This is a genomic window from Methylocystis sp. sgz306128 (assembly GCF_056032725.1).
The window spans coordinates 1-57,671 of the sequence record NZ_JBVYWO010000002.1 but is presented as its reverse complement, the minus strand read 5'-3'; the positions used below and the strand labels follow the sequence as shown (position 1 = coordinate 57,671).

53 protein-coding genes, 1 tRNA gene and 1 pseudogene (1 of these 55 running past the window's edge) are annotated in these 57,671 nt (G+C 56.1%); 33 read left to right on the top strand and 22 right to left on the bottom strand.

Translation table 11 applies throughout. From position 1 onward, the window contains the following. The 6 genes from ccoG to AC0N03_RS04090 form a co-directional block, all read right to left on the bottom strand. Positions 1-1,158, bottom strand: partial view of a cytochrome c oxidase accessory protein CcoG gene (ccoG, locus tag AC0N03_RS04115; protein WP_474287274.1) — the 5' portion only. The gene continues 300 nt to the left of window position 1, outside the view; only the first 1,158 of its 1,458 coding nucleotides appear in the window; the start codon lies at positions 1,156-1,158; its stop codon lies off the left edge, out of view. Between the two features lie 29 nt (positions 1,159-1,187). Continuing rightward, positions 1,188-2,072, bottom strand: a complete 885-nt coding sequence (gene ccoP, locus AC0N03_RS04110) for a cytochrome-c oxidase, cbb3-type subunit III (protein ID WP_474287273.1) — start codon at positions 2,070-2,072, stop codon at positions 1,188-1,190. 3 nt (positions 2,073-2,075) lie between these two features. After that, positions 2,076-2,228: a cbb3-type cytochrome c oxidase subunit 3 gene (locus tag AC0N03_RS04105; RefSeq protein WP_474287272.1), complete on the bottom strand. Its 153-nt coding sequence runs from the start codon at positions 2,226-2,228 to the stop codon at positions 2,076-2,078. Between the two features lie 9 nt (positions 2,229-2,237). After that, a complete protein-coding gene (gene ccoO, locus AC0N03_RS04100; protein ID WP_474287271.1) occupies positions 2,238-2,990 on the bottom strand; it encodes a cytochrome-c oxidase, cbb3-type subunit II in 753 nt (250 codons plus the stop codon). A 10-nt stretch (positions 2,991-3,000) separates the two neighbouring features. Then, positions 3,001-4,629 (bottom strand): cytochrome-c oxidase, cbb3-type subunit I, encoded by a 1,629-nt coding sequence (gene ccoN, locus AC0N03_RS04095; RefSeq protein ID WP_474287698.1) that lies wholly within the window; start codon positions 4,627-4,629, stop codon positions 3,001-3,003. Between the two features lie 204 nt (positions 4,630-4,833). After that, positions 4,834-5,580, bottom strand: coding sequence for a Crp/Fnr family transcriptional regulator (locus AC0N03_RS04090; RefSeq protein WP_474287270.1), 747 nt, complete (start codon positions 5,578-5,580; stop codon positions 4,834-4,836). 178 nt (positions 5,581-5,758) lie between these two features. On the opposite strand from AC0N03_RS04090, the gene AC0N03_RS04085 reads away from it, so the two are divergent. Beyond that, positions 5,759-6,217: a hypothetical protein gene (locus AC0N03_RS04085; protein WP_474287269.1), complete on the top strand. Its 459-nt coding sequence runs from the start codon at positions 5,759-5,761 to the stop codon at positions 6,215-6,217. Here AC0N03_RS04085 and AC0N03_RS04080 read toward each other — a convergent pair. Both AC0N03_RS04080 and AC0N03_RS04075 read right to left on the bottom strand, forming a co-directional pair. Beyond that, entirely contained in the window at positions 6,214-6,663 is a 450-nt protein-coding gene (locus tag AC0N03_RS04080) for an RrF2 family transcriptional regulator (protein ID WP_474287268.1), read from the bottom strand. The two genes, AC0N03_RS04085 and AC0N03_RS04080, sit on opposite strands and share 4 nt — an antisense overlap. A gap of 144 nt (positions 6,664-6,807) precedes the next feature. Continuing rightward, positions 6,808-7,425 (bottom strand): nitroreductase family protein, encoded by a 618-nt coding sequence (locus tag AC0N03_RS04075; protein ID WP_474287267.1) that lies wholly within the window; start codon positions 7,423-7,425, stop codon positions 6,808-6,810. Positions 7,426-7,655: 230 nt separating this feature from the next. Here AC0N03_RS04075 and AC0N03_RS04070 point away from each other — a divergent pair, with 230 nt between their 5' ends. Beyond that, entirely contained in the window at positions 7,656-8,291 is a 636-nt protein-coding gene (locus tag AC0N03_RS04070) for a prepilin peptidase (protein WP_474287265.1), read from the top strand. Between the two features lie 15 nt (positions 8,292-8,306). Here AC0N03_RS04070 and AC0N03_RS04065 read toward each other — a convergent pair whose 3' ends face one another. Next, on the bottom strand, positions 8,307-9,155 hold the full coding sequence (locus AC0N03_RS04065) for a lytic murein transglycosylase (protein WP_474287263.1): 849 nt from the start codon (positions 9,153-9,155) through the stop codon (positions 8,307-8,309). A gap of 148 nt (positions 9,156-9,303) precedes the next feature. Between AC0N03_RS04065 and AC0N03_RS04060 the strand changes: the two genes are divergently transcribed. From AC0N03_RS04060 to AC0N03_RS04050, 3 genes are all read left to right on the top strand, one after another. Further along, positions 9,304-9,379 (top strand) — tRNA-Thr (locus AC0N03_RS04060). Between the two features lie 429 nt (positions 9,380-9,808). Beyond that, positions 9,809-10,363, top strand: coding sequence for an HD domain-containing protein (locus AC0N03_RS04055; protein WP_474287262.1), 555 nt, complete (start codon positions 9,809-9,811; stop codon positions 10,361-10,363). Between the two features lie 29 nt (positions 10,364-10,392). Next, entirely contained in the window at positions 10,393-11,103 is a 711-nt protein-coding gene (locus AC0N03_RS04050) for a hypothetical protein (protein ID WP_474287261.1), read from the top strand. A gap of 100 nt (positions 11,104-11,203) precedes the next feature. On the opposite strand, the gene AC0N03_RS04045 is transcribed toward AC0N03_RS04050, so the two are convergent. Together AC0N03_RS04045 and AC0N03_RS04040 are read right to left on the bottom strand one after the other, a co-directional pair. Then, the gene (locus AC0N03_RS04045) at positions 11,204-11,581 is read right to left on the bottom strand and encodes a hypothetical protein (RefSeq protein ID WP_474287260.1); all 378 of its coding nucleotides are present in this window, start codon (positions 11,579-11,581) and stop codon (positions 11,204-11,206) included. Between the two features lie 46 nt (positions 11,582-11,627). Then, positions 11,628-12,206 carry a hypothetical protein gene (locus tag AC0N03_RS04040; protein ID WP_474287259.1) on the bottom strand — a complete coding sequence of 193 codons (579 nt, stop codon included), beginning with the start codon at positions 12,204-12,206 and terminating at the stop codon, positions 11,628-11,630. Positions 12,207-12,628: 422 nt separating this feature from the next. Between AC0N03_RS04040 and AC0N03_RS04035 the strand changes: the two genes are divergently transcribed. The 6 genes from AC0N03_RS04035 to AC0N03_RS04010 all read left to right on the top strand — a co-directional run bounded on the left by AC0N03_RS04035 (position 12,629) and on the right by AC0N03_RS04010 (position 20,295). Continuing rightward, the gene (locus tag AC0N03_RS04035; RefSeq protein WP_474287258.1) at positions 12,629-13,636 is read left to right on the top strand and encodes a P63C domain-containing protein; all 1,008 of its coding nucleotides are present in this window, start codon (positions 12,629-12,631) and stop codon (positions 13,634-13,636) included. A gap of 853 nt (positions 13,637-14,489) precedes the next feature. After that, positions 14,490-15,104, top strand: a complete 615-nt coding sequence (locus AC0N03_RS04030) for a GIY-YIG nuclease family protein (protein WP_474287257.1) — start codon at positions 14,490-14,492, stop codon at positions 15,102-15,104. A gap of 46 nt (positions 15,105-15,150) precedes the next feature. Beyond that, a complete protein-coding gene (locus tag AC0N03_RS04025) occupies positions 15,151-15,804 on the top strand; it encodes an N-6 DNA methylase (protein WP_474287256.1) in 654 nt (217 codons plus the stop codon). Continuing rightward, positions 15,801-17,360: an Eco57I restriction-modification methylase domain-containing protein gene (locus tag AC0N03_RS04020; protein ID WP_474287255.1), complete on the top strand. Its 1,560-nt coding sequence runs from the start codon at positions 15,801-15,803 to the stop codon at positions 17,358-17,360. Before AC0N03_RS04025 ends, AC0N03_RS04020 begins: the two co-directional genes overlap by 4 nt. Before the next feature lie 17 nt (positions 17,361-17,377). Next, the gene (locus AC0N03_RS04015) at positions 17,378-17,719 is read left to right on the top strand and encodes a hypothetical protein (protein ID WP_474287254.1); all 342 of its coding nucleotides are present in this window, start codon (positions 17,378-17,380) and stop codon (positions 17,717-17,719) included. Between the two features lie 35 nt (positions 17,720-17,754). After that, complete coding sequence (locus AC0N03_RS04010) at positions 17,755-20,295, top strand: DEAD/DEAH box helicase (RefSeq protein WP_474287253.1); 2,541 nt, start codon at positions 17,755-17,757, stop codon at positions 20,293-20,295. Positions 20,296-20,528: 233 nt separating this feature from the next. Here the strand turns inward: AC0N03_RS04010 and AC0N03_RS04005 are convergent, their stop codons facing one another. Together AC0N03_RS04005 and AC0N03_RS04000 are read right to left on the bottom strand one after the other, a co-directional pair. Beyond that, positions 20,529-22,127 carry a GMC family oxidoreductase gene (locus tag AC0N03_RS04005; protein WP_474287252.1) on the bottom strand — a complete coding sequence of 533 codons (1,599 nt, stop codon included), beginning with the start codon at positions 22,125-22,127 and terminating at the stop codon, positions 20,529-20,531. Between the two features lie 9 nt (positions 22,128-22,136). Further along, on the bottom strand, positions 22,137-23,651 hold the full coding sequence (locus AC0N03_RS04000) for an aldehyde dehydrogenase (protein WP_474287251.1): 1,515 nt from the start codon (positions 23,649-23,651) through the stop codon (positions 22,137-22,139). Positions 23,652-23,962: 311 nt separating this feature from the next. Between AC0N03_RS04000 and AC0N03_RS03995 the strand changes: the two genes are divergently transcribed. Continuing rightward, entirely contained in the window at positions 23,963-25,177 is a 1,215-nt protein-coding gene (locus tag AC0N03_RS03995; protein ID WP_474287250.1) for a CoA transferase, read from the top strand. 23 nt (positions 25,178-25,200) lie between these two features. Here the strand turns inward: AC0N03_RS03995 and AC0N03_RS03990 are convergent, their stop codons facing one another. Continuing rightward, positions 25,201-26,106: a LysR family transcriptional regulator gene (locus AC0N03_RS03990; RefSeq protein ID WP_474287249.1), complete on the bottom strand. Its 906-nt coding sequence runs from the start codon at positions 26,104-26,106 to the stop codon at positions 25,201-25,203. Between the two features lie 149 nt (positions 26,107-26,255). Between AC0N03_RS03990 and AC0N03_RS03985 the strand changes: the two genes are divergently transcribed. From AC0N03_RS03985 to AC0N03_RS03960, 6 genes are all read left to right on the top strand, one after another. Further along, positions 26,256-27,503 (top strand): CaiB/BaiF CoA transferase family protein, encoded by a 1,248-nt coding sequence (locus AC0N03_RS03985; RefSeq protein WP_474287248.1) that lies wholly within the window; start codon positions 26,256-26,258, stop codon positions 27,501-27,503. Between the two features lie 8 nt (positions 27,504-27,511). Beyond that, a complete protein-coding gene (locus tag AC0N03_RS03980; protein WP_474287247.1) occupies positions 27,512-28,486 on the top strand; it encodes an ABC transporter permease in 975 nt (324 codons plus the stop codon). A 32-nt stretch (positions 28,487-28,518) separates the two neighbouring features. After that, the gene (locus AC0N03_RS03975; protein ID WP_474287246.1) at positions 28,519-29,532 is read left to right on the top strand and encodes a sugar ABC transporter substrate-binding protein; all 1,014 of its coding nucleotides are present in this window, start codon (positions 28,519-28,521) and stop codon (positions 29,530-29,532) included. Between the two features lie 131 nt (positions 29,533-29,663). Beyond that, positions 29,664-31,856 carry an ABC transporter permease gene (locus AC0N03_RS03970; protein WP_474287245.1) on the top strand — a complete coding sequence of 731 codons (2,193 nt, stop codon included), beginning with the start codon at positions 29,664-29,666 and terminating at the stop codon, positions 31,854-31,856. Further along, positions 31,853-32,929 carry a strictosidine synthase gene (locus AC0N03_RS03965; RefSeq protein WP_474287244.1) on the top strand — a complete coding sequence of 359 codons (1,077 nt, stop codon included), beginning with the start codon at positions 31,853-31,855 and terminating at the stop codon, positions 32,927-32,929. The genes AC0N03_RS03970 and AC0N03_RS03965 overlap by 4 nt, the downstream gene beginning before the upstream one ends. Before the next feature lie 17 nt (positions 32,930-32,946). Continuing rightward, a complete protein-coding gene (locus AC0N03_RS03960; RefSeq protein WP_474287243.1) occupies positions 32,947-34,443 on the top strand; it encodes a sugar ABC transporter ATP-binding protein in 1,497 nt (498 codons plus the stop codon). 272 nt (positions 34,444-34,715) lie between these two features. Here the strand turns inward: AC0N03_RS03960 and AC0N03_RS03955 are convergent, their stop codons facing one another. From AC0N03_RS03955 to AC0N03_RS03925, 7 genes are all read right to left on the bottom strand, one after another. Beyond that, a complete protein-coding gene (locus tag AC0N03_RS03955; protein ID WP_474287242.1) occupies positions 34,716-35,663 on the bottom strand; it encodes a DUF1376 domain-containing protein in 948 nt (315 codons plus the stop codon). Next, entirely contained in the window at positions 35,638-37,101 is a 1,464-nt protein-coding gene (locus AC0N03_RS03950; protein WP_474287241.1) for a replicative DNA helicase, read from the bottom strand. Before AC0N03_RS03950 ends, AC0N03_RS03955 begins: the two co-directional genes overlap by 26 nt. After that, positions 37,098-37,322 (bottom strand): hypothetical protein, encoded by a 225-nt coding sequence (locus AC0N03_RS03945; RefSeq protein WP_474287240.1) that lies wholly within the window; start codon positions 37,320-37,322, stop codon positions 37,098-37,100. Before AC0N03_RS03945 ends, AC0N03_RS03950 begins: the two co-directional genes overlap by 4 nt. A 113-nt stretch (positions 37,323-37,435) precedes the next feature. After that, positions 37,436-38,062 (bottom strand): hypothetical protein, encoded by a 627-nt coding sequence (locus tag AC0N03_RS03940; protein WP_474287239.1) that lies wholly within the window; start codon positions 38,060-38,062, stop codon positions 37,436-37,438. 230 nt (positions 38,063-38,292) lie between these two features. Beyond that, positions 38,293-39,546, bottom strand: a complete 1,254-nt coding sequence (locus tag AC0N03_RS03935) for a tyrosine-type recombinase/integrase (protein ID WP_474287238.1) — start codon at positions 39,544-39,546, stop codon at positions 38,293-38,295. 571 nt (positions 39,547-40,117) lie between these two features. After that, the gene (locus AC0N03_RS03930; protein ID WP_474287237.1) at positions 40,118-41,554 is read right to left on the bottom strand and encodes a hypothetical protein; all 1,437 of its coding nucleotides are present in this window, start codon (positions 41,552-41,554) and stop codon (positions 40,118-40,120) included. A 272-nt stretch (positions 41,555-41,826) separates the two neighbouring features. Then, a complete protein-coding gene (locus AC0N03_RS03925) occupies positions 41,827-42,099 on the bottom strand; it encodes a glycine zipper domain-containing protein (protein ID WP_474287236.1) in 273 nt (90 codons plus the stop codon). Positions 42,100-42,514: 415 nt separating this feature from the next. Between AC0N03_RS03925 and purC the strand changes: the two genes are divergently transcribed. From purC to AC0N03_RS03885, 8 genes are all read left to right on the top strand, one after another. Then, the gene (gene purC, locus AC0N03_RS03920; protein ID WP_474287235.1) at positions 42,515-43,312 is read left to right on the top strand and encodes a phosphoribosylaminoimidazolesuccinocarboxamide synthase; all 798 of its coding nucleotides are present in this window, start codon (positions 42,515-42,517) and stop codon (positions 43,310-43,312) included. Then, a complete protein-coding gene (gene purS, locus AC0N03_RS03915) occupies positions 43,309-43,548 on the top strand; it encodes a phosphoribosylformylglycinamidine synthase subunit PurS (RefSeq protein WP_474287234.1) in 240 nt (79 codons plus the stop codon). Before purC ends, purS begins: the two co-directional genes overlap by 4 nt. Further along, positions 43,548-44,237, top strand: coding sequence for a phosphoribosylformylglycinamidine synthase subunit PurQ (purQ, locus tag AC0N03_RS03910; RefSeq protein WP_474287233.1), 690 nt, complete (start codon positions 43,548-43,550; stop codon positions 44,235-44,237). The genes purS and purQ overlap by 1 nt, the downstream gene beginning before the upstream one ends. A gap of 21 nt (positions 44,238-44,258) precedes the next feature. Further along, complete coding sequence (purL, locus tag AC0N03_RS03905; protein ID WP_474287232.1) at positions 44,259-46,454, top strand: phosphoribosylformylglycinamidine synthase subunit PurL; 2,196 nt, start codon at positions 44,259-44,261, stop codon at positions 46,452-46,454. An 86-nt stretch (positions 46,455-46,540) separates the two neighbouring features. Further along, positions 46,541-46,774: a BolA family protein gene (locus AC0N03_RS03900; RefSeq protein ID WP_474287231.1), complete on the top strand. Its 234-nt coding sequence runs from the start codon at positions 46,541-46,543 to the stop codon at positions 46,772-46,774. A 33-nt stretch (positions 46,775-46,807) separates the two neighbouring features. Further along, a complete protein-coding gene (gene grxD, locus AC0N03_RS03895) occupies positions 46,808-47,140 on the top strand; it encodes a Grx4 family monothiol glutaredoxin (protein ID WP_474287230.1) in 333 nt (110 codons plus the stop codon). Positions 47,141-47,270: 130 nt separating this feature from the next. Beyond that, positions 47,271-49,280: an exopolysaccharide transport family protein gene (locus AC0N03_RS03890; RefSeq protein WP_474287229.1), complete on the top strand. Its 2,010-nt coding sequence runs from the start codon at positions 47,271-47,273 to the stop codon at positions 49,278-49,280. Next, complete coding sequence (locus AC0N03_RS03885) at positions 49,264-50,616, top strand: VpsF family polysaccharide biosynthesis protein (RefSeq protein ID WP_474287228.1); 1,353 nt, start codon at positions 49,264-49,266, stop codon at positions 50,614-50,616. Before AC0N03_RS03890 ends, AC0N03_RS03885 begins: the two co-directional genes overlap by 17 nt. Here AC0N03_RS03885 and tlpA read toward each other — a convergent pair. Beyond that, positions 50,594-51,235 (bottom strand): thiol:disulfide interchange protein TlpA, encoded by a 642-nt coding sequence (gene tlpA, locus AC0N03_RS03880; protein ID WP_474287227.1) that lies wholly within the window; start codon positions 51,233-51,235, stop codon positions 50,594-50,596. The genes AC0N03_RS03885 and tlpA overlap by 23 nt on opposite strands. Before the next feature lie 27 nt (positions 51,236-51,262). Here tlpA and argH point away from each other — a divergent pair, with 27 nt between their 5' ends. From argH to AC0N03_RS03845, 7 genes and pseudogenes are all read left to right on the top strand, one after another. Further along, complete coding sequence (gene argH / locus AC0N03_RS03875) at positions 51,263-52,642, top strand: argininosuccinate lyase (RefSeq protein ID WP_474287226.1); 1,380 nt, start codon at positions 51,263-51,265, stop codon at positions 52,640-52,642. Between the two features lie 87 nt (positions 52,643-52,729). Then, entirely contained in the window at positions 52,730-52,951 is a 222-nt protein-coding gene (gene lptM / locus AC0N03_RS03870) for an LPS translocon maturation chaperone LptM (RefSeq protein ID WP_474287225.1), read from the top strand. A gap of 7 nt (positions 52,952-52,958) precedes the next feature. Then, complete coding sequence (gene lysA, locus AC0N03_RS03865) at positions 52,959-54,221, top strand: diaminopimelate decarboxylase (RefSeq protein WP_474287224.1); 1,263 nt, start codon at positions 52,959-52,961, stop codon at positions 54,219-54,221. Positions 54,222-54,272: 51 nt separating this feature from the next. Further along, a complete protein-coding gene (locus tag AC0N03_RS03860) occupies positions 54,273-56,588 on the top strand; it encodes a DUF4175 domain-containing protein (protein ID WP_474287223.1) in 2,316 nt (771 codons plus the stop codon). A gap of 119 nt (positions 56,589-56,707) precedes the next feature. After that, a complete protein-coding gene (locus AC0N03_RS03855) occupies positions 56,708-56,893 on the top strand; it encodes a twin transmembrane helix small protein (protein ID WP_474287222.1) in 186 nt (61 codons plus the stop codon). A gap of 9 nt (positions 56,894-56,902) precedes the next feature. Then, positions 56,903-57,496: a cob(I)yrinic acid a,c-diamide adenosyltransferase gene (locus AC0N03_RS03850; RefSeq protein WP_474287221.1), complete on the top strand. Its 594-nt coding sequence runs from the start codon at positions 56,903-56,905 to the stop codon at positions 57,494-57,496. A gap of 99 nt (positions 57,497-57,595) precedes the next feature. Continuing rightward, positions 57,596-57,671 (top strand): annotated as a pseudogene (locus AC0N03_RS03845) (electron transfer flavoprotein subunit beta/FixA family protein); the annotation flags it as partial.

Here is a 57,671-nt window from a genome sequence, read left to right as displayed (position 1 = left end):
ACCGGAGGACAGGCGGACATAGATCGGGTTGCGGTCATGGATGACGCTCAGCCCCTCGCTCTGGCGGGTCAGCAGCGTGTAGAGCATCACACCGCCGATAATGACGATCAGCGCCATATAGAGCACGGTACGGGCGCGGATCAGCCGGTAGACAGCAGGCTTGCCCTCCTGCCGCAGCTTGATGTTGAGATCAGTATCATAGGAAATCAGCCGTGCCGGGCGTCCGATCTTGGTCATCACCGTGTCGCAGGCATCGATGCACAGGCCGCACTGGATGCAGCCGAGGCTGGCGCCGTCGCGTATGTCGACGCCGGTCGGGCAGACGGCGACACATTGGTTGCAATCGATGCAATCGCCGGCAAGCTCGCCCTCGGCGCGCAACTGGGTCGCCTTTTTCAATGATGTGCGCGGCTCGCCGCGTTCATAGCGATAGGTGACATTCAGTGCGTTTTCATCGGTGAGCGCGGCCTGAATGCGCGGCCATGGGCACATGTAGAGGCAGACCTGCTCGCGCATGTAGCCGGCCAGCACATAGGTGGTGAAGGTGAGAATGCCGATCCAGACATAGGCCTCGACCGGGGCGCTGAACGTCAGCAGACTTTTGACCAGCGTCGGCGCATCGGAAAAATACAGCACCCAGGCGCCGCCCGTCCACCAGGCGATCATCAGCCAGATGAAATGTTTGAGGGCTTTCTGCGCGATGATCTGCACCGTCCAGGGGCCGGCGTCCTTGCGCATCCGCTCGCGCCGGTCGCCTTCGACCCAGCGTTCCACCGCGAAGAAAAGGTCTGTCCAGACGGTCTGGGGGCAGAGATAACCGCACCAGACGCGTCCGGCCAGCGCATTCATCAGGAAAAGCGTGAGCGCGGCCAGAATAAGCAGGCCTGTGAGGTAATAAACCTCCTGCGGCCAGATCTCGATGAAGAAGAAATACAGCCTGCGGTTGGTCAGATCGACCAGAACGGCCTGCGAAGGCTCATCCGGGCCGCGATACCAGCGCGCGAAGGGCAGCAGATAATAGATGCCCAGCGTGATTATCAGCACCGCCCATTTGATGCGGCGGAAGGTGCCGCTCACCGATTGCGGGTAGATTTTCAGCGCTGCGGCATAAAGCGGGCCTTCGATCTGTGTTTCTTCTTCGTTGGAAGCCAAACTCACGTCGTTTTTCCTGTTTGCGGAAAGGTGGCCTACTGGCCACCCCCCAGAGTATGAACATAGACGGCCAGAGACTTGATGGTCGGTTCATCAAGCTTGGCCGACCAGGCGGGCATGACACCGCCGCCGCCCAGATTGATCCGCTCCATGATAGTCGCTTTGTCGGAACCATAAAGCCAGATCTTGTCGGTAAGGTTGGGGGCGCCCATGGCCTGCTGGCCCTTGCCGTCCTCGCCATGACATGCGGCACAATTATCGGCAAAGATCTGCTTGCCCTTGGCCAGATCGGCGCCCTTCTCCACAGGAAGGCCCGAGAGCGAGCGCACGAAGTCCGCAACAGTGGAAATGTCGTCGGGCTTCAGGATGCCGTCCTTGCCAAAGGAAGGCATCATGCTCGAACGCGTATCTTTGTCGGCTTCCCAGCGGATGCCGTGCAGCAGTGTGGTATGGATATCATCCAGCTTGCCGCCCCACAGCCAGTCGTCGTCGTTGAGGTTGGGATAGCCCTTTGCGCCTTGTGCGCCCGCGCCGTGGCACGGAGCGCAATTGTTGGCGAAGGCCGCACCGCCCTGAGCCCGCGCGAAGCTGAGCAGTTCGGGCGATTTTTCGATGTCGGCAAGCGGGGTTGCCGCAATCTTCTCGACCATGGCGCTGCGCGAGGCCTTGAGATCCGCCATGTCCTGGATGATGGCGGCGCGTGAGTTCCAGCCGAATGCGCCATGCAGATAGGACGTGGCCAGAGGCCAGGACGGATAGACCACCCAATAGCCGAAGGCCCAGATGATGCTGACATAGAAGGTCCACAGCCACCAGCGCGGCAACGGTGTATTCAGCTCGCGGATGCCATCCCATTCATGGCCGGTCGTGGACGTGCCCGTATGGGGATCCACGTGGTTTTTTTCGTGATTGTCAGCCATTGATCAATCCTCCCGGAGCGGGATTTGGGCGGCCTCGTTGAACTTTTCCTTGTTCGAGGGCCAGAGTGCGAAGGCGACCACTGCCAGAAAGATCACGGCAAAATAGATCATCCCCCAGGATGCGGCGAAAGCGCGTAGGTTTTCATAGGTAAGCATGGCTGATCCTCACCGGATATTGGCTTTGTCGTCATAGATCTTGAAATCGACATGCGTGCCCAGCTGCTGCAGATAGGCGATCAGCGCGTCTTCTTCCGTGACCGTGCCCTTGTTGCCGCCAAGATCACGGGTGATGGTCTTGGGATAGCGCTTTTGCAGGTCAGCCGCATGCGGATCATCAGCCGTTGTCTGCGCAACGATGTCGGTTACGGCATTGTCGACCATGTCCTTGGTATAGGGCACGCCGGTGAGGGCCAGCGTGGCCATATCCTCGCCGATATGGCGCGTATCCAGCGGCGTACGGGCGAGAAAATCATATTGCGGCATGATCGAAGCCGGAACGACATCGCGCGGATTGCGCAGATGCTGGCGGTGCCAGTCGTCCGAATATTTGCCGCCGACGCGCGCAAGATCCGGGCCGTTGCGCTTCGAGCCCCATTGGAATGGGTGGTCGTACATGCTCTCGGCAGCGAGAGAATAATGACCATAGCGCTCCACTTCGTCGCGCAATGGGCGGATCATCTGCGAATGGCACAGATAGCAGCCCTCGCGCACGTAGATGTTGAAGCCTGCGAGTTCAAGCGGCGTATAAGGCCGCACGCCATCGACCTTTTCGATCGTGCTCTTGAGATAGAACAACGGCACCACCTCGACGAGACCGCCGATGGAGATAGCCACCAGGATGCCGATCACAAGAATGATCGAATTTGTTTCGAAAATCTTGTGCCGGGCCCAGATTGAGGGTTTTGCGTGGTCAACCATGGATGGATCCTCATTCGGCCGGGGCAAGGGCGGGCTGCTGTGCGCCAGCACTGTCAACCTGCGGCGAGGTGATGGTCATGTAGATGTTGTAGGCCATGATCAGGGCGCCTGTCAGGAACAGGATGCCGCCCGTGGCGCGGATGACATACATCGGGTGCATGGCTTCAGTGGTTTCGACGAAGGAATATTCGAGGAAGCCAAGGCTGGTGTAGGCGCGCCACATCAGGCCCTGCATGATGCCGGCCACCCACATGGCCGAGATGTAGAACACGATACCGATGGTCGAGATCCAGAAGTGCCAGTTCACCAGTTTCAGCGAATAGAGCTCTTTCTTGTTCCACAGCCAGGGCACGAGGCAGTAAATGGCGCCGAAGGAGACATAGGCGACCCAGCCCAGCGAGCCGGAATGCACATGGCCGATGCCCCAGTCGGTGTAATGCGACAGAGCATTGACGGTCTTGATGGACATCAGCGGCCCTTCAAAGGTCGACATGCCGTAGAAGGCCACGGAAACCACCAGCATGCGCAGCACCGGGTCGGTGCGCAGCTTGTCCCATGCGCCCGAAAGCGTCATGAGGCCGTTGATCATGCCGCCCCAGGAGGGCATCCACAGCATGATCGAGAAGGTCATGCCGAGGGTCTGCGCCCAATCCGGCAAGGCCGTATAATGCAGGTGATGCGGCCCGGCCCAGATGTAGATGAAAATCAGCGCCCAGAAATGCACGATCGAGAGGCGGTAGGAATAGACCGGCCGTTCGGCGCGCTTCGGGATGAAATAATACATGATGGCGAGGAAGCCGGCCGTGAGGAAGAAGCCCACGGCATTATGGCCATACCACCACTGCACCATCGCATCCTGCACGCCCGACCAGACGATATAGGATTTCGAATCATAGATCGAAACCGGTATGGCGGCGTTATTGCCCAGATGCAGCACCGCGATGGTGACGATGAAGGCGAGATAGAACCAGTTGGCTACATAGATATGGGGCTCGGTTCTCTTCCACAGCGTGCCGAGGAAGACCAGAAGATAAGTCACCCAGACAATGGTCAGCCACAGGTCGGCATACCATTCCGGCTCGGCATATTCCTTCGATTGGGTGATGCCGAGCAGATAGCCCGTGCCGGCGATCACGATAAAGAAATTATAGCCAAGCACCACGAACCAGGGTGCGAGATAGCCGGCGAGGCGGGCGCGGCAGGTGCGCTGCACCACATAGAACGATGTGCCGATCAGCACATTGCCGCCAAAGGCAAAAATGACGGCCGAGGTGTGGAGCGGGCGCAACCGGCCGAAATTGATCCATTGCAGATCAAGGTTCATCAGCGGGAAGGCGAGTTCCAGCGCGATATAGACACCCACGGAGAATCCGGCCACGCCCCAGAAGACGGCAGCAAGCGTCGCGAATTTCACCGGCCCCAGATAATAATTCGGCCGGTCGCCGATCATCTGCGGCGGCAGGTCGCCGTTGCGGTCGAAATAGTTGTTGAGGATGATGAAGATGCCGGCAATGCTTGCGGCGGCGAAGAGATAGGCGTGGAATGCGAAAGCGGGCGTATAGGCCTTTGCCGCGATGAAGATCGAGAGAATTGCCAGCGCGCCGAGGGCGAACGGCAGGCCCATCTCTCCTAGCGTCATGCCTTTGCCGGATGTTGGTGTCTGTGTCATGGATTTTGCCCCATATGAAGACGACCCCGCAGCATTGAGTGCGCAGCGGTGGCGTCATAGCCGGTCACAATCTGTGAAGCGACAGGGGGCTGCCATGATTTAAATCAAGGCAAAGACAAAAATGGGCCTGCAATAAGTCTAATTCCGCTCAGCAGGGAGAATAGCTGCGCTCGCTCAATCGTCCATCATCGCCAGACGCTGAAGCTTCTCCGTCTCGAGAATGCGCACCCCTTCCGGCACGATCACGATCAGCCGCGCCTTGACAAGGCGCGAGAAGGTCCGGCTGACGGTTTCGATGGTCAGGCCGAGGTAGTCGGCTATATCCTGCCGGCTCATCGGCAGCTGGATATGCGTGCCGCTTTCCCCGATGCGCTGGTAGCGCCCGGCGAGGTGCAGAATGAAGGAGGCCAGTCGCTCGTCGGCATTGTGGCGGCCGATCAGCAGCATCTGATCCTGCGCGAGAGAAAGCTCGTGGCTGGCGAATTCGTGGAGGCGGCGCATCAGGCGCGGGTGCTCGTCGAGATATTCAACGAATGGGCCGCGCGGAAACTTGCAGGTCTGCACTTTCGTGACGGCATCGGCGCTGACGCCGTAAAAATCCAGCAGCGCGATGCCCAGAAAATCTCCCGGCAGCGCAAAGCCGACGATCTGGCGCCGTCCGTCGGCGATCATCTTGTAAAGGCGCACCACGCCCTGTGTGATATTGAAGACATGGCTGGCAATATCGCCTTCGGTGAACAGCGTCGACTTGGCTTCCACTTCATAAGTGCGCGACAGACGTTCAAAGGACATCAGATCTTCAGGCTCGAGCGCGGCACAGACGCTCAGTTCTCTCACCCGGCATGTCGCGCAGACATGGTCATCCTTGCCATGTGTGCACTCTTGGCCAAGCCGGATCACGTCAGGCATTAAAATGGACATAAAAACCTACCAGAAGTCCGAATGCTCGGAATTTAAGAACTTTACGTCAATACCATACCCAAAAGCAATGTCACAACCCGCGACGCTGCCCTGCAACAGAAGCGGAGCCGTTTGACCTGCGTCAATGTGCAACATAGCACAGCCATGCAAGCTTGCCAAAGCTGAAGAGTTTTGTCCAATGCCCGAATTTTATACCTTGCAATGGCTGGATCCAGCAGATTGGGCGCAGGCCTATCCGCTGGTTCGCATGGCCTTTGGCGGCATCTCGCTGGCCGACTGGCGCAAGCGCGCCCGCCAGCTGACGCGGCCGGGGCCTGCCAAGGGCGGGCTTATGGTTGTGCGCGGCCTGCGCGGAACCATCCATGGTCTGCTGGCTTACCATATGGAGTCGAATTTCGCCGGACAGCGGATCCTGCGGATCAGCGATCTCGTTCTTGCCCGGCTGCCCGGTGCGGCGCTGGATGAAGCGGTGTTGCAGGGTATCTCGGAGCTTTTCCGGAACCACCAATGTTCGGCTCTCGTGCTTGACCTGCCGGCCAATGGCCGCCACCAGCCCGCTCTGAGCAGCAAACTGCTCGATCAGTATGAATTTGTCCTGCGCGGCATTGTCTATGGCCGCACACATGCGCCGGTCTAGATATGATAGGTCAGCGCATCCTCGTCTATGTCGCTGAGGTCGCGCATTTCTGCCAGTGAGCGGTGGTCGAGCACATTGGCTATGGCGTTGCGCACTTCGATCATCATCAGCCGCACGGTGCATTTTTCCTCGCGCGCGCAGTCCTCGCAGCGCCGGTAAGAGCCGCGGCTGGCGCAGGGAATGGGCGCAAGCGGCCCGTCGAGCACGCGGATGATCTGGCCAACCATGATCTGGTGCGCCGGACGGGCCAGCACATAGCCGCCGCCTCGGCCTTTCTTCGAATGCACCATGCCGGCGTTGCGCAATTCGCCCAGAATGGCGTCGAGGAATTTCTTCGGGATATTGTTGCGCGTGGCGATATCGCTGACGAGCGCAGGCTCGCCGCTTGCGCATCCCGCCAGATGGACCATGGCCTTAAGGCCGTATTTTCCTTTGTTAGTCAGCATTATCGACCTGATCTTGCGCCAAAACCGCCATATCAGATTCCAGACCTAGCAGCCTTGAAAAATCTGTCCATAAAATTCATAGACAAAATAACATAAAAGCCTCTCCGGCAAAACGGAGAGGCTTTTTGGGAAGCGGCTGAAGCCTCAGGCTACGATTTTGAGCGCTTCGTCGAGCGCGCGGCGCGGCTTGCGCGGCCAGTTGCCGGGTGCGGCCCGGCCTAGCGCAATCAGCATCACGGGGATTTCATTTTCCGCAAGACCGGCCTCTCTGGCTACACCTTCGGGATCGAATCCGACCATGGCGCCGGAGGCAAGGCCCTTGGCCTGAGCGGCGAGCATGAGCGTCATCGCCGCCATGGACGCAGAGCGGATGGCCTCATCATGCTGGAGTTGGTTGTTGCTGTCATACATGCCATTGGCCATGCCTACCCAGCCGTCGAACGCCGCCTGATCGATCGCGCCTGAATCGAGCATCGGCTGGACCAGACGCGGCAGATCGCGGTGGCCGCCAACCTTGCCGACAATAACGAATGTAACGGCCGCATTGGCTACCTTGGCCTGATTATAGGCCACGGCCTTGAGGCGGGCCTTGGCTTCCTTGCCGCTCACGGCAATCATCCGCCAGTTCTGCATGTTGAATGATGTCGGCGTTTCCTGGCAAAGGGCAACAAGTTCACTGATTTCAGCGTCTGTCATCACGTGGTTTGGGTCAAAATTATTAGCCGAAACCCGCGATCTGATAGCGTCTATTGTATCGAGCATTGTTTTATCCGTCAGTTGTGTGTGTAAACACTTTTTGAATACGCTGTATATAGGCTTCGGCCTTGGACTTTGCATATGCATTTGTGCAAAATTGCTTTGCGGCAGATTAAAGCCAAAAAAGGACCGGCGCTGCGCAAGGCCCTTATGTTATTGAGCTTTTGTTGTCAGAAAGAGCATTTGCTCTGTTTGGCAGGCTGGCGCGGGACGGGGGATTCGTACGGGGGTGCAGGGTGGGCCATCTGAGCAGGAGCCGCCTTCTCGGCGCGCTGGGACTGCCGCTGCGTCGGCTGCGCCGGTTCTGGCTGTTTTATTGCGAGGCGCTGGCGTTCAGGCCCGGCGCGCGGGCCTATGGCTTGCTGGTGTGGGGGCTTCTGGCGTGCGTCCTGCCGCTTGGGTTTGCGCCGCATCCGCCGGTTGTTTATGTGCTTGCTTCATGGCTCAGCCTGCTTCTGGGCCTGATTATTGCCTTTGACATCGTCTATCTGATCATTCCCGATATTCTGGTGGCGCTTCTGTTTGCCACCGGCCTTTTCTGGCAGGCGGCGCATGGCCATGACGGACTGGTTCTTGCCGCGTGTACCGCAGTGGTGGCCGTCATTCTGGGCTGGGTCATGAACCGGATTTACGGGCTTTTGCGCGATTCCGGTGAATTCCCGGCTCTGGGCGGCGGCGACCTGAAACTGCTTGGCGCCATCGGCATGTGGAGTGGTGCGGGCGGACTCGCCTTGATCCTGATGGTGGCTTACCTGTCTGCCGGCCTGTTTCTTATAACTTCCCGTCTTGTCTGGAAGCAGGATCGTGCTTATCCGCTGGCATTCGGGCCGCATCTCGTTCTCGGATTCTGGCTCGTGATCATGCGTGGCTGACGGCCCTTGGCACGATCAGCGCCCGGCATCGCCATCCGCCAGTTTTTGTGCGAACAATGCGATCGTTTTTGCATAGACATGCGCCTTGTTCCATTGCAGCAGAACTTCGAAATTGGGCTCGCCCTCATTCCAGCCTGCGCCCTTCTGCCAGCCTTTATTCTGCAGGAAATGGGCGGTGGAAGCGAGCACATCGGCCGTGTCGTGAATGAGATCGATGCGGCCATTGCCGTCATAATCCAGCGCATAGGCCAGATAGGCCGATGGCATCATCTGCGTCTGGCCAATTTCCCCGGCCCAGGCGCCGCGCATTGACTCCGGCTGCAGATCGCCGCGCTGGACAATCTGCAGCGCATCGAGAAATTCTTCCCGGAAATGCGCCGCGCGGCGGCAATCATAAGCCAGCGTGGCGAGGGCGTTCAGCGTGCGGAACATGCCGAGCCCGGCGCCAAAATCTGTTTCCAGTCCCCAGATTGCCACCAGAACCGGCCCCGGCACGCCGAATTGCTCTTCGATCCGCCTGAACAGCGCGGCATTGCCTTTCAACAGGCTCCGGCCCTTGCGCAGACGGTAGGCATTGACCATCCGCCCGGAAAATTGCTCGAAACTTTGATGAAACACCTTCTGGCCGCGGTCATGCGCAATAACTGAGCGGTCATAGGCTATGGCACCGAATGTGCGCTCGAGCGTTGTCCCGGATATTCCGGCTTCCAGCGCCTGAGCGCGAAAGCTTTCGAGCCATTTTGTAAAACCTTCGGCGCTCTGGCCGCATTCAGGTGCGGCGGCGGCCGCAGATGCTCCGGGCAGCCCTGCGAGCAACAAGATCATCGCTCCCCGGCGCCACATATGGCGCATTCTGGTTTTCATGACTGAGCTCCTGCCTTCCGAAAGGCCTCAAAGCCGGATCGTGCCACTTTTGAAGGGATTTTTCAAATGTGACCGCGTCGGACAGCAGGCGGGCGATATAAAAAAGGGCTAGGAAAAATGAAATACCTGCGCTAAAAGCATCCGCGTCGCCGCAGTAGCTCAGTTGGTAGAGCACGTCATTCGTAATGATGGGGTCGGGAGTTCGATTCTCTTCTGCGGCACCAATAATTTCAATAACTTAGCACAAATTTTGAAGTGCTCCGCACGCTGAAATGCATCTTCGGTAAGCATACGGTAAGCAAGCGGAAAAAATTCACCATCGGCGATCAGGATATTGAATTCGCGGATCATTTCGCTCATTTGTGCCCCGCTTCATGGCGATGGTAAAAATTCCCAATTTTGGCAGGCCGGAGGGACGCTGAAGAACCGTTGGTGTCGTCAAAAAGCGAAAGACGTTGCCCGCCGCCCTTTCATTTTCCCCCGTTGACAACTTTCGCCGGCAGGCAGAAATTACCGGCATAAACAAATTGGCATCCGGCGCGCGTCGCCACATCGAGCTGCCAATTTATGTCACCCCATAGTTCCATCAGACAATCGACATCTGCTGCTGCAAGGCAGAGGTCTCGATCCAACATGCGTTGAAAGGTTCCAGAATGAATGATCTTACCCTCGTCATGAAGGCGGCGCAGATGGCCGCGCAATGGCACGTCCGGCAGCGCCGCAAGGGCAAGGCGCGCGAGCCTTATATCAATCATCTGATCGAGGTGGCCGAGATCGTCGCCGAAGTGACGGACGGCAAAGACGCCAATCTCGTTGCCGCGGCGCTGCTGCATGACACGAGCGAAGATTGCGGCGTCACAGCGGCGATGCTGGAAGAGATGTTCGGCGCCGACGTCGCCAGCCTCGTCCAGCAAGTCACCGATGATAAACGCAAGCCAAAGGCTGAGCGCAAACGTCTGCAGGTGCTCAATGCGCCCAGGAAAAGCCCGCGGGCCAAGATCCTTAAACTGGCTGACAAGACCAGCAATCTGCGGGCGATCCGGAACAGCCCGGCGCGCACATGGTCGATAGAGCGCCGTCTGGCCTATATCGCTTGGGCCCGCGAGGTGGCGGCGGGCCTGCGCGGCATCAACCGAATGCTGGAAGCCAAATTCGATCAGGCGGCCCACGAGGCCGAACAGGCCGTCGCGGAGGTTGTAACCGAGTAAACCACTTTATCGAGACACGGTCCGGGATCATGTGCGATTTCGACGTCACTTTGGAAGCCATCCTCACGTTCATCGATACCGAAGGCCGCCGTAACGCCTATGTCTGCCGGCATATCCGGCGGGTGATGGCGGCGTTGCAGCGCGGCGACATCACTCAGGCCCAAGCCGGCCGCAATTGTCTCGACATCCTGCGCCAGGCTGTTCGTCACCGACAGAAATATGGCTCGGCGAGCCCTCAGGCCTTGCCCGATCCAACTCCGGCCAAGCCCAACCCCGGACAGGAGGATGTTGCACGCTGGCTGGTGCTGATCCGGCAATGCGTCGAGCGACGCCTTCAGGAAGAATATGACATCATGTGGGGTGATGAGGATGAGGCCATAACACCATCCAAACTCATCACCTCGCTGCCTCCGGCGGCACAGTGCGCCCATGTCCGCGGCGAACCGCTGATCGTCTCCGACGGAAAATTCTGGCTCTGGCGCAATGCGGCATGCCGGGCTGTCAAACGGCGAAAGGTCATGCGCTCAATGCAGATCCTGTCCCGACAGGAATTCAACATTTATTATCCTGACCTGCCGCAGCTTCCGAGCAGGAAAGCGACCAAGCCGACGTCCCCAGAAAAGCCCCGTAAGCCATCCGCGCCCGCGCGAACCCCATTACTCGTCACGCTCGATCCCTACCTCGGGCGCTTGTTTCCGGTGTTCAGCAACGGACGTGGAGAGCAAAATCACGCTCAATGAATTAGCCAAGAGTTTCACGAATAAAAATACGGGCTGTGTGAGGTTGATCTAAGACCCGAATTCCTGTCATTAGCTGGGGGTTAGATCACAGGTCGCTCGGTCAAAAGTGCGCGGCGTCGCCATTCCGAAACAAAGTCTGAATTTCAAGGCGCGTTCCGTTAAATTTTAGCCAAAATTTACGGTCGGTTATGCCGATAGCAACTTGCGTTCCCGAAGCACCTAATTTTTTCAATGTTTTGCAAAGTTCACTAAGTCTGTATGAATCTACGCCAATATTGGCGCGCCAGGGTGAAGTACAATAAATCAAAGTTCCCATAACCGGTGTATTGACAACGATCCCGTCTCGATCTGCCAGAAACTGCGTGTCAAGCGGCACTTCGGCTTTAGTGCTTTTCGTACCCAGCCGCATTTTTGGCAATTTACTGGCTGCTTCAAATAATTCATCGAAAGGCAGTTGAACGGACCGGTCATGATTCATGCATTTTGTCCTATTTTATCGTGGCCATAGCGTTCAAAGCCCATCTTTATAGCGGAAAGCATGCCACTGCGCCATGCTTCTCCGATATGAGTAATGTCTCAGTTTGAATTTTTGGCGCACCGCTTGCGATAGTGGCGCGCGGTCTCGACTCCGAAACCATCGCACCAATCTTTGCTACGGTATCGTCCAACGACGAAAGCCGATGCGTGATCCCCAACGCAATTGCCGAGATGACGCGCAGCATCTTGTGGATGAGGCGGAAGTTGTAGCACGCAAAATAGAGCGCCAGAGCGTGACCGTGATTATCCAACTTCTTTGAAAAAGCGATTGGCAATCGGGTGAAGGGGTGGTTCTGCATCCGGATGGACAGACCCATTCTCTTCACGTGCGAATGCGAAGTGGAGATATGCGCAACGTCGGGATTGTCGTCGCGGCGATCATAGGTCCGTGCAACTTCACAAGTTGCAAAGTCTGCATCAGCGCCAAATGAGCCATTAACGACTTTAAAATACGCCTTACGGCCATCAGTAGTAAATTGGATCCGGTTGGCAAGCCGCGCGCCAAGATCGTTCATCACGATTTTTGCACTCTCAGCGCCATGATCGGCTGCGAAATAGGCGAACATTGGCTTCGTGCCGGCGTCGATGGCGATCCACGTTTGAACGTCGCCAACATCAGCAGGCGTCGTCTATGCATCCGCCAGGTTAATTGCTTGGCCTAAAAAACGACCAGATTTCATCGCACTGGATGCGCGCAGCCTTCGCGCCAAGTACATGCTCGTCGTGGATGGCACGACAGGCTTATTCAGCCCCAACCAGCAGTTGGCTAACAGGGTTGGTCGATGCGTTTGCAATGCGGCTGATTGAGCTCATGGATTAGCCTTCGCGCAACGTGGCAAGTATTCGGACACATTTTGCAAGGGCAAGTTTGTTTTTGCTCATTTTTATTTGAACACTGATGCTTAACGTCAACAGCGAATTTCCATGCTTGCAATTTTTTATGCAAGCAATATAACTTGCACGATAATGTTGCAAGCAGGAGTTTCCAATGGCTGATGATAACAGCACCAAGGCGGCTGGAGGGAGAGCTAGAGCATTGGCTCTCACACCAGAGCGCCGCAAAGAAATTGCACGTAAGGCAGGTGCTTCGCGTTGGGGAACCTTACGCCAGGCGATCAGCCGGGAAGGGATCGTCAAGGTCGCAGGGACAGAATTGCAGTGTTACGTGCTTGATGACGAAACGCGCGTTTTGGCGCGTGCCAGTTTCGTGCGTGCTATTGGCAGGACGGGTAAGGTTAAAGGAGGGCGCAGCTTTGATGAGGAATTCCAAACGCCCGTCTTTCTGACTGCTGAGAACCTAAAACCTTTTTTCCCCAGTGACTTAAGTGTGAATTCCAAACCCATCCTGTTCATGGACGGCGACAGCCAAATGATAGGATATCGGGCCGAACTCCTGCCTGATGTTTGCGACATTTTTGCCGATGCAGACCGCGCTGGCGTTTTGCGCGCGAACCAAAAGCATATTGCCACTGCATGTCGAACGCTTAGTCGTGGTTTGACTCGTGTCGGTATCATTGGCTTGATTGATGAGGCAACTGGATACCAGCGCGAGCGTGCCGCTGATGCTTTAGCCAAAATTCTGGAAAATTATATCGCCAAGGAATTGCAGCCATGGATTCAGACGTTCCCGCCCGAATTCTATGATAACCTTTTCCGACTGCGTGGGTTGCACTACCCGCGCGACACTGTGAAACGCCCACAGTATTTTGGTTATTTGACAAATGACGTTGTTTACAAGCGGCTCGCGCCCGGCGTCGTAGATGAGTTGAAACGTGTCACCCCCAAATTGCCAAGTGGGCGGCGTAAGCACCAATATTTTAGGCGACTCTCGGAAAATTTAGGGCATCCGAAATTGCGTGAGCATTTAGCTGCAGTAATTACCGTCATGATGCTTAGTGATAATTATGATGATTTCATTCAAAAACTAGATCGCGTGAAACCACGGTATGGCGAAACCATACCCTTACCCTTTGATAGCCCATTGACAGGGCTTTAGCTTCTACCTCAACGCTTCGCTGCAGTCGCCTAAGGTATCTCAGCCCGCCGCTCTGGTGTCATGTTTATCGCATGATGCTTGCCTCGCAAACTGGTCGGCAGCACGTTTGGTAGTGTCCGTCTTTTCCTCAATCTAGCTGGTCGCGATCTTCCCAATCATTACCGCAAAGCCGATGGCGTCGGCTGGGCGCTTATCTCCGCGCGGGCCTTCAAGCATCGTTTTTTATCCGCATAAGTTCATCATTAATTTGTGGAATCTGTTCAGGCGTCGCGGATGCTTTGAGTCCTACCAGAAATCGATGAGTTCGCATTTCAGACGCCTTGCGCTTACGCCATTGCCAAACGGCAACCGCCGAGGCACATATGGCCCACAAGAAGCCTCCGATCGACGCTAAATCTGGAACTGACAAACCTTTAACTCCATGATCTCCGCTAAGTATAAAGCATCGACGCGCCTAGCACCGCCGTCAAGAGCGGGGAAATTCAAACTGAGACACAACCTCGATAAGCCAGCACACCAGTGATTTTCATTTTGTGCCAGATAGGGCGCGATCTGAGAATCATTCCACACTAATTGTTGCCAAAACAATTGTTTTGTTGAGGTTTGCAAACGCATTTTAATGATACAGAACAATTGTGCCGATATTTCAACCTAAAACAAGTCGGAAGCCGTGCAACATCCCGATGTCGACCTTAAATCGCTTCTCGAACAACAAGGTACCGAAGCCTTCCCGCATGTGAAACGATCGGCGGTGTTGATGCAGTGACAGTTTCTGTCATGGCTTGGGTGAAGCCTTTTATTCGCGTAGAAATGATACTCAACCGATGGCATAAAAAGCCAGGGAGAAGACTGGATGGCTCTGCAGGTCGTATATGTGCTCACTAACCCCGCGATGCCCGGGTTCGTGAAGATCGGCAAGACGTTGCTTGATGACGTCAGCCAGCGGCTTGCCCAGCTCTACACCACGGGTGTTCCGTTTCCTTTCGAGATGGCCTTCGCATGCAAGGTGCCCAATGCTGATGAGGTAGAAAAGGCGCTACATCGTGCGTTTGCTCCAAACCGCGCTAACCCCAAGCGTGAGTTCTTCAACATAGAACCGGACCAAGCCATTGCCATTCTGAAACTTCTGCATGTCGGGGATGCGACAGAAGAAATCTCCAAAATGCCGACAGCGATACCTGCTGAGGAGATCGAGGCGGGCAATCAATACAAGGCACGCCGACCCAATCTCAACTTCAAGGAGATGGGCATACCAACGGGATCGGTTCTGCACTTTACCGAGAGCGATGCTACTGTTGTGGTGAGTAGCGAACGCAAGGTGAATTTCAACGGTGAAGAGATGTCATTGACAGCTGCGACGAGGCAGTTGCTTGGGTTAGATTACAGCGTCGCACCTGGCCCCTATTGGACTTATGAAGGCAAGGTGCTCCGTGCTATCTACGATGATACCTATGGAGCGACGACCTAGCTTACGTCTGCCAAGGTTGCACTCCTGTCTATAGAATGACAAAGCTATGAGCCTGATAAAATCAAAAAAACGCGTCGCTGACCACGGAGAAGTTTTCACCCCGGCCTGGCTGGTGGACGCAATGCTGGACCTCGTGAAAGAGGAGACCGACCGCATTGACTCCCGATTCCTCGAACCAGCCTGTGGCAGCGGCAATTTTCTTGTTAAAATTCTTCAACGCAAGCTCGCCGCAGTTGAGGTGAAATACGGCAAGTCCGACTTCGAGCGACAACATTACGCGTTGCTTGCGCTGATGTGTATCTATGGGATCGAACTGCTGACAGACAATATTGCCGAGTGCCGGGGCAATTTGCTGGACATTTTCGCCGAATATCTTGGCGTCAATGAAACCAGCGACCTGTATCGCGCCGCGTTTTTTGTGTTGTCGCAGAACCTCGTGCATGGCGATGCGCTGACGATGCGGGCTCAAGATGCCCAGCCTATTACGTTTGCCGAGTGGGGCTATCTTGGCAAAGGCAAGTTCCAGCGCCGGGATTTCCGACTGGATGTATTGACGGGATCATCGGCGTTCAGCGCTGAAGGTTCACTGTTTGCTCATCTTGGCAAGCACGAGATCTTTACCCCAACCAAAAGCTGGCCAACAATGACGGTGAGCGATCTGGCCGCCGGCTATGAGAGTATCCCAAAGGAGGCCGCATGAATATGCAGGTGGGCTTTGCCCTGCGCGGGCGCAACCCTGATGTGCTGACCTGTATCGCAAACCTGTCGAACGACGAGGTGTTCACCCCGCCCGATTTCGCAAACCGTATGCTGAACACCTTAGAGAAGGCTTGGGCGGCCGATCATAGCGGGGCTGACATATGGGCCGATAAGAACGTGCGGTTTCTCGATCCATTCACGAAGTCTGGTGTGTTCTTGCGTGAGATTACTACCCGTCTGACCGAAGGATTGGCGCGCGAAATCCCCGATCTTCAGACCCGTGTGGATCATATCCTAACAAAGCAGATTTTTGGCATTGGGATTACGCGGCTAACCAGCATGCTGGCACGTCGAAGTCTCTATTGCTCCAAACATGCCAACGGCGAGCATTCGATAGCCCGCAGCTTCAAGACCGACAGTGGAAACATCTGGTTTGAACGGACCGAACACACATGGGCAGCAGGGAAGTGCAAATACTGCGGCGCGAGCAAGGAATCGCTCGACCGCGGGGCGGGCCTTGAATCCCACGCCTATGCGTTCATCCATACCGATAACATCAAGACTCGGATCTCCGAGCTGTTTGGAGGCGACATGCAGTTTGACGTAATTATCGGCAATCCACCGTATCAATTAGATGATGGTGGCCACGGGGTGAGCGCGTCCCCTATCTATCAAAAATTTGTCGAGCAGGCGAAGGCTTTGGAGCCACGTTTTCTATCGATGGTTATACCGTCGCGATGGTTTGGCGGGGGCAAAGGCCTGGGAGAGTTTAGGTCGACAATGTTGACTGACAATCGGATCCGAAAGTTGGTTGATTTTGAAAATGCAAAAGACGCCTTTCCTGGCGTGGACCTTGCTGGAGGCGTCTGCTACTTCCTGTGGAATCGTGACGAGCGGGGTCTTTGCGAGGTTATCAACTTCGTTGGGAGTAAGTTTGAAAACGCTACAGAACGACGGCTAGACGAATTTTCGACTTTTATCAGGCACAGTGCTGCTGTTCCAATTATCCGCAAGATTCTCTCCACCGGCGATCAGACGATGACAGCGCAGGTTTCTAGCAGGAAGCCCTTTGGACTTGCGACCAATGCGCGACCTGAAGAGGCTGGGGACTTAGTTCTCAGATGGGAAAGGGGTACAGGCCCATTCCCACGAAACAAAATAACCGCTGGATCAGAAATAATCGACAAATGGAAGGTGATTACTTCGTATGTCGCCTACGATCATGCAGGAAATCCGGGCAAAGACGGTAAGCGCAAAGTATTTTCAAAAATAGACGTGATGCCGCCGCGCGAAATCTGCACGGAAACTTACCTTGTGATTGGTGCTTACGATACGAAAATAGAGGCGAACAATCTAGTTAAATACATGAAAACAAAATTCTTCCGCTTCCTCGTAGCGCAGTTCATGTATTCCCATCATCTCACCAAATCTGCGTATGATTTCGTTCCTGTTCTCGACATGAATATCGAATGGACTGACGAAAAGCTCGCAAATCGCTATCGACTCACCAACGAGGAGTTGGAATTTATCGACTCAAAGATTAAGCCATTCGTTTAAAAATTATTGGGGGCTCTATGACTAATCCCGTATCTCACGCGATGCTCAACATTCTGCTCGAAGCAGAAGTTGCACCGAAGTCACAACCTAGGTTTGAAAAGCGTTATCTTGCTGCAACAAAAGTTAGCGTGTCGCCTGGTACTCCGGAGCATTACCAAGCCCAGCTGAATAAATGGGGTACGGAATTACGGGTTTACTTCAACGATCCGGGGATGGCCGTTTCGTTGGCGGCGATTGGTTTGCGCGTAGAGCAAGGACGTAAAGGGTACAGATCAGGAGAATATCATTACCGCGTAAACGACAATAGCTTTTGGTGGAAGTTGGTGGAACTTCATGGCCTGCGCTTAGGACTGAACTAAAACCGTTCTGCCAATATATCCCGCTTGAGGGCGCTATGAATAAGCCTGCCATCGACGATATCCTCTCACCAAAGCCGGAAGCGCGCCCGCGCATCTACGCCTACGCAATTGCCGATGCAGCGCATGCCGGGCTTCTCAAAATTGGCCAAACCACACGCGACGTCAAAAGCCGCGTGGCCGAACAGCTTCGCACTGCTGTCATCAAGAACTACCGTATCGAGCTGGACGAACCCGCCGAGTGCGACGATGGCTCGATCTTTTCCGATCACGATGTGCGCGCGGCTCTAGTTCGCAAGGGCTTTGTTAAAAGCGAATTAGAATGGGTGCGCTGCAAGGTTGTCGACGTGGCTACCGTGATCGCCGAACTGCGTACAGGGAAGAAATTTGGCGGTAACCATCATCAGACCTTTGGAATGCGCCGCGAACAGGCGGAAGCGGTTCGTGTGACGCACGCCTATTTCCATTCCCGCTGGGCCGAAGACATGCATGCCGTGCCGCGGTTCCTGTGGAACGCGAAGATGCGCTTCGGCAAGACCTTTGCCTCCTATCAGCTCGCGAAGAAAATGGGCGCCAAACGCGTGCTGGTTTTGACGTTCAAGCCCGCCGTAGAGGACGCTTGGCAGACCGATCTCGAAAGCCACGCGGACTTCGACGGTTGGCAATACCTGTCCCGAACTTCAGGTGGTGATCCGACGCAGATCGATGCAAAAAAGCCGGTTGTCTATTTTGGTTCCTTTCAGGACTTGCTTGGCCGGGATGCGGCAGGAAATATCAAGCCCCGAAACGAATGGCTGCATGAGGTAAACTGGGATCTCGTCATATTCGACGAATACCATTTCGGAGCTTGGCGCGACACCGCCAAGGAATTGTTTGAAGGCGAGGAAGATGCGGTCGCCAAACGAGAAACTAAGCTCGAATATGCCAGCGGATTGGAAGATATAAACGAGGACCTGAATGTTCTGTCCCAAAAGGAAACAGACTTCCTTCCCATCACAACCAAAGCCTATCTCTACCTTTCGGGCACGCCTTTCAAGGCGCTCGCGACAGGCGAGTTCATCGAGGAGCAGATTTTTAACTGGACCTACACCGACGAACAGCGTGCCAAAGCCGAATTCGCCGCGCGAAATCCCGACAAGTGGAATCCATACGGTGCGTTGCCTCAGATGCGGTTGCTTACATACCAGATGCCTGACGAATTGGTGGCGATTGCGAGTTCAGGAGAGTTCGACGAATTTGATCTGAACGAGTTCTTCTCGGCGAATGGGACGGGCCACAGAGCGCAATTCAAGCACAAAGACGATGTACAGAAATGGTTGGATATCATTCGTGGCCAATATGCGCCGAAGGCTGTTGAAAGTCTCAAGACCGGTACCCGGCCGCCGTTTCCCTATTCCGACGTACGCCTGTTGCCTTACCTGCAGCACTCGTTCTGGTTTTTGCCGAATGTGGCGTCATGTCATGCGATGGCGAATCTTTTAGCGGAAAAGCACAACACGTTTTGGCATGAATACGAGATCGTCACTGCAGCTGGAGCATCGGCAGGAATTGGGCTAGAAGCGCTGCCGCCAGTGCGCAAGGCCATCGGTAGCGGGTTCGACACTAAAACGATCACGCTGTCCTGCGGCAAGCTCACTACCGGCGTGACGGTAGCTCAGTGGTCATCCATCCTGATGCTGCGTAACTTGAAATCGCCCGAGACCTATTTTCAGGCGGCGTTTCGTGTCCAGTCGCCTTGGTCGATCAAAAATCCGAATGGCGACGATCCGCATGAAGAAGAAATTCTGAAGCCTGCGTGTTTCGTATTTGACTTCGCGCCGACGCGCGCTCTTCGGCAACTCTCCGAATACGGCATCGGCCTGTCACCAAACGAACCAAATCCAGAAAACGCCGTCAGGGATCTCGTGTCGTTTCTGCCGGTGCTCGCCTATGACGGCGCCAACATGACGCAGATCGATGCCGGCGGCATCCTCGATATCGCGATGGCGGGCACATCAGCCACGCTGTTGGCCCGCAAGTGGGAAAGCGCACTGTTGGTGAACGTCGACAACGATACGCTGCGCAGGATCATGGATAACCCGGAAGCAATGGCAGCCGTCGAACGCATAGAGGGTTGGCGCGCATTGGGCGACAACATTATTGAGACTATCATTAACAAGAGCGGGAAAGTCAAAGAGCTCAAGAACAAAGCAAAGTCTGGAGATTTGACGGACAGGGAGAAGAAAGAACTCACGGATGAGGAAAAGGAATATAAATCCAAGCGAAAGCTCGTTCAGGAAAAACTGATTAAATTCGCAACTCGTATTCCGGCGTTTATGTACCTGACCGACTTCCGCGAGAATACACTTCAGGACGTGATCACGAAGTTGGAGCCGCATTTGTTTGCGGCTGTCACCGGCCTTACGGTGCAGGATTTCCACTTATTGGTGCGTCTGAAGGTATTCAACACCGAACAGATGAACCAGGCGGTGTTTGCTTTCCGCCGTTATGAAGACGCATCTTTGCGATACACCGGAATCGAGAGCCACGATGGGCTTACACATTACGGGCTTTACGACACTGTCGTGGCACGGGAGTGATGCCGCAGGCACTGAAAGCCGCGTCGCGGTTTCTATGTTTCAACAGGTTCTGAAATATTCGGTCTCGGAGACCCGCAAACTGCAGATCGTAGCGAAGGCAACAGTACGAATTTATGGAAGCTGCTCGCACCTTGTCATATGCGATAGTCAATAAGTTCGGCACTTGGTATTCACCAGAAACGCAAATTCCCTTCTTTTTTAGGGGCAAGGTCACAAGCCTAAACCAATGATCTTTAATTTCGTAGGTAATTGAGTATCAATTCAGCTGCTTTTTCAGCGATCATTATCGTTGGAGCATTGGTATTGCCTGAAGTGATACGCGGCATCACCGAAGCATCTACAACCCGAAGTCCGGTGAGCCCAATAACCTTTAGTTCAGGGTCGACAACGGCATTCTCATCCCGACCCATGCGACAACTGCCAACAGGATGATACATGGACTGTGCATTATTGCGCAGATAATCAACTATTTCCGCATCGGACCGATAATTTTTGCCGGGTAAAACTTCGTCCTTCAAATGTTGGACGAATGGCTCGGTGGCGAATATCTCGCGGATCAAGCGTAAGCCCCGGATTAACGGCGCGAGGTCGCGATCGTCGGTGAGATAATTTGCTACCATTTTTGGTTTATCGGCAGGGTTTACTGAGCGAAGCGTGACGCAACCTGTCGAATAAGGCCTGAGAAGTGTGCAAGAGGCCGTCACGGCTGGAGTGCGCTCCGCAGTGTACATTCCCGATTTGCTTATCATGCTGAATGGCCGCATCTGGACCTGCAGATCCGGCGCTGGGAGATCGGGCGTTGATCGAGTGAATAGGCCCACTTGCGCGGCGGCTGACGTGAGCAGGCCCCGTCTTGTCAGCAAGTAGCGCAAGACTTCGGGAAGCATCCGTACATTGCTTGAAATCATTTTGTTGATTGAGAATGGAGGATCGACGCCCACGAGGCAATGCGCGTAAATATGGTCATGCAGATTGCGGCCAACGCCTTTCAAAGCTTGTCGCACTTCGATCCCTAAGGATTGAAGATGTTGAGAAGGGCCAATGCCCGAGAGCATGAGGAGTTGTGGCGAATTGATGGCTCCGCCGCATAAAATAATTTCGCGCGAAGCAAATGCTTCTTCAATACGATCGCCGACACGAAAACGAACCCCCTCTGCCCTCTTGCCGTCAAAGATAATGCTCTCGGCACGGGCATGTGTGCGTATTACGAGGTTTTTTCGATGTCGTACCGGATGTAGAAATGCTTGCGATGCGGAAGCTCGAATACCGTTTCGAATAGTAAATTGCAAATAGCCGACTCCTTCTTGCGTCGCGCCATTGAAATCATCATTTCTTGGAATGCCTTTTCGGACCGCCGCCTCAACAAAAGCTTGCGATGCGGGATGGGGTTCGAGAAGCGGTGAAACGTCAAGCTCGCCTTTGTCGCCGTGCCAATCGCTCGCTCCCTGAAAGTGGCGCTCGCTTTTCTTGAAATACGGCAACACGTCACGCCAACTCCAGCCATCATTTCCCGATGCCGCCCACCCGTCAAAATCGGCCGGCGTACCGCGCATATAAACGTGACCGTTGATGGAACTACTGCCGCCTAGCGTTTTGCCTCGCGGCCAGATGATTTGGCGATTGCGTAGTCCTGGTTCTTCTTCGGAAACATAGCCCCAAGTGAGGTGGGGATTTGAGACTACGCGAGGCACGCCAGCCGGAATTTTGATCCATGGATTTCTGTCCTCGCCGCCGGCCTCGAGCAGAAGTACGCGGTGATTGGGATTGCTGGAAAGACGATTCGCTAAAACGCAACCAGCCGATCCTGCGCCTATGATTATAAAATCGTGCACGACTGATCCTCAGCGGATGACGAATGGATCTGCAACCTCGGATGTTGTGCTGATCCATACGCTTTTTGTTTGTGTATAATCGTATATTGCTTCAAGACCGTTTTCGAAACCAACGCCGGAGCGCTTATACCCCCCTAGCGGTGACATATAACTGACGGCGCGATACATGTTCACCCAAACAGTGCCGGCTTGAAGAGCGTCGGCCATACGCAATGCGCGGCCAACATCCTTGGTCCAAACTCCGGCAGCGAGTCCATATTGGCTGTCATTGGCTATTCGGATGGCGTCAGCCTCATCATCAAAGGGGATACAGGCTAAGACGGGACCGAATACTTCCTCTTGGGCAATTCGCATCCGGTTTTCGACCCGACCGAGAATGGTTGGCTCGACAAATTGCCCTTTACCGCATTCAGGTAAGGTGCCGCGTTTGCCGCCGAGCAAAATTTCAGCGCCTTCCTGCTTGGCAATATCAATATAGCCTAGAATTTTGTGGAATTGCGGTTCGGTGGTCACGGGTCCCACTTGCGTCGCTGTATCGAGCGGATTGCCCATTCGCGCGCGCGCCGCATAATCGACGACCTGTTTGACAAAATCGTTATAAATGTTGCGTTGAACAAGCAGGCGGGACCCCGCGACACAGGTTTGACCGGAGGCTGCAAAAATACCCGAAATCACACCCTTTACGGCATTTTCGAGATCAGCATCGCCGAAAACAATGTTCGGTGACTTTCCGCCCAATTCCAGCGTAACTTTCTTTAGCCCTCGAGCGGCGGCCTCATAGACTCGTTGTCCGCCCGTTTCACTGCCGGTAAAGGCAATTTTTGACACATCTGGATGTGTGACAAGAGGCTCACCGATTTCGCCGCCAAATCCTGTGACGACATTGATCACGCCCGGCGGAATACCCGCTGCATCTGCGAGCTTAGCGAGCTCAAGGGTTGAGGCGGACGTAAATTCGGACGGCTTGATCACAAAGCAATTGCCGGCGGCAAGTCCCGGTGCGAGCTTGTAGGCGGCAAGAAGGAGCGGAGAGTTCCACGCCGTGATGGCAAGGCAAACGCCGTAAGGCTCCCGGCGCGTGAAATTCATCGTATCCGGCTTGTCCACAGGGATCACGGCGCCCTGAACTTTGTCAGCAAGTCCGGCGAAATAATGAAACCATTCGGCCACAAGCCGAACCTGAGCGAGCATTTCGGTGATCAACTTACCGTTGTCGACCACTTCAATCTTTGCCAGTCGCTCCGCATTATCTCGGATGAGATCGGCAAATTTTCTTAAAATGTGACCACGACGAGTCGGGCTGATCCTTGACCAGACGCCTGAATCAAATGCTGCCTTTGCCGCCGCGACAGCACGATTGGCATCCTCCGCATTGCCGCGAGGAAACGTTGCCCAAACTTCGCCCGAATACGGATTGCTGCTTTCAAATATTTCACCCGAAGCACCGTCCACCCATTGCCCGCCAATCAAAAATTTGTAGGCGACGGGTTGCTCAATGTTAGAGTGGACTTGCTTGCTATTCATCATAACCTCTCGCGTCAAAAGCGATACATAATGGAAACTAACGCCGCGGGTAATTGCCCGACAAGTTGAATAATCTAACGAATTGTTCTGTTTTTTTGAATTAGAAATTATTCATATTTCTAGAATTATTTATTCAATTATTCAATTAGCGCGATTGCTCGACATTCGCTTAAAGTCCGATCCGCTTTGCTCGGTCCTATCTAGATGAGGAAAGGTCGGCTCATGGGCTTTTGTTATGATGCTCGGCGGCGAGAGAGTCGCACGAAGGCGGAACACTGCAGACGCGTTGCCGTAAGCATGGGACGAAACTCATGACATATCAGCTTCTCAAAGGCGTTAGGGTCATTGAAAGCTCAGCGTTCATCGCCGCGCCACTTTGTGGCCTGATGCTGGCGCAGCTCGGTGCTGATGTCATTCGCGTCGACATGATTGGCGGCGGCATTGATTATAATCGCCTACCTTTGGCACCGGGCGGTCGAAGCTTGTATTGGAGCGCGTTGAATAAAGGTAAGCGTTCCATTTCAATCGATTTGAAGAATCCCGAGGGGCGCGAACTTATTCGTAATTTGGTGACGGCGCCAGGAACGGCCGGCGGAGTTTTGCTTACCAATATCGGCGTGCCCTGGCTCTCTCATTCACAGCTTATGCAATCGAGATCTGATCTGATTTCCTGCACGATTGAAGGCAATCCGGATGGGTCGACTGCGGTTGACTATACAGTTCATTGCGCGACCGGCTATCCCATGCTAACCGGAGAAGTCGGTGCGGCGCAGCCCGTTAATCAGGCTTTGCCAGCTTGGGACGTGATTTGTGCCCATCAAGCGGTTTCAGCCCTCGTCGCCGCACTTGGTCGCCGTCTTGTGACCGGCGAGGGTGCTGAACTTCGTTTAGCCCTGTCCGACGTCGCCTTTTCCACGGTTTCGCATCTTGGTTTGCTGGCAGAGGCTGAATTGCTGCCAGCGGAACGTCCAGCCATTGGCAATCATATTTTCGGCGCGTTCGGACGCGACTTTTTGACCTTCGATAGGGAGCGGATCATGGTTGCCGCCATTTCCGCGCGGCAATGGACGTCGCTTGTGGATGCCTGCGATTTGCAAGCAGCCATTAGCAGCATTGAAACAACGCTCGGCAAAAATTTTTCCCTGGAACAGGATCGCTATGAATGTCGCGATGTCATAGCGGGCCTTGTCGAAGTATGGTGCCGGTCGCGACCCTTCGCATTCATTAAGGATCGGTTTTCAAATCGCGGCGTATGTTGGGGGCTTTATCAGAGCGTCAAGCGTCTGGTGGAGGAAGATGAACGTGTCTCGATAAAAAATCCGGTTTTTGAAATTATCGACACGCCCGGCATCGGACGGCATCGATCGGCGGGCGCTGCCGTGCGCATAATCGGCGAAACGCGGAGCCCCACGTCTCCAGCCCCAATCGTTGGAACGCATACGCAGGATGTATTGCGCGAAGTGCTCGGTTATGGAACGGGGGAAATTCGTCGCCTTGCCGCAAACGGTATTATTCAACAAATTTAGACTGTTGGATCTGGGCAGAACGATCAATCGTCACTGCCGATCAATTCCCGCAATAATTGGGCGAGCCTCGCTGCAGCAGGAGAAAAATTCTGACCCTTAAGCGTGATGATCGAAATCTGGCGAAAGAGCTTTGGATCTATGATACGCATCGCCTGGCACTCGGTCTGATCTATTTTGGGAAGGGCCAGTTTGGGAAGAATGGCAGCTCCAAGGCCGACATTCGCCATTGAGATGAGAGATTGAGCCTGAGAAAATTCATATTTCGTGTTGATCGGCAGGCCTTTTTTATTCATTGCATTTTCAAAAAGAGCGCGAAGAGCGCTGGCCGAATTCAGAAGTAACAGTGGCAGGGCTGAAAGTTCTTCGAGCGTGATTTTATCGCTTGATCGGGTTATGAATCGGCGTGGTACCAACGCGTAGAGATCGTCGTTCAGGATACATTCGAAATTAAAGTCCGATCCTCGCGAGTTGGGTCCAAGACCAAAATCTACTTCCTGATTCTTGACGCTGTGCAACAGATCGATCGGATTCAATTCTCGAACCGAAATTTTGACGCCCGGATAGTCCCGTTCGAAAACGGATAGCGGATAGGCAAGACGAGTGGCCGCGATCGTCGGTGCGCAGGAAATCGAGACTTTTCCCTTTCGAACGTCAGACATTTCGTCAAGGTCTTGCAGACACCGATCGATTTCGAGCATGGCGCGACGTGCGCTTGACAACATCAATTCGCCGTCCGCTGTTAATTGCACGCGTCGTGTCGTTCGATGAAACAAAGAAATGCCGAGCTGTTCTTCGAGATTGCGAATTTGTGTCGAAACAGCTGAATTCGACCGATTACTCTCGTCCGCGGCAACGCGAAAGCTCCCGCTTTCGGCTACTCGAACGAAGGTTTGCAGCAGTTTTAAATTAATCGCACGAGTTCTTTTCATAATCACCACCGCAGGCGCGAAAGTAAAAAGTACCTACACAATTATGCCAAAAAATAGAAAAATCAATTCAATAATTCAACTTGTTCGATCTATCAAAGCGTCTTTTAATTCGCCTTACAAATACGAACAGCATTGGGATGGAGGCGTCATTGGACCTTGCAGCGGCGGCGGAAAACCAGGATCGGGCTAGTGAACGCGACAAGCCGCGGGCTCTCTCTGGTATTCGCGTTCTCGATGTGGCGACGTTTGTTGCGGCTCCCTTCTGCGGGACGATCATGGCTGATTTCGGCGCCGAAGTGATCAAAATCGAACAGCCCGATTCGGGTGATAATCTTCGACATTTCGGAACTCGCACGGAATGTGGCGATAGTCTCGTTTGGCTTAGCGAAGCTCGCAATAAGGAGACAGTCACGCTTGATTTGCGCACGCCGCGCGGCGCCAGCATGTTCCGCGAGCTCGTCGCTCAGTCCGACGTCGTTCTTGAAAATTTCCGGCCGGGAACCCTAGAAAAATGGGGCCTTGGCTTTGAAGACCTTAAGAAGATCAAACCTAATCTGATTATGCTTCGCATATCGGCTTATGGTCAAACCGGGCCAAAGAGAGGTGAGCCGGGCTTTGCGCGTATTGCTCATGCTTTCGCCGGACTCTCCTTTTTGGCTGGCGAGAAAGACGGCCCCCCAGTTGTTCCCGGCTCCACTTCGCTCGCGGATTACATATCGGGCATGTGGGGCGCTATCGGCGTCTTGCTCGCTTTGCGTGTGCGCGACGAGAAACATATCGGACAATATATCGATATAGGCCTTTATGAATCGGTGTTTCGTCTACTCGACGAAATTGCACCGGCGTATGCACGCTATGGTTTCGTTCGTACAAGGATGGGTGCAGATACTGTTAATGTTGTGCCTCACAGTCATTATCAGACCAAATCTGGTGAATGGGTCGCCATCGCCTGCACAAGCGATAAAATGTTCGAGCGGCTCGCGATCATGCTTGGTCGGCCCGAAATGGCGACATCACCCGAATTTGCGACGAGCGCGGCGCGCGTTGAGCGGCGTGAGATTGTCAATAAAATCGTTGCCGATTGGGTTGGAAAATATGACATCAAAACCGTTCTCGAAAAATGCACGGCAGAAGGCGTGCCTTGCGGTCCAGTATATTCTATCGCCGACATTTTTGCAGATCCGCAATTTGCGGCGCGTGGAAATTTGATAAAAATACAAGATGATCGAGCAGGCGAACTCGTGTTGCCATCGCCCCTTCCAAAATTGTCGGAAACACCAGCTGAATTCCGCCATGCTGGGCGGTCGCTTGGGGCCGATAATTATGATGTCTATCGCAGGCTTCTGGGGCTAGATGACGCTGAAATCGATACACTGATCGCAGAAAAAGTAATTTGAGGTCGGTTATGAAAGCCAAAATAAAACTTGAGCAAGAGTTAATCGTATTCGGTCTTGCCGTCGTTCTGTTTGCGATTTTTTCGATTATCTTGCCCGGATTTTTGACTGCTGCCAATCAGATCAACCTTGTCCGAAACGTTTCGGTTCTTGGCATTCTTGGCGTCGGCATGGCGATCGTCATCATCGGACGCGGTATTGATCTGTCGATTGTGGCTAATATGGCGATTTCAGTCGCCTGGGCTGCAAAGCTCATGGAGACCAATGTCGGCATTGAGGCTGCGATCCTACTTGGTCTGCTGTTTGCTCTCACCATGGGCCTTATCAATGGCTTCTTGATCGCCTATGCCGAAATTCCACCGCTCTTTGCAACGCTTGCCATTGGAACTTTCATTTACGGCTTTGGTCATTTTGCGCTTGTCGGCTCAGATCTCGTTTATCTTTCTAAAAAGGCGGAAGGGATCCGGTTCTTCGGATCCGGAACTTTTTACGGCATCCCGACTTCGGTAATCGTGCTCTGCGCCATATGTTTCATTGCTTATATTCTGCTTGCACGCACCCGAATTGGGCGTTTCATCTATGCGGTCGGCGACAATCAATTGACGGCACGGATCACGGGCTTGCCGGTTCGACCGCTGGTTGTACTGCAGTATCTGTTGTCGGGCGGTGTCGCCTTCGTTGCCGGCTTTCTCATGCTTGCAGCTGTTGCCAGCATGGATACGCGCATTGCGAATTCAACGCTTATTTATGATGTCATCCTTGTGGCCGTTTTAGGCGGTGTCGGCTTGAGCGGTGGCAAGGGACGTGTTCGCAACGTGATTGTCGGGACTCTGCTCGTTGGCACGCTTTTTAATGGTCTGACTATTCTTAATATCCCCTACACCGAACAAAATATAGTGAAGGCGGTAATCCTTTTGGCAGCCATCATTATTGATGGCGTCATGAACCCGCGGGATGAACAAACCGCGCAACAGGGCGACATCTGAGTATTTCGCTCAAATATGCTTGGGAGGAAACTATGAAAAGACATAACTTTATAAAGGCAGCGTTTTCAGTGGTGCTGCTAATGGCGTCCAGCACCTATGCGTTCAGTGAAGGCGGCATTGACGACCCTTCGCGAGCCGCGACCTATGAGGCCCTAGCCGGCAAGCGAGTTGCCTTTGTGCCGCTCGGCATGGGTTTGGATCTGACTGAGGCTTGGGCAGCGGGTATGAAGCGTCAGGCTTCGGAACTTGGGTATAAATTCGATATTCGTGATCCAAACTGGTCGACGGATGCCGGTGCACAGGCGGTGACGCAACTCATCACCGAGAAGCCAGATGTACTCGTTCTTCACAATCCCGATATTCAAGTCTACTCCCGTCTCATACAGCGCGCCCAGGCGGCAGGCATTTATGTGTTGCAGATTAACTTGAAGTCGAGCACGCTTTCTGAAGGATTTGTCGGTCCTGATTGGGTTGCGCTGGGCGAGAAAGTTGCTCAGATCGCCGTCGATAAATGTAGCCCAGCCAAAGGCGGTTCCGGAAAGGTGTCGATCAGCCAGCTCACGATCACAGCCGCATCTAACATCTATCAGATGAAGGGTGTTGAAAATGTATTGAGCAAGCATCCTGAAATTAAAGTCGTGTCCACGCAGGGTGGCGATACCCAAGCCGATAAAGCACGTGCGGCCACTGCAACGGTACTTCAGCAGAATCCAGATCTCTGTGCGATCATTGGTTTCTGGGATGGTCAAGACGTCGGTAATGCGGCGGCCGTGAAGGAGGCTGGATTACAGGGCAAGGTAGCCGTTATTACTTCGGGGGGCGGTGAAAAGACACAATGCTCCAAAGTTGCCGACGGCGATTATTATGCTTATGTCTCTTATGACGCGGCGCTTCAGTCGCGCGATCTCAATACAATGATCAAGTTCCTACTTCAGGCTAAGCCGAAGCCAGGTACTGTGAAGGCCAATCTCTTCAATCACCTTGATGTCATCACGAAAGATCATCCGGCGCCTTACGCTTGTTACGCGCTGGACGATTTGAAATAATTAAATATTGGGCTGACTCCCTTGCGGGTCAGCCCAATCCCTGATCGTGACGACTTTTGTGTCTGGCGTGGCGGTCGCCCACATCGGTTCTCACTTCATCACATTCGCTACTGAAACGCAGGCTTACGGACATGGTTGCAAGGGCAGCACAAGTAAATATGGACGGCAATGCGGGTCGTATTGAGGCAAAAGCGCCGCAGTCCATTTCACTTCGCGATCGGCTGATCAGACTGCGCTATAAACTTATTCCTGACCATGTCGTTGGCGAGATCCTGTCGAAACGATGGATCGACAATGCCGCGCCATTCATATTCCTCGTTCTGGTTGTCTCGCTGTTCGGTGGTTTGTTACCTGATTTTTTCGAGGTTAATAGTTTCTCGGAAACGCTACGCCAATTTGGCGAGACAGCACTGCTCGTTCTTGCTATGGGCATCGTTCTTATTGGTGGTGGGATCGATCTGAGCATCGGGTCAAATTTCGCCATGGCCAATTTTATGACCTTGGCGCTTACCAGTCTTGGTGGCGTGCCCCTCTACTGGGCCGCGCCCATCGTCGTGCTTGGCAGCGCCCTTATCGGTTCGATCAATGGCGTACTTGTCGGCTATCTCCGTCTGCGTGCCTTTCTCACGACTCTCGTAACCTTGATCCTCATTCGTTCGGTCGTGGATTTGCTCCTGTTGAAATATTCGGTGGTGATAACGGCCAATTTCGTTTCATCAGAAGAATGGGACATTCTGGGAATAAACATGTATTTCGGAATGCCGGCGAGCCTCTATGTCTTCGCCGTCGTTGCAGTGTTCTTTCATATTTTCCTCAGCCGTTTGAAATGGGGCTGGCGCATCATGGCCGTTGGCGGATCGCGCCGCTCGGCCCATAATATTGGGATTAATGTTCGGCTCACCGTCTTCTCGACTTATATGATTTCGGGCGCCTTGACCGGGCTTGCGGGTTATCTTTACGCCTCGCGCCTCGCCAGCTTGAACACGGACGCGGGTTCTGGACTCGAAGTGATCGCTTTGACGGCTGCCGTTCTGGGCGGCATTAGTCTAGGCGGCGGACGCGGTTCCGTGGCTAAGGCCATTCTGGGGGCGGCAACGCTTGTCGTCGTTACCAACGGCGTTGTTCGGCTTGGTCTTTCGAGCGGTGCCGGCGAGGCGGTGCTTGGACTGATATTGGCATTCGCAGTCGTCGTCGACGTCCGATGGGTCAAGAACAAGGACAAGGTTCTCAGCAAAGTTTATGTTTCGCCAACTTTTGTCTCAATGCCGCCGGCACCCGCAACCGAAGGCGATCCGCAATCGCCCTATGCACTGAATACCCGCCTTCGTGATGCCTCGACCATCGGTCTTGGCGAGATTGAAGGCCCCGAAGATGTCATCATTGATCGTGATGGCCACCTCTACACAGGTACGCGTCATGGCGATATTGTTCGTTTTCGCGGCCCGGCTTATGATAAAATGGAAGTATTCTGTCATATTGGTGGGCACCCGCTTGGTATGGCTTTTGCCAAAAATGGCGATCTCTATGTCTGCGTCGGCGGAATGGGTCTTTATGCCGTCGATCCACAGGGAGAAGTGCGCAAGCTGACGGACGAGACAAATCGATCAACTTTCTCGATTGTCGACGATTCGCGACTACGTCTTGCCGACGATCTCGATATTGCCCCGGACGGCAAGGTTTATTTCAGCGAAGCCACCATTCGATATGAAATGCATAGCTGGCCGATCGACGCGCTCGAGGGGCGCGGCAACGGCCGCATTATCTGCTATGATCCAGTTACGAAAAAGACCCGTACTGTATTGAAACACCTAGTGTTCCCAAACGGTATAACGCTCGCGCACGACGGTCAGTCGATCTACTTTGCCGAGAGCTGGCTCTGTCGCATTAATCGGTATTGGATCAGCGGGCCCAAGGCCGGGACATGCGAAACTGTTATCTCCGATCTTCCAGGCTATCCCGATAATATCAATCGTTCGTCCGATGGTAATTATTGGCTGGCCATCATGGGAATGCGCGGTCCGGCTCTGGATCTCGCGCTCAAAATGCCGGGCTTTCGAAAACGCATGGCACGACGCTTGCCGCAAGACGAGTGGCTTTATCCCAATATCAATACAGGCTGTATCGTAAAATTTAACGCTCGCGGCGAAATCATTGATCGTTTTTGGGATTTCGGCGGCGAGAGCCATCCGATGATCACTTCGATGCGGGAGGATCGTGGCCATCTCTACATCGGCGGTATCACGAATAATCGAATTGGGCGTTATGCCTTGACCGGCGTTGACGCGAATTGGACCGGCTACGATAGCTACTGGATAAAGAAGTGAGCCTGGCAATGTTAAAAGGGGCAGTAGATTGGTTTTTTGGACGCGGAGCTTATGCCGTTACCGTGCCGTCCATGGATGGAGCCTTGCGGCCGAATTCTGAATTGGATACCGCGCGTCTCATTGCCGAAGAATCCGCGCCAGATAATATCGTTGCGGCGCGCAGCCGACTTTATTTCTCGAGCGGAGCGGAGCTGTTGACAGCCTCTCTCAATGGCACCGGGGTCACGGCCGCCGAGAATTTCGACGCGGAAATTCTCAGCATTGCCGCTGGGCCTGAAGGTAAGCTGGCCATTGCATTGGCAAATGGCGAGATTCTTGTATCGTCGGAGCACGAGGTAAAGAACTTGGCGAGCTTCAGGCCGATGGCTGGGAAGATCACGTCTATGTCGTTCAAAGATGCGCAGACATTGGTTGTAGCAATCGGTTCGGCAAAATATGCGGCGTCAGATTGGCAGGTTGACCTTCTTGAGAAGAACGCGAGTGGCTCAGTATGGATCCTGAATCTCGCCGATGACAGCAAGGTTAAATTGACGGACGGTTTTGGCTTTCCTAGCGGTGTGATCGTCCACTCTGGCGCGGTCATCATCTCCGAAGCCTGGCGGCATAGGCTGGTGAGCATTTCACTGACGGGTGGCCGGCCAAGTCCGGTTCTCGTCGACTTGCCAGCCTATCCGGGACGAATCAGTGCTGATTCACAGGGTGGGTTCTGGTTGTCCTGCTTCGCGCCACGGAGCCAGCTTGTTGAATTTGTATTGCGCGAACCGCACTATTGCAGGCGCATGATTTCCGAAGTTCCGCGCGCATTCTGGATTGCGCCGACGCTCTCGAGTGGCTCATCATTTCAGGAACCACTCCAAGGCGGGGCCGTGAAGCAGATGGGAATATTGAAGCCGTGGGCGCCGACGCGATCTTACGGCCTGCTTATTCGATTGGGATCGGATTTTCAGCCTGTTGCCAGTTATCACAGTCGTTCAGATGGACGTCGTCACGGTGTTACCAGCGCGGCTGCATCGGGGAACAACGTGTATCTCACGGCACGCGGCGCTAATGCAATCCTTGAATTAAATCAATGATCGAGAGGTCGTAAGGAATGGAAACGCTGGTCACATTTCGTAACGTCTCCAAGGCCTATCATGGTACGACGGCTGTTCGCGATGTCAGCCTCGAGTTGAGGAGAGGTGAAGTGCACTCCTTTCTCGGAGAAAACGGCGCAGGCAAGTCAACCCTCACAAAGATGTTAGCAGGTGTTGTCGATATAACCTCGGGCGAAATTCTATACGAGGGTCAGCCCGTGCGTTTCGCTTCTCCTCTTGAAGCGTTGAATGCCGGCATTGCCATGGTGTTTCAAGAAACGAGCCTCATTCCATCTTTGACAGTCGCGCAGAATATATTTCTAGGAAGCGAAAAAATTTTTAACCGGTTACGCGGAATTTACATTGCCGCGCAGCAATTTCTGCAATCTCTGAACTTTCCCGTCGATCCGACGCTAAATGTCAACCAATTGGGCGCGGCACAAAAACAAATGGTGGAAATTGCCCGCGCGGTTCATCACAAAGCGAAAGTCATTATTTTCGACGAGCCGACCGCAACGTTGACACCTGAGGAGAAGCATTATTTTTTCTCTCTTGTGAAGCGCCTGAGAAGGGACGGCGTGACCATTGTGTTCATTTCCCACGCGTTGGAAGAAGCATTGATGATCTCGGATCGAATCACGATTCTGCGTGATGGCGAACTCGTGGTCACCGACGATGCTAAAAATTTCACGCGAGAGACGATCGTTCGTGCGATGGTGGGGCGCACACTATCTGATCAGCTTTACAGTCGGCATGGCGACAAACAGGCGCGGCCGATAGGAAAGCGCATTTTGAGTGTCGAAAATCTCTCGAAGGGACGTCTGGTGCGTAATTCGTCCTTCTCGATTTTCTCCGGCCAGGTAACGGGAATCTTCGGCTTGATAGGCTCGGGACGGACGGAAATGGCGCGCGTGATCGCGGGCGTGGATAAACGCGATCATTTTCATGGGGGTGAAATTAAGTTCAACGGTCGGTCTGTTCGCTATTTAGTTCCACGTCCAGCTATGAAGGACGGGATGATTTATATTACTGAAGACCGTAAGATGGACGGCTTTTTCGACAATATGTCCATCGCCCGCAATATCGAACTCGGCGCGCTGGCATCTGGTCTCGGCGGTAGGGCTTTCGTGAATAAAAAGGACACGGCTTCATTGATTGCTCAATGGATCAAACGGCTTAATGTAAAAGCGATCAGCGCGGAATCGCGGGTCATTGAATTGTCGGGCGGCAATCAACAAAAGGTAGTCATCGCCAAATCTTTGGTGCAAAGCCCAAGGCTAGTAATTTTCGACGAACCCACGCGAGGCGTCGATGTTGGCGCTATTGCGGAAATTCATCAGCTTATCAATCAATTGGCCGATGAAGGGCTTGCTGTCGTTGTCATATCCTCTTATCTCCCGGAAATTCTCAATCTTTCGGATCGGATTCTCGTTGCTCGCAAAGGTCGGATAGTTGAAGAATTTGATGCCGCAAGTGCGACGGATGAGAAAATTATGTACGCGGCGGTGCATTAACTTTCCCTAGAATACTGGAAAATTCGTTGATTTGTCTCGACGAACATTAAGGCTGTTTTGCGGCAAGAATTAGCTCATTTTCAAAAACTGTCTTACTCGTATTAGCAAAACATTAGCACGTTATTTGCCGAATATTCAGCAAGATGGCGATATCCGCTGTAGTTCGGGCAAAACACCAATTTAGCTGGTAGTGTTCGCCCGAATTTGGTTGCCGTTCTGAATGCATTATTTTGCTTAAAGCTAAACAAAATCTATTAATCCTGCCAGGTACTTCATTCTTCATTTTCCTTTTTGCGGGCGGCGTCGATCACGCGCTGCGGAACCTTGCAACGGGGTTTGCCGGGCTCTGGGCCAAGATCCTCGGGCCAGCTTCCGGTTTCGTCGTAATGGCGGATGGCGTTCATCACCGTAGTTTCGGGCCAGATGAAGCCGCCGCCAAAATCAATCTTGGGGACGTTGCTGGCAGGCTTGCCGTTGGCGTGGGCAATCTGCTTGGGTTGATCTGCAAGGCGGTCCTTGGCCTCCCTGCGGCACCAGGGCGTGAGTTTTGCCCATGCTCTCGGTCGGAAGTTCGGCGCGGCCATGGCCGCCTGAATACCGGCCTTGATGTCGGCTTCGGTAATCCCTTCCTCGAGCAGGGCTTCGATCTCGTGCCAGTCCGTTGCCAAGGCTACGGGCTCCATGCCGACGATTGCGAGACATTCGGATTGAAGTTTGGACCGCCGAGGAATTGATCTGGCCGGGCTCGGTCGCGCGGATGAAGATCTATTATCCTCGGCAATACGGTATTTATTTTCAATATTTATCATTTGCATTGCTTCCGGGTCATTTTCGCTTATGCGTTCGTGATGCGAACGCATGAAAAATGCATCGTCAGTCGCAAATGAGTCCGCACCCGCTGCTGCGCGGCTTTTCGACCACCTGGATTTGGCCGAACTGGAAGCCTGAGACGATTTTTTATCGCAAATCGCGATATCCCGATCGAGCCGCGCGTGGCGCCAGTTATCCTGAAACGAAGCTGCCAGGGTCGGGCGATACTTTTTCCATTCACGCTCGGTCAGTTTGGCAATGCGCGCCAGTTGGCGATCATCGTTGGGCAGAGCATCGTGCTGCCAGTAGTACATCAGAAGCTGACTATAGGCGCCCGCCTCCGTGGCGCCGAAATGGGCTGTTTCTGACTGATATTCGGCAATATTAACGGGCATGTAAGGACGCTTCATCGAATTTTCCTTTCGTTGCTCTTGCGGTCATGATGGATGCGCCCATGTCGCACCACAGATCTATTGTGCGCGTCTGGCCGGCGCGGTTTTTGCCGATAATCAATTCGGCGTCGGACTTGATAGTTTCGTAATAGGCTCGAGTTGTGAGATCGCCGTTGCGATATTCGGGCGATGTCTTGACGTAATAGGCTTCGCGGTGGATGAAGCCGACCACATCGGCATCAGCTTCGATGTCGCCGGATTCGCGCAGATCCGCCAAACCAGGGCGGCGGTCCTTGCGGTCGCGGTTCTCAAGGGCGCGGTTCAACTGAGCCAGCAGCACGACACACAGGTTCTCATCCTTCGCCAGCTGCTTGAGGCCGCTCGTGATCTCTCCGACTTCATAAACGCGGTTGCCGCGATAGCGGTCCGAGGCTTTGATGAATTTCAGATAGTCGATAAACACGACGCCCAGCCGCAGCCCGCGCTTGGCCATGCGTTGCTTTTCGGCGCGCACGCGCATGGCGATTTCCGCGACCGAGAGGCGGGAGGCAAAATCCAGCGTGAGAGGCGTGCGCTTGATATGATCGCGGGCATCCCTGAGCCGCCACATCTCATCGTCGGTCAGATCCTCGGCGCGCATGATGCGACCGAAATAGATCGGGGCTCGGAATGAATAGGTGTAATCCGAAAGCAGGCGCGCCGTCATTTGCTCCCTGGGCACTTCCAGCGAGAAGAACAGGACGCCCTGGTCGCGTCGGGCGACCTTGAGGGCCAATGTGCCAGCGAGCACGGTCTTGCCCATTCCCGGCCGTCCTGCGAGCACCCAGAGCGTTCCAGGGCGATAGCCTCCGGTGTCCTTGTCGAGATCCTCAATGCCGCTCCTGATCCCTTCATCGAGGATCTCATGAGAGCGGATCCTTGCGGCGCGCTCGAGCAGCTCGTCGACACAATCGCCCAGCATTGCCCGCGTGTTCTTGGCGCTGCCGTCCAGGGCGAGGGCGTGCAGGTTTGTCATCGATGCGCCGGCGAGATCCTGGACGCGGCCGGAGGCGGTGTTATAAGCGTCGTCCAATCCGCGCTCATGGAGCTTGATTAGGGCGCGGCGCTGCGACATTTCGGCGATGTTCAGGGCGTAATCGCGCACGTTGAGCAATGTTGTCGACTCGCCGACGATGAGCGCGAGATATTTGCCAAGGCTAACCTCGCCGGCCTTGGCCTCGGGAAGCATGGTCTTGATCGTGGCTGGCGTTGCGACCTTGCCGGCGACGATCGTCGTCACCATCACGTCGAATATCTGTTTGTGAATATCTTCGAAGAAGTCGTCGGCCTTGAGCACGTCGACGACGCGGTTCAGGGCCTCGTTGTTGGTGAGGATGGCGCCGAGCAATGCCTGTTCGGCCTCGAGATTGTGCGGCAAGGATTTAGAGTTCGTTGGTGTCGGAGCGTGATCCATCATTCACGCCCCGAGTCGCTCGTAGACGATTTCAAACCCGAGATCCTCTGCGAGATCCATTCGTCGAGGTCAGTGCGCGAGTAGAGAACGCGACGGCCGATCGTGCGGAAACGCGGCCCGCCGCCGAGGCTGGCCAGCTTTGAGAGCCATGCAACGGCACCAATTTTATATTTATTTTTCAGATAAATAGACGCTTCATTCCGCGTCAGAAATGTCTCATGCATGGTCGCGTGCCCTGCTTCGAGGACGCTGGAGATTTCCAAGCGCGACTAGCTATTTCTGCGATATTTGAAACCCTGTCTGCCACCAAAGGCGCCTTGTATCGGACACAAGGACCCTATTGTCGGTTTTTCACGGAGACTTTTTTCGGAATTTCCCCCGATCGAGCCCATGCGCTCAACAGACCTGTGTAATTTCTTTCGTTAATCGGCTTGGTCTCGACGCCTTCGCCGATCGGGGATTCAATAAAATCGCGGAAAATTTGCGCATCGGAGACCTTTGGGTCTTGCGTACGCGCCGCTCGCGCAAAGCCCATAAACGCATTCCGCCAGCCTAAATCCGCCTCGCCAGATCTTTGCCGGCCCCGGGTTCGACCGGAGTGAACGGCTTTTTGAAATTGTCGATATCGCTCAATTTCCAGCGGCTCACGAAAATGCAAATCAAATCGCGTCGTTTGCTCAATCAATGTTGAGACGGTCTGGTAACCAAATTCCGCCCGATCAGGATTATCCATTTCCAGTGGCTCAAGAATGCCGACTACCAGCCGGTCGCAAACCTGCTGAAGAAAATCCAGATCACGACGCATTTTGTAGGCCGTTCCGCCTTCGCCAAGAACCAGCCTGTCGTCCGTTTGTTCTATTCGATCGATGGTTTCTTTTAATCTTTCAAAAACACCTCGCAACCTCGCCTTTGCTGCATCTAGACCAGCGCGCCCATTTGCAGTTTCAACAGGATCGTCCGTCATCTTCGCTCCGCAAACGACTGAGTGGATGTCTAAAATGAATATGGCCTAAAATAGACGCGAAAACCTTCGCACTCACCCCATATCCAACGCTTTTTCTTCGGGTGAACGTCAACACAATGGCGAACAACGGCGGCTTCGATCCAAGGCCTCTGGCTCATCGCAATGCGGGGGTGTCCTGACGCGGGCCGAACGAGTATCAGCCCGTTTCACTAGAGCCAAAATGCCAGGGTCTATCCGCTGCGGCGACCAAGCTTGGACATCAATTCTTCACCGATTGCATCCGCGGCTTTGCGCAGCGGGTCGTCGGCAAGATGCGCGTATCGCGCCGTGGTCTGTGGCTGTGTATGACCCAACAGCTTGCCTATCAACGGCAGGGCCATGTTGCCGCTCACGCCGACAGACGCGAAAGAGTGCCGCAAGTCGTGAATGCGCAGATCCGTCAAACCAGCAGCACGGCGAATGGCATCCCACGGTTTTTTGAGATCCGAGCGCGGCCTTCCTGCAAGTTTGCCCGCGATCAAGTAAGGATTACCGGCGATCCTCGGCAGGTTGGCGATGATCTCCAGTGCCGGGGCGGACAGGACGATAAATTTCTTGCCAGTAATGCGCGATGTTTTATGATTATCCAAAGTAATAACGCCGCGCTCGGAATCGAAATCGTTCCATTTTGCTTTGACGATTTCCTGAAGCCGCGCTCCGGTAAGCAGCAGGAGGCGAATTGCCGCGATCGCGAAGGGATCGACCTTCGTTCTTTGATTGGCTTTGGGAACGTGTTTGGTCTTCTTGGCCGCATCCACACTCCAATCCAGCCCGACCGATTCAGCCAGTCGCAGCGCGTCGCCGAGACGTGCCAATTCCTCGCCTGACAGATAGCGCTCGACCTTTTTTTCCTGAAATCGCTTGATGCCCGCCGCCGGATTGGCCAGCCCGGAAAATATGTCTGGATCGACCGAATGGGTCCAGACTGACGAAATGACGGCCAGAACGCGATTGGCCTTCGACGGCGTATCGGCGAGTGAATCGAACAGTCTTTTCACGTCCGCACGTTTGATTTCGGTGATGCGTCTGGAGCCGATTGCTTTGAAAATAACCTGTTCGAGCAAACGTTTATAATCTTTTGCGGTCGTTGGACCGCACTGCCGTTCGGCATGCAGCCTGATAAACTCCTCGCCGATTTCCCTGAAAGTCGGAATTGCGCGCGCGGTTCGGCGCGCTTCCACGGGATTAGCGCCCGTGGCCACTTGCCCGAGTAACTTTTTGGCTTCGGTTCTTGCCTGATCTGGCGTCAATACGCCATGCGAACCAAGGGTAATGCGCTGCGACCGGCCCAGGTGACGATATTGGATCACGTAGATCTTCTTGCCGGTAGGATAGGCGACGATTCCGAAGCCGCTGACATTGTCGTCCCAGACGGCCAGCCGGTCTTTACCGGCGGGACAAGTCAATTCGTCGACAGCGCGTTTTGTGATTTTGATGTTAGCCATTTGCCACCTTTTACAGAGACGTTCCGGTAAGCACCCGGTAAGCATCGGTAAGCAAATTCAGGATAACACCGGTAATCACCGGAAATCAACGGAAACATTAATCTCGAATAAAATCAATGTTTTAGATATTTTAAGTAATTCTCAGATTTTTCCAGAAAAGTAAGACCATACCATTCGTAATGATGGGGTCGGGAGTTCGATTCTCTTCTGCGCACCAGCCACTTTAGTTTTGAAGCCTGTTCCGACAAAAAAACGTCGGAAAATCAATAATTTCGATTCAATTAGCCGCACAGCTCAGGCTTTTATCTCTTGATCCGGCAGGCCGTCTCGAAGCTTTGCCGGTGGAATTTTCAGCTTTTGGGCAAGCGAAAGACGCTATCTTTTGGCCAAAATCCTCAAATATTGTTTGTTGAAGCGGGATATTTGCGCGACGCGCTGCCCGATCAGCCGAGATCCAGCAAACGAAGGTGACGCTGCAAATAGTCTCAAGCTTGCGGCAGCCGCCTGACCGGAAGCGCATTGTCTGATGTCTTGAAACCTGTTTCGTGGAAAAGCCCGGACGCGCGGCTTGTCAATGCGTCTGACTTTTTACGTCGAAAACATAAAACGCCGGAAAATCATAGCCCGCAGAATTCGCCACGCTGTGGTGGCAGCTCATGCAACTGATCGGAGATGCCTGCGTGAAGCTTTCCATCGTGGTGTTGGCCAGATTCGCGTTAGGTTCCGTATTGTTTCCGGGGAGCTGATAGACATCCACCGGGGCGTTCTTGTCCGCGCTCCCGCCGGGGAACGGCAGCCCGTCATTTTCCGGCCCCTCCGGCACAGTCACCGTTGGCCATTGCGTCACGACGAGCATGTAATTTTTCCAGACCGTGTCCCGGATCTGGGGCAGCGCCCAATAGGCGCGGTTGATGGCCATGAGCTCCGAATTGATGGGTCGCTCACGGACGATCTCCATCGGAGCGGGATCGGTTTTCGGAGCATTGCTGATGCTGACAGGCGCGGTGGCCTGCCTTGCGGCCGATGGCGATTCAGCCGGGGCGCCCGCCGCCGGGCTGTGATAGGCATAGGGCAGCTGCGCCTCATGCGCGTCCGGCTCTCGCGCCGCGCCGGTTCCGGCCGGCGGGACATTGTCGACATGCTCAAACGAACTCCAGATCCACTGCGGCCTGTGGGGTGTCTTGACGGCGATGTGCAAGCCGACAAGTGCGATGTCCTGCCTGCTGCAAACCGGCTTTCCGGCGGCTTTCGTCGCGGCGACATCGAGAACTTCGGCATCTTTAACGACATAATACCGGGCGCGCACGGCCGGGGTGTCACGTTCATTCAGGATGCGCCAGGCCGCTTTCACATCGATTGAACCGGGCCGGAAATGCGCAGGCTTTGCTGCGGAGGGCAACCGGCGCGCCGAGGTCCATCCGGAGCGGACGATGGACTCGAAGGCGGCTGCGTTCACGCGCACTTCGTAGCGCGTGTAGGTTCGGTTTTGCGCAACAAGCGGGCTGACGAATTCTCCGGGCGCAAATCCCGCCTGATTGAAATCCGAATAGAGATTGAACGAGCTGAGTGTTTTGGTCCGGTTGCCGACCCGGGCCCCGCAGGGGTTAACGCCCGCATAGCTGTGCCATTGCGCTGGCGGATTCGCACTCGGCTGGAAAATCTCGAATCGCGACTTGTATGTCTCCCAGACGCGCGGGCCCGATGCCCCCAAAGGTTTTGCGCGATCCGGCTCGCCGCGGTGACGGGGATCGGTCAGCGCTGGCCATGAGAGTGCAATGAAGGCCCGCCAGCTGAAATTGCCAAAGGCGGGAAAAGGATCGGGCCGGGTGGCCGGCACGTCGACGATCGGATCGGGCAGGACCTTTGGCGTCACATCGTCGGCCAATGCTGCGTGAGGCAACGAAAGGGTCAGGAACAGAATCAGGGCTGCGGCGCGCGACAGTCCCTCAACAGCGGTTCTGGCGAAAAATCCTGATGCCGTCAGATCGGACGCTCTCTTGCTGAACACAATTTAAAACGCCTTCCAGCACTTTATGAAACGCTTCTTCACCTGCCGTCGGATTCTGGGAGCAAAATCCTGCAGCTCGGATGAGATATTCGATCACATCTTCGGCCAGATTCCTACTGTCAAGTACAGGACAGATCGTCGCCAGCGCGCACGCCGCATCCGGCCGGAGCAAGGTCCGCTCAGGCAAGGGCGCTGCGTTACTTCCGGCACTTGTATCGGATGATCAGCCCCAAGCGTTTGCCGCCCGCTGTCCTGGCGGGCGGCCCGCCGCATCAGCGATAGCAGCTGTGGGTTTCGGGATCGTAATGGTAACGGCAGCGATGATGGTGATGACGCGGACGCGTGGCATCGGCCACGACGGCGCCGACGGCTGCTCCGGCCACGCCGCCGACAACAGCTCCCGTGGTGGTGCCTGTCGCCACGCCGCCGATGATTGCGCCACCTGCGCCGCCAATGGCAGCACCGCTCAGCATGCGCGTGTCGCGCTGCGTTTCGCATGCGCCCAACGCGAGTGCCAAGGCGCTAATGGCTATTATTCTTATCATAATGCCAATCCTTTTCCGGGTTACTTGCTTGCAGAATGAGTTTTGGTCAATCAGCGGCAGGAGCGCCTCATATACTGCGCCTGTCCCAGATGCCGCATCCAAGACTAGCATATTTGTCGGTTGTCCGTGAGGGAAAATTTTCCACACGACCTTCCTGAGGCTGTTTGGGCCGCGCATGATGAACAAAGACCTGCCCGGTCATCCGTAATTTGAAAAATCCCGGCAACCTCACGGGTTCGACGTATCGGTGAATTGCTGCGTAAATGCTTGTTTGCGGCCTTAAAAAGGCCTAGCGTGCAAAGTTAAGGTTGACCCGTGAGCCCGGTGGGGTTACGAGCAGGCGAAGCTCTCGCGTTGGTAAATGCATTTTTTCTGCCTTGAATGCGGGCTGGAAAAGGCAGGCCCTGGAGCACAAATGGATTTTCTCAAACCACGGTTGATCCCCATGAACCGCCGTCGCAAAATTTATGAAGGCAAAGCCAAGGTTCTTTACGAAGGCCCTGAGCCGGGAACTCTTGTCCAGCACTTCAAGGATGACGCCACTGCATTCAACGCCAAAAAGCATGAGGTGATTGAAGGCAAGGGTGTGCTGAACAACCGCATTTCCGAATATATATTCAATCATCTGAATGCGATCGGCGTGCCGACCCATTTTATCCGCCGCCTCAACATGCGCGAGCAGTTGATCCGCGAAGTGGAGATCATCCCGCTGGAAGTCGTGGTGCGCAATGTCGCCGCCGGCTCCCTTTCGACCAAGTTGGGTATCGAGGAAGGCACGCAACTGCCCCGCTCGATCATCGAATTCTACTACAAGAACGATGCGCTCAACGACCCGATGGTGTCCGAAGAGCATATCACGGCATTCGGCTGGGCCACGCCGCAGGAGATCGACGACATCATGGCGCTGGCCATCCGCGTTAATGATTTCCTGTCCGGGCTGTTCCTCGGGGTTGGCATTCGTCTAGTCGATTTCAAGATGGAATGCGGCCGCCTGTGGGAAGGCGACATGATGCGCATTGTCGTGGCGGATGAGATCAGCCCCGATTCCTGCCGTTTGTGGGATGTCAAATCCAATGACAAAATGGACAAGGACCGCTTCCGCAGGGACATGGGCGGGCTTGTCGAAGCCTATACGGAAGTGGCGCGCCGTCTCGGAATCATGAAAGATGACGAACCTGTGCGCACGGGCGGTCCAAAACTGGTGCAATCATGAAAGCGCGTGTCACGGTCACTCTGAAAAACGGCATTCTCGATCCGCAGGGCAAGGCGATTGAAGGCGCTTTGCGCAGTCTCGACGTGCCGGGCGTTTCCTCCGTTCGGCAGGGCAAGGTCTTCGATATCGAACTCGCCGAATCCGACAAGGGCAGGGCTGAGGCGGCGCTGAAAATTGCCTGCGAGAAGCTGCTGGCCAATCTTGTGGTTGAAAATTACCGGGTCGAGCTGCTCTGATGCGCGCATCCGTTGTCACTTTTCCGGGCTCCAACCGTGAAGGCGATGTGGCCCGCGCGCTGCGTGCCGCCGGTGCGCAGGTTGATCATGTCTGGCATGGCGATCATGCCTTGCCGCCGGGCACGGATCTTGTCGTGCTGCCGGGCGGCTTCTCCTATGGCGATTATCTGCGCTGCGGCGCCATTGCCGGGCGCGCCCACATCATGGACGGGGTGCGCGCGCATGCCGCCCGCGGCGGGCTGGTGCTGGGTATCTGCAACGGTTTTCAGATCCTCGTTGAAAGCGGGCTTCTCCCCGGTGTGCTGATGCGCAATGCCGGTTTGCGCTTCGTGTGCCGGATGCAGCATCTGCGCGTCGAGCGCAATGATACGCGCTTTACTTCGGCCTATCAGCCGAAACAGGTGATCAAAGTGTGCATTGCGCATGGCGAGGGCAATTACGAGGCCGATGACGAGACCATCGCGCGGCTTGAGGGCGAAGGGCTGGTGGCCTTCCGTTATTGCGATGCCGGCGGCAATCTCGGCGGGCGCGCTAATCCTAACGGCTCGCGCAACGACATTGCCGGAATTTATTCCGAGAAATTCAATGTGCTGGGCATGATGCCGCATCCCGAAAATCTGATTGAATCTCTCATCGGCGGCACGGATGGGCGCGGCCTGTTCGAGAGCCTGAGCCGCTTCGCGGCCTGAACATTTGCCTTGAGGTCGACCTTGTTGAAAGAACCCGCGATCACCCCGGAGCTTGTCGCTGCTCATGGCCTGAAGCCGGACGAATATCAGCGCATTCTGAAGCTGATCGGCCGCGAACCCAGCTTTACGGAGCTCGGCATTTTTTCGGCCATGTGGAACGAGCATTGTTCCTACAAGTCGTCGCGGCTGCATTTGCGCGGCCTGCCGACCAAGGCGCCCTGGGTTATTCAGGGCCCCGGCGAGAATGCCGGCGTCATCGACATCGGCGATGGCGATGCCTGCGTCTTCAAGATGGAAAGCCACAATCACCCCTCGTTCATCGAGCCTTATCAGGGCGCGGCGACGGGCGTCGGCGGCATTCTGCGCGATGTCTTCACCATGGGCGCGCGGCCCATCGCCTGCCTTAATCTGCTGCGCTTCGGCTCGCCCGAGCATTGGAAGACACGCGCGCTGGTCAGCGGCGTGGTGGCCGGCATCGGCGGCTATGGCAATTCCTTCGGCGTACCGACGGTGGGCGGCTCGGTCGGCTTTCACAAGCGCTATGACGGCAATATACTCGTCAACGCCATGGCGGTGGGTCTGGCCCGCGCCGATGAGATTTTTTATGCCAAGGCCACCGGTGTCGGCAATCCGATTGTCTACCTTGGCTCCAAGACGGGGCGGGACGGCATTCATGGCGCGACCATGGCTTCCGCCGCCTTCGAGGAGGATGCCGAGGAAAAGCGCCCGACCGTTCAGGTCGGCGATCCCTTTGCCGAAAAGCTGCTGCTGGAAGCCACGCTGGAGCTGATGAAATCGGGCTCGGTCATCGCCATTCAGGATATGGGCGCGGCCGGTCTCACCTCTTCCGCGGTGGAGATGGGCGCCAAGGGCGATCTCGGCATCGAGCTTGACCTTGATCGCGTGCCCTGCCGCGAAACTGGTATGAGCGCTTATGAAATGATGCTCTCCGAGAGCCAGGAGCGCATGCTCATGGTGCTTAAGCCGGGCATGGAGGCCGTGGCGGAAGCCATTTTCGTCAAATGGGGTCTGGATTTTGCCGTTATCGGCAAAACCACAGATACATTGCGTTTTGTCGTCAGGCATGGGGGCGAGGTCAAGGCCGATCTGCCGATCAAGGAACTGGGCGACGAGGCCCCTCTTTATGATCGCCCGCATGTTCCCACGCCGAAGCAGCCGGAAATCGAGGCTGCCAGCATCACGCCGCCGTTGCCCACCGGCCCCGCACTGCTCGAGCTGATCGGTTCGCCGGATCTGTGCTCCAAGCGCTGGGTCTGGGAACAATATGACCATATCATTTCCGGAAATGTGGTCGCGCGGCCGGGCGGCGATGCGGCCGTGGTGCGCGTGCATGACGGCCCGAAGGGACTGGCGCTCGCCACCGATGTGACGCCGCGCTATTGCGAGGCAGACCCGTTCGAGGGTGGCAAGCAGGCCGTGGCCGAAAGCTGGCGCAATCTAACGGCTGTCGGCGCGTTGCCTCTGGCTTTGACGGACAATCTCAATTTCGGCAATCCGGAAAAGCCGGAATTCATGGGGCAACTCGTCGGGTGCATTCAGGGCATCGGCGAAGCCGCCCGCGCGCTCGATTATCCCATCGTTTCGGGCAATGTGTCGCTGTATAATGAAACACAGGGCCGCGGCATTCTGCCGACCCCCTCGATCGGCGGAGTCGGGCTGGTCAGGGATGTGACGAAAACCGCGACTCTGGCCTTCAAAGCGGCAGGCGAGGCAATTGTGCTGATCGGGGAGACCCGGGGCTGGCTTGGCCAATCCACCTATCTTGCGGAAATCTGCGGGCGTGAAGAGGGTGCGCCGCCCCCTGTCGATCTGGTGCTTGAGCGCAAGACCGGAGATTTCGTGCGCGGTCTGATTGAGGCCGGCAGGGTGAGCGCGGTGCATGATCTTTCCGATGGCGGTTTGGCCGTGGCGCTGGCTGAAATGGCCATGGCGGGCTGCATCGGCGCGTCGGTCGCCCGGTCATCATCCGTTCCGGCCCATGGCTTCTGGTTTGGCGAAGATCAGGCCCGTTATGTCGTGACCTGCCCGCAGGATCGTGTGCCGGACCTGATGCAAATGGCCGCAGGCGCCGGAATTTCTGTGACTATGCTTGGCAAAACCGGTGGTGAAGCCTTGATCTTTGATGGCGAAACGCCAATCTCTCTTGGTGAGCTTGGTGCGGCGCATGAAGGCTGGCTGCCCGCTTACATGGCGTAACGGCATTTGCCTTTGCGGCTTGCGGAATTTACATGCCGGCTGCAGCGCCGGGACTGAAACGCGCAGAGCGAACGAGGTGAGTGACGATGGCGATGGAAGCGGCTGAAATTGAACGTCTGATCAAGGCCGCGCTGCCGGATGCGACGGTTGAGATCCGTGATCTGGCCGGCGATGGCGATCATTATTCTGCAACCGTCATTTCCTCCGCGTTCAGGGGCAAAACCCGCGTGGCGCAGCACCAGATGGTCTATGCAGCCCTTCAGGGACAGATGGGCGGCATTCTGCATGCCTTGGCCTTGCAGACTTCCGCTCCCAAATAGTTTGCCGCAGGACGGCGAAATTCGAGGTGTAAAATGAATATTCAGGATCGTATCAAAGCGCAGGTCTCCGAAAACGATGTCGTGCTCTTCATGAAAGGCACGCCGCAATTTCCTATGTGCGGATTTTCCGGTCAGGTCGTGCAGATTCTCGATTATGTGGGCGCGCCCTATATTGGCGTGAATGTGCTCGAAGACGCCGAATTGCGTCAGGGTATCAAGGATTATGCCAATTGGCCGACCATCCCGCAATTGTATATCAAGGGCGAATTTGTCGGCGGCTGCGATATTGTGCGTGAAATGTTCCAGTCCGGCGAGCTGGTTTCGCACCTTGCGGAAGCCGGTATCGAAGTAAAGGCCAAGGCCTGACCGCGCGGATACTTTAATTTTATTAAATTTAATAGCGCTTTAATCCGGAACTATTATATCTTTCCATATTCGGCAGGTGATATGCCTGCCGCTTGGGCCATAGGCCTTTGCCTTGCGTCAGGGATATGGAATGGAGACGGTTTCGGATACGGCGGTTTCTGATGTTGCCTTAGCGGACGGCGTAACGTCCGGCGACGTCGATATCCACGATGTGCTGGATATTTTATCCTGCCGCCGCCGGCTTGTCCTGGCCGTGCCTGCCGTGCTGCTCGCGCTGGCTGTCGTCTATTCCGTGCTGGCCGAACCCGTTTATCGTTCTGCCGCTCAGATCTATATGGACCCCGCCACGCCGCGCATGGCCAGCCTGGACCCGGATGGGAATGCCCCCGCCGCTGATCCGGCCGCGCAGGTTGCCAGCCAGATGAAGGTTCTCACGTCCGACGAGGTGCTGTTTCCGGTCATTGACCGCCTCAGGCTGACCGACGATATCGAATTTGGCGGCGCGGTCTATGGATTGTCAACTTTGGCCCGTCTGCTGACGGGCGAGCGCGTCGATACGGACAGGCGCATGTGGGCCTTGCGGCGGCTGCGCGATAAAATCATGGTTTTTAGGTCCGATCAGTCCTTTGTCGTCAATCTCACGGTCTCGGCGCGGCAGCCTGAAAAGGCTGTCAGGATCGCAGATTCGATCATGGCGTCTTATATCGAGCGCCAGAAGGCGGCCCGGAACGCCTATAGCCGGGAACTGGCGCAATTGGCGCAATCGCGTCTTGACGCGCTGCGGGTCGATGTGAGCCGGGCGGAAAATGCCGTCGAAGCCTATAAAAAATCCAATAATCTTGTCGGCCCGCCCGGAAAATTGGTGACCGATCAGCAATTGGAGGAAGCCAACAGCCAGCTCACTGCGGCCAGAACGCGGCTTGCCGCAGCGCAGGCCAAGGTCCGGCTGGTTGAAACGGCCAGCAAGGGGATCGGCAAACTCGATTCGCTGCCCGAGGCAATCCAGTCGCCCACGATCATGCAATTGCGCGGTCAGGCCGCCGCCATGTCGCGCGAGGAGGCGCGTCTTGGTCAGCAATATGGCCCCGAACATCCGGCGATCATCGCCGTGCGCGCGCAAAAAGGCGATATTCAGCTTGCCATCAACGCCGAACTTGGTCGCATAGCCCAGTCTGCGCGCAATGAAATGAGCATTGCGCAAACCGATACTGCCGAACTGAGCGCCAATTTTGAGCAGTTGCGGCTTCTGGCGCAAAAGAACAATCAGGCACTGGTGGCCCTTCGCGAACTGGAGCGAAAGGCCGAAGCCAGCCGGTCGATCTATCAGGCGTTTATGACCAAGGCCAGCATCAGCGGCGAACAGCCCGCGCTGGAAATGAGCAGCGCCCGTGTGATTTCGCCGGCCAGTCCGCCGGAACATCAGAGCTGGCCTTCGCTGATGATCCTTTCTGGCGTGGCTGTGGTTGCCGGAAGCGCGCTCGGCATTATGGCGGCTTTGCTGGCCGAGCGATGGGAGCGCGCGCGCAGCGCGCGCCGCCGCATTTTACCGCAGCAAGCGGTCCTTGGCGCGCTTCAGGCGGCAAGCAAAGATGCCCCGCCTCTGCAGGCGTCTAAAAGCCGGTCGGTCATCCTCTGGCTTGAGGCCCAGTCCGGACTGCTTGCCAGCAATGTTCTTGATTTTGCAGAAAAGACTGCGCAGCGCAAAGGCGCGGTTGTCGTTATCGATCATGATTTTTCCGCCGCCGGCGTCACGCATGAATTTCAACTGGCCAACCGCCCCGGCCTGCGGGATTTTTGTGCGGGCCTGTGTGAGATGGAGGATGTCGTCTACCGCATTCCCCGGACGAATGTGATTTTGATCCCGGCGGGTCGGCCGCAAAGCCTGTCCAGATCAGCGACAGAAACGGCGCTGCGACGCCTCATCGCAAAGATGCCGGAGCTGGAGCAGGTGGTTATCTGCGGGGGTCTTTTCAAAAACCGGGAATATTTTCTCACCGGACGCGGCTTTATCGACGAGATCAGAATTTTTTCCGGTTCGGTGCCCGCACCGCGTCTTGATCAGATGAGGGCCGCGCTGATTCAGGCCGAAGAATGGGCGAATATCACATTTACGGATGATCTGCGTGTCCGGCGCGGGTGAATTGCGGGCGTTCGCGCCTGATGCGCGGGCCATGCCGGAGAGCCGAGCCCTTGCAGCACGAACCGGTTTGGTTCCGGCGCCGCGATCCATTCAGGCGATGATGTTGGTTTTCGTCCTGCTGATGATTTGTCTTCCGCCCGGATTGCTGGATCAGATCGGATATGATTACGGCACGCGGTTCGGCAGCGTATTTACCCGGATACATCCCTCCGCCTATTGGGCATTTCTGGTGATGACGGCGTTTGCCGCAACCTGTCCGCTCCGGGCAGACCTGATGCGTTTCGTGCTCAGCAAGCGGCTCGGCACAATTTTCTATGCTATCACGGGCCTTCTGGTGGTGCTGACGGCCATTGCGGGGCAGCGCGATGGCAAAAGTTCGTTCTCTGACACCACGCCCGGCGTGCTGGCCTGTCTGCTGGTGCTGCCTTTCATGTCCGATGCGGCATTGCGGAAATGGGAACGCCTGCTGCATGTCGTTTTCTTTTGCAATGCCGTCCTTGCGATCAGCGAATATGTGCTGCACCGCAACCTCTTTCCGCAGGCGGATTATGAGAATGGCGGCTTTCTGCCCGATCCGCGCGCCACGGCGCTTTTTGGCCATCCGCTCACGAATGCGGCGCTGTCGGGCACCTACGCCGTCAGCCTGCTCTGGGGCGGCGCAGGGCAGCTCTCCATTATCCAGAGGCTGGTCTGTTATCTGTTTCAGTCGCTGGCGCTTGTCGCGTTCGGCGGACGCACAGGCTTCGTTGTGACGATTCTCATGTCGCTGATCTGGCTGATTATACGCTTTGTGCAGTTTCTTCGCGGCCGCAAGTTCGCATTTGACGCCCTGTTGCTGGTCAGTCTCGCCATCGCGGGGCTGGTCGCACTTGATTTCATGCTGTATCGCACACGCTATTTCAGCATCATTCTCGACCGTTTCATTGCGGATGGCGGCAGCGCCGAGGCACGCCTGAACACGTTACGCATGCTGGGCGACCTGCCAGCGCTGGACATGCTCTGGGGGGCTGACGCCGATGTGATCAAGTCCCTGCAATTGTCCTACAATCTGCAATGGGGACTGGAAAATCCCTATCTGAGTCTGGCTTTGCACCACGGGCTGGTGCTCGCCGTATTGGTGATCATCGGCTATGGGCTGGTTCTGCGCGAAGTCTGGCGGGATCTGCGCCCCGCCGCGCTGGCGCCGATCATATGTTTCATGATCATATGCAGCAGCTACGAATCCTTCGGCACCAGATTATATCAATTCTCGCTGTTTCTGGTGATGGTTTATGTGCTTTTCCGCCGCGGCGACGACAGGCGCAGGCCGCGCCTCACGGCGTCAGGGCTGACCTGATGAATTTCAGCGCTTCGGCGCTGTCCCATCTGGCCGGGCCTGCCAGATTGGCGAGTTCGCAGCCTTCCGGCGAGATGATGAGGGTTGTCGGCATGCCGAAAGCCTTGCCGGCCGTTTTCAGGTTCTGGAACACGTCTGCCGAGGGGTCGTTGTAATAAGCGAGGTGGCTGACCTTGATCTCGTTCAGGAACGCCTTGGGATGATCGAGATTGCGCTGGTCGATATTGACGGCAACGACATTGAAATCCTTGCCGCCGAGCTGGGCCTGCAAAGCATCGAGCGCCGGCATTTCCGTGCGGCAGGGGACACACCATGTGGCCCATAGATTGAGAAGGACGGTCTGACCCCTGAAATGCGCGAGACTGAGCGGCGCGCCGTCCGGCCCGTTGAATGTCAGATCCGGCAGCTTCTGCGGCTGTTTAGCCACCGATATGGCCGCTACCTCGCCCTGCGCCAGCGGGCGCATCCGGTTGGCTATTGCCGACGAGAGCGGGCAATCGCCGGTGCTGGTGTTTTTATGGCCGGTGCGGTATAGCACCGAGCCGAGAACCAGAACGAGGAAAATGACGCTGACCAGAGACAGGCGCGGCATTGATTTGAGCTTGAACGGGTTGGACATCGGACCTGCGGGCGTTGAGGAGTGCAGATGAGCAATAAAATGTGGGGTGGCCGATTTGAGAGCGGCCCGGACGCCATCATGGAAGAGATCAACGCCTCGATCGATTTTGACCGCAAGCTGGCGAACCAGGATATTGCCGGATCCAAGGCGCATGTCGCCATGCTGGCCGAAACAGGTATTGTCACTTCCGATGACGCGCTGACCATTAGCACCGGCCTTGATCGCATCAAAGCCGAAATCGATGCGGGGCAGTTCACATTTTCGCGCGCGCTCGAAGATATTCATATGAACATCGAGTCGCGCCTTGCCGAACTGATCGGCCCGGTCGCCGGCCGCCTGCACACTGCGCGCTCGCGCAATGATCAGGTCGCGGTGGATTTCCGTCTGTGGGTGCGCGATACCGTCGATGCGCTCGATGCGCAACTGAGGGATCTGCAGAGGGTGCTGGCCGAAAAGGCGGTGACATTCGCCGGCGCGGTGATGCCGGGCTTCACGCATCTCCAGTCGGCCCAGCCGGTGACGTTCGGGCATCATCTGCTCGCTTATGTCGAAATGTTCGGACGCGACCGCACCCGCCTGCGCGATGCGCGCGCGCGCCTCAACGAATGCCCGCTCGGCGCCGCGGCGCTGGCAGGAACCTCATTTCCCATCGACCGGCATATGACGGCGAAAGCCCTTGGCTTTGACAGGCCCACGGCCAATTCGCTCGACAGCGTCGCCGACAGGGATTTTGTGCTTGAGGTGCTGGCCGCGGCTGCAATCTGCGCGGTTCATCTGTCGCGGTTCGCCGAGGAGATCGTTCTCTGGGCGACGCCGCAGTTTGGCTTTGCCCGACTCTCCGATAAATTTTCCACCGGCTCGTCCATCATGCCGCAAAAGCGCAATCCCGATGCGGCGGAGCTTGTGCGCGGCAAATCCGGCCGCATCATCGGCGCGCTCAACGGATTGCTGATTGTCATGAAGGGTCTGCCGCTGGCCTATTCCAAGGACATGCAGGAAGACAAGGAGGGTACGTTCGATGCGCTCCAGTCGCTTTCGCTCTGCCTTGCCGCAATGACCGGCATGGTGCGCGACATCGAGCCCAATCTGCCGCGGATGAAGGCGGCTGCCGGTTCGGGCTACGCCACGGCGACGGATCTGGCCGACTGGCTGGTGCGGGAGCTCAGGATGCCGTTCCGCGAGGCGCATCATGTCACCGGACGGCTGGTTGGCCTGGCCTCGGGCCAGAACAAAGGCCTGGAAAAGCTTTCTCTGGCCGAGATGCAGGCGGTCGAGCCGCGCATCACGGCGGCGATTCAGGCTGTGCTGGGGGTGGATAAATCAGTGCGCAGCCGCACGTCCTATGGCGGCACGGCTCCGGGCAATGTGCGCAGGCAGGCCAGAGCCTGGCTGAAAAAGCTGGGCTAGGCTTTTTCGCATTCACGGGTCGTACCGGATTTTGCATTCGGACGGCTTGCGCTATAGTCGGTTTTTGTTCGGAATGCGGGGGATGGAATGGCTCGCCGGGGATTGGTGATCGTGATGCTGGCGCTGGCTCTTGCCGGCTGTGGCCGCCGAGGCGCGCTCGAGCCGCCGCCGAGCGCCGCTGCGCCCGCGGCTTCCGCCGACAAGCCGGTCGTCTCCGGCGCCGATGTGGCGCTTACGCCCAGCAAGGCACATAAACCGCCGCCCATCCAGCCGGGTAACCAGCCTTTTATTCTTGATCCGCTTTTGTGAGACACTGATGCATCATTTTCATCGTGTGAATGGCGTTCTTCATGCCGAAGACGTTGACCTGCGCGCCATTGCCGCAGAGGTCGGGACGCCGTTCTATTGCTATTCGCGCGCCACGCTCGAGCGGCATTTCAAAGTTTTCTCCGCTGCGTTCCGGAAAAAGGCGCTGATCTGCTACGCCATGAAAGCCAATTCCAATCAGGCTGTGCTCAGGCTGTTCGCACGGCTGGGCGCAGGGATGGATGTTGTGTCCGAAGGCGAACTGCGCCGTGCCGTTGCGGCCGGTGTGCCGGGAGAACGGATCACATTCTCTGGTGTCGGCAAGACCATGCGCGAGATGGATTATGCGCTGGAGCAGGATATTCTGTGCTTTAACGTGGAGTCCGAACCGGAGATGCGCGCGCTTTCCGCACGGGCTCTGGCCGTGGGCAAGACCGCCCGTATCGCGCTGCGCGTCAACCCGGATGTCGACGCGCGAACCCATGCCAAAATCTCGACCGGCAAGTCGGAGAACAAGTTCGGCATTCCCATTTCGAAGGCGCGCGAGGCTTATGCCGAGGCCGCCAGCCTGCCGGGCCTCGAAGTCACCGGAATCGACATGCATATCGGCTCGCAGATCACCGATCTGCAGCCCTTTGACGATGCCTTCGCGCTTCTTGCGGAGTTTGTCGGCGTTTTGCGCGGCGATGGCCACAAGATCGACCACCTCGATCTGGGCGGAGGTCTTGGCATACCCTATCACGCCAATAATGAGCCGCCGCCCCATCCGGAGGCCTATGCCGCCATTGTTGAGAAGCATACGGCCGGGCTCGGCTGCCAGCTGATTTTTGAGCCGGGACGCCTGCTTGTGGGCAATGCCGGCATTTTGGTGACGGAAGTAATCTACGTGAAGGCCGGCGAGAACAAGACCTTTGTCATTGTCGATGCCGGCATGAACGATCTTATCCGCCCGACGCTTTATGATGCTCATCACGAGGTGCAGCCGGTTGTCGAGCGCCACGATGCCGCCCATATCCGGGCGGATATTGTCGGCCCGGTCTGCGAAACGGGTGATTATCTCGCCCTTGGCCGTTCGATGGCGCAGCCGCATCCCGGTGATCTGCTCGCCGTGATGTCGGCGGGGGCTTATGGCGCGGTTCAGGCGGGAACCTACAATTCCCGTGCGCTGGTGCCGGAGGTTCTGGTTTCGGGCGCTGATTTTGCGGTTATCCGTCCGCGCCAGCCGTTTGAAAAATTAATTGCTCTGGACAGAGTGCCCGATTGGCTGGCTTGATGGCGCGGGGTCAGGGACGCCGGCTAGCCTCTGTCCGGCGAGGGTGAGAGCGTGCAGGAGTCCTTTGAAAGACTGGTGTGGCGGGCAAGGCTGGTGCTGCTCACGGAGCGGCTCTGGCCGGGGCTGGCGCTGATCTTTCAGCTGGCAGGACTTTTTATCGCTTTGTCGCTGCTCGGGCTCTGGCTTGTCCTGCCGCTCTGGCTTCATCTGGCCGCGCTGGGGCTGTTCGTTCTGGCCTTTCTGGGACTGCTGGGGATGCAGGCGCGCGGGGCGTGGCCGCGCCGCCGCGATGCGCTGCGGCGTCTGGATGCCGATTCCGGTCGCGGCCTTGCGCTGGCTGAAGCGCTGGCAGACAGGCCGGTTGGCCCGCAGGACGGGCAATCGCCGCTCTGGACCGCGCACCGGGCGCAGCTTGTCCGCGGTCTGGCGCATCTGCAGCTGCGTCGGCCGGATCTGGCGCTGGCGCGGCGCGATCCCTATGCGCTGCGGTTTTTGATCTTGCTTGTTCTGTTTGCCTCGGCTTTCGTGGCCGGCCCGGAAAAGGAACTGCGTCTTCGCGCCGCCTTCGCGCTGGCGCCGGGCAGCGCTGCGCCGGTGCTGGCCCGCGTCGACGGCTGGATAAATCCGCCAGCCTATACGCGGCTGCCGCCCGTGGTTCTGATCAATGGTTCGATGGCCGCGCTGTCCCGAAAATCGCAAGATTTCGATGTGCCCGTCGGTTCAATCGTTGTGCTGCGCGGCGGATTTGGCACATTGACGGCGGATAAGGGGCTCGATGCATTGCCGGGGCAGGGCGAGGATCATCGGTTTGTCCTCAAGGCAGATGCTGCGCTCCGGCTTGCGGGCCAGTCCGGTTCTGCCGGCTTCGTGTTTCATGCCGTGCCGGATCTGCCGCCCGCGATCAGCGTGGTCAAGATCGAGGCCTTGCCGCGCGCCAAATTGCGCCTGACCTATAAAACCGACGATGATTACGGCGTCGTTGCCGCCGAAGCCCGGTTCCTGCCCGGCCCCGAACTGACGGACACCCATCCGCTGGTGCCGCCGCCCGATGATGTGCTCACGCTTGCCGGAGATCACGGCCGTGGCGAGGCGCAGACGGTGCTCAATATCGGCGATCACCCGTGGGCAGGTGCGAAAGTGCGCCTCGTGCTGATGGCGCGCGACGGCGCCGGACAGGAAACCCGCTCCGCGCCCGTGGAAATGACCCTGCCGGAATTGCCGCTGCGCAATCCGCTGGCGCGCGCCCTGATGGAACAAAGGCGCAATCTCGTGCTGGAGCCTCAGTTCGGCCGCGACAGGGTCGATTACGCGCTTGAGGGCCTGCTTATCTCGCCCGATGATTTTCCGGTTTATATTCCGGCCTATCTTGGCATGCGCGCGGCCTGGCTGATGCTGCACCGGGCCCGTACCAACACCGAACTTCTGCTCGTCGCGCAGATGTTGCACGATGCCGCGCTCGATCTGGAAAATCATGGGCTCAGCCCTGCCCGCCAGCAGCTCCGGGCGGCGGAGCAGGCCCTGCGCGATGCTATGCGTAACCATGCCTCGCCGGAAGACACCGCCCGTCTGATGCAGGATCTGCGTGATGCGCTTCAGCAGGTGTTGCGCGAGGCGCAGCAGCAGCCCCCGGCCAAGGGGCGCAGACAGGCCCGGGTGCTCACGCCTGAGGAATTACAGGCCATGCTCGACCGGATGGGCGACATGGCAAAATCCAACGATACCAAGGGCCTTGAGTCCATGCTCGATCAGCTTGATCAGATGGCTGACAATCTGACATCGGCGGATGAGGGCGCCCCAGATTCCGCGCTCGACAAGGCGCTGGATGCGCTCGACCAACTGAGTCAGGATCAGCAGGGCCTGCGCGACAAAACATTTAGTAAGGGCATGCAGGGACAAGCCGATGAAAACAAGGGCCTGAGCGACAGCCAGCAAGCTTTGCGCGATAAGCTGCAGGCGCTGCAGGATGCGCTTTCGCAATCTGGCGAGGCGGGGGACAAGGCGCTGGACGCGGCCCGCGAGGCGATGAAACAGGCCGAGTCGGCGCTTCAGAACGGCGATGGACAGGCGGCTCTCGATGCGCAGGGCAAGGCGCTCGAAAATTTGCGCAAGGGCGCGCAAAATCTGGCGCAGCGCGCGCAATCGGGCGAGGGCCGGGGGCAGAGTGCCGGTTCTGGCCGTCCCGATCCGCTCGGCCGCGGCCGCGATGGTCAGGGCGGCATGAATGCCTTGCGCAATGCGGATCCGCTGCCCGAAGATCTGCGGCGCAGGGTCGAGGAAATCTTCCGTGAGATCGAACGCCGTGCCGGGCAGATGCAGCGTCCGCCGGCTGAGCGCGACTATCTTGACCGGCTGTTGCACGATTTTTGAGAAACTGAATTTTTTGGCGCCGAATATTGCGGCAAATGCGCCATTGGCCTTTTTATCCAATGACTTTGCCCCATCTGACATGGTAGGTGCGCTGTTGCGATAGAGATTGGGGACGAACGATGAACTCAAGCTGGCTGGTGGTGATCTCGGTTCTGGCTGTGGCTGTGGTCCTGGTGCTGGGGCTGGCTAATATGCTGCGGGGCGGAAGTTCAAGCCGTTCGCAGACGCTGATGCGCTGGCGCGTCGGGCTTCAGTTCATCGCCATCATATTGATCATGGGCGTCCTGTATTTCCGGGGACATTGAGGAGAGCAGATGGTTCGGCTCAACCGTATTTATACACGCACCGGCGATGATGGAACGACCGCGCTGGGCAGCGGCGAAAGGCGCGTGAAATTCGACCTGCGCGTCGCCGCCTATGGCACGGTGGATGAAGCCAATGCCGCCATCGGTCTGGCGCGGCTGGCCACCTCTGCCAGCAGCGATGCCGACATGCAGCGGGTGGACGCGATGCTCGCGCGCATCCAGAACGATCTTTTTGACCTTGGCGCCGATCTGTGCGTGCCCGAGGGGCCCGAGCCGCCGCCCTATGAGCCGCTGCGCATGATCGAGGCGCAGGCCTTGCGTCTTGAGCATGAAATTGACGAGCTGAATGAGGCGCTCTCGCCGCTGCGGTCCTTCGTGCTGCCCGGCGGCACGCCCGCTGCGGCGCATCTGCATCTTGCACGCACAATCGCGCGCCGGGCCGAGCGGCTTATCGTCGAGCTGGAGCATGCGGAGCCCGGAAAGGTGGGCGCTGCCGTGCTCAAATATATCAATCGGCTGTCGGATTTCTTGTTTGTGGCGTCGCGTTTTGTCAATTCACGCGGAGAAGGTGATGTTCTCTGGATACCCGGCAAAAATCGATAGGGGTCATTCCAAAAGACGATTTGACTTGGCCTTTTGTCAATATTACCAAAACGGCCACGGACGCGGTCGGTTTTGGCCAAAGATCGGGAGCACATCGAAATGAAGATTCTCGTGCCCGTAAAGCGGGTTGTTGATTACAACGTGAAGATCCGGGTCAAGGCGGACGGGAGCGGGG

Excerpts from the sequence above, each read along its gene's own strand:
- AC0N03_RS03945 (WP_474287240.1), bottom strand. The coding sequence starts at position 37,322 with ATGCATGAGACATTTCTGACGCGGAATGAAGCGTCTATTTATCTGAAA.
- AC0N03_RS03900 (WP_474287231.1), top strand. The coding sequence starts at position 46,541 with ATGGCGATGGAAGCGGCTGAAATTGAACGTCTGATCAAGGCCGCGCTG.
- AC0N03_RS03855 (WP_474287222.1), top strand. The coding sequence starts at position 56,708 with ATGAACTCAAGCTGGCTGGTGGTGATCTCGGTTCTGGCTGTGGCTGTG.
- lptM (WP_474287225.1), top strand. The coding sequence starts at position 52,730 with ATGGCTCGCCGGGGATTGGTGATCGTGATGCTGGCGCTGGCTCTTGCC.
- AC0N03_RS03950 (WP_474287241.1), bottom strand. The coding sequence starts at position 37,101 with ATGATGGATCACGCTCCGACACCAACGAACTCTAAATCCTTGCCGCAC.
- AC0N03_RS04030 (WP_474287257.1), top strand. The coding sequence starts at position 14,490 with ATGGCTCTGCAGGTCGTATATGTGCTCACTAACCCCGCGATGCCCGGG.
- AC0N03_RS03980 (WP_474287247.1), top strand. The coding sequence starts at position 27,512 with ATGAAAGCCAAAATAAAACTTGAGCAAGAGTTAATCGTATTCGGTCTT.
- AC0N03_RS04000 (WP_474287251.1), bottom strand. The coding sequence starts at position 23,651 with ATGAATAGCAAGCAAGTCCACTCTAACATTGAGCAACCCGTCGCCTAC.
- AC0N03_RS04065 (WP_474287263.1), bottom strand. The coding sequence starts at position 9,155 with ATGAAAACCAGAATGCGCCATATGTGGCGCCGGGGAGCGATGATCTTG.
- AC0N03_RS04075 (WP_474287267.1), bottom strand. The coding sequence starts at position 7,425 with ATGCTCGATACAATAGACGCTATCAGATCGCGGGTTTCGGCTAATAAT.
- AC0N03_RS04050 (WP_474287261.1), top strand. The coding sequence starts at position 10,393 with ATGTGCGATTTCGACGTCACTTTGGAAGCCATCCTCACGTTCATCGAT.
- AC0N03_RS03925 (WP_474287236.1), bottom strand. The coding sequence starts at position 42,099 with ATGATAAGAATAATAGCCATTAGCGCCTTGGCACTCGCGTTGGGCGCA.
- AC0N03_RS04015 (WP_474287254.1), top strand. The coding sequence starts at position 17,378 with ATGACTAATCCCGTATCTCACGCGATGCTCAACATTCTGCTCGAAGCA.
- AC0N03_RS03990 (WP_474287249.1), bottom strand. The coding sequence starts at position 26,106 with ATGAAAAGAACTCGTGCGATTAATTTAAAACTGCTGCAAACCTTCGTT.
- ccoN (WP_474287698.1), bottom strand. The coding sequence starts at position 4,629 with ATGACGCTAGGAGAGATGGGCCTGCCGTTCGCCCTCGGCGCGCTGGCA.
- AC0N03_RS03935 (WP_474287238.1), bottom strand. The coding sequence starts at position 39,546 with ATGGCTAACATCAAAATCACAAAACGCGCTGTCGACGAATTGACTTGT.
- purS (WP_474287234.1), top strand. The coding sequence starts at position 43,309 with ATGAAAGCGCGTGTCACGGTCACTCTGAAAAACGGCATTCTCGATCCG.
- AC0N03_RS04085 (WP_474287269.1), top strand. The coding sequence starts at position 5,759 with ATGCCCGAATTTTATACCTTGCAATGGCTGGATCCAGCAGATTGGGCG.
- AC0N03_RS04080 (WP_474287268.1), bottom strand. The coding sequence starts at position 6,663 with ATGCTGACTAACAAAGGAAAATACGGCCTTAAGGCCATGGTCCATCTG.
- AC0N03_RS04020 (WP_474287255.1), top strand. The coding sequence starts at position 15,801 with ATGAATATGCAGGTGGGCTTTGCCCTGCGCGGGCGCAACCCTGATGTG.
- tlpA (WP_474287227.1), bottom strand. The coding sequence starts at position 51,235 with ATGTCCAACCCGTTCAAGCTCAAATCAATGCCGCGCCTGTCTCTGGTC.
- AC0N03_RS03850 (WP_474287221.1), top strand. The coding sequence starts at position 56,903 with ATGGTTCGGCTCAACCGTATTTATACACGCACCGGCGATGATGGAACG.
- AC0N03_RS04010 (WP_474287253.1), top strand. The coding sequence starts at position 17,755 with ATGAATAAGCCTGCCATCGACGATATCCTCTCACCAAAGCCGGAAGCG.
- AC0N03_RS04055 (WP_474287262.1), top strand. The coding sequence starts at position 9,809 with ATGAATGATCTTACCCTCGTCATGAAGGCGGCGCAGATGGCCGCGCAA.
- purC (WP_474287235.1), top strand. The coding sequence starts at position 42,515 with ATGGATTTTCTCAAACCACGGTTGATCCCCATGAACCGCCGTCGCAAA.
- AC0N03_RS04105 (WP_474287272.1), bottom strand. The coding sequence starts at position 2,228 with ATGCTTACCTATGAAAACCTACGCGCTTTCGCCGCATCCTGGGGGATG.
- AC0N03_RS03955 (WP_474287242.1), bottom strand. The coding sequence starts at position 35,663 with ATGAAGCGTCCTTACATGCCCGTTAATATTGCCGAATATCAGTCAGAA.
- purQ (WP_474287233.1), top strand. The coding sequence starts at position 43,548 with ATGCGCGCATCCGTTGTCACTTTTCCGGGCTCCAACCGTGAAGGCGAT.
- argH (WP_474287226.1), top strand. The coding sequence starts at position 51,263 with ATGAGCAATAAAATGTGGGGTGGCCGATTTGAGAGCGGCCCGGACGCC.
- AC0N03_RS03940 (WP_474287239.1), bottom strand. The coding sequence starts at position 38,062 with ATGACGGACGATCCTGTTGAAACTGCAAATGGGCGCGCTGGTCTAGAT.
- grxD (WP_474287230.1), top strand. The coding sequence starts at position 46,808 with ATGAATATTCAGGATCGTATCAAAGCGCAGGTCTCCGAAAACGATGTC.
- ccoP (WP_474287273.1), bottom strand. The coding sequence starts at position 2,072 with ATGGCTGACAATCACGAAAAAAACCACGTGGATCCCCATACGGGCACG.
- AC0N03_RS03960 (WP_474287243.1), top strand. The coding sequence starts at position 32,947 with ATGGAAACGCTGGTCACATTTCGTAACGTCTCCAAGGCCTATCATGGT.
- AC0N03_RS04090 (WP_474287270.1), bottom strand. The coding sequence starts at position 5,580 with ATGTCCATTTTAATGCCTGACGTGATCCGGCTTGGCCAAGAGTGCACA.
- AC0N03_RS04035 (WP_474287258.1), top strand. The coding sequence starts at position 12,629 with ATGGCTGATGATAACAGCACCAAGGCGGCTGGAGGGAGAGCTAGAGCA.
- AC0N03_RS03970 (WP_474287245.1), top strand. The coding sequence starts at position 29,664 with ATGGTTGCAAGGGCAGCACAAGTAAATATGGACGGCAATGCGGGTCGT.
- AC0N03_RS03890 (WP_474287229.1), top strand. The coding sequence starts at position 47,271 with ATGGAGACGGTTTCGGATACGGCGGTTTCTGATGTTGCCTTAGCGGAC.
- AC0N03_RS03975 (WP_474287246.1), top strand. The coding sequence starts at position 28,519 with ATGAAAAGACATAACTTTATAAAGGCAGCGTTTTCAGTGGTGCTGCTA.
- lysA (WP_474287224.1), top strand. The coding sequence starts at position 52,959 with ATGCATCATTTTCATCGTGTGAATGGCGTTCTTCATGCCGAAGACGTT.
- AC0N03_RS03995 (WP_474287250.1), top strand. The coding sequence starts at position 23,963 with ATGACATATCAGCTTCTCAAAGGCGTTAGGGTCATTGAAAGCTCAGCG.
- AC0N03_RS04025 (WP_474287256.1), top strand. The coding sequence starts at position 15,151 with ATGAGCCTGATAAAATCAAAAAAACGCGTCGCTGACCACGGAGAAGTT.
- AC0N03_RS04045 (WP_474287260.1), bottom strand. The coding sequence starts at position 11,581 with ATGAATCATGACCGGTCCGTTCAACTGCCTTTCGATGAATTATTTGAA.
- ccoO (WP_474287271.1), bottom strand. The coding sequence starts at position 2,990 with ATGGTTGACCACGCAAAACCCTCAATCTGGGCCCGGCACAAGATTTTC.
- AC0N03_RS04040 (WP_474287259.1), bottom strand. The coding sequence starts at position 12,206 with ATGTTCGCCTATTTCGCAGCCGATCATGGCGCTGAGAGTGCAAAAATC.